This window comes from Magnetococcales bacterium, from assembly GCA_015231755.1.
GTDB lineage: Bacteria > Pseudomonadota > Magnetococcia > Magnetococcales > Magnetaquicoccaceae > Magnetaquiglobus.
Window position 1 is genome coordinate 1 of the sequence record JADGAZ010000010.1, and the last position, 57,671, is coordinate 57,671.

The window sequence follows — 57,671 nt, forward strand, 5'->3', positions numbered from 1 at the left end:
TCAATAATCACATTGTCAAGGCTTGGCACCTTCGTTTCTGATCTGAACGGTTACGATTTTTGAACAATTCAGGAAGTTCCGCATCGGTTTTCTCGTGTCTCTTGAGACAGGATGCCCAGCCAAGGGCGAAAGCGTTGATCCATTTTTCGCGGATCTCGGCAATAAAATCGTCAAAATTGGGCTGTGTTTCGGGACGTGGGCTACTGGATCGCGCTTCCACCACCCAGATGGCGGGGGGATTTTTTTTGCGGTTCTTCAAAAGCAGGAATTCCGCAATCTTGACTTCATCTTTAATTTTCCGATAGGTTTCGCTTTTTTCAACAGGGAAGCAGGTTCCTTCCGGGTATGGGCCGAAGGTCATGCAATCCAACTGGGCGAGGGGTCCAAAATTGTTGAGCCTCACACGATTGAGCATGGGGAATTTCCTTCTTTGCGTGGATCCGATTCATGGTTTGAAATGAATTTTCTTTCCACCCCCCACGCCACCCCCTGAATGATCAACCAGGAGAGCAGCATCGACACCAGCACATGGCTGAGGAAATGAGCGCCTTTCATCATTTGGTAGATCCCCATGATCCAGCCTAAGCTGATGCCGAATCCCAGTCCGAGCCACTGCCGGCGCCGGGTGGAAAAAAGGAAAAACAAGGCCATGAAGGCAAATCCCCCGGAGGGGTGACCGGCGGGATAACATTTGCCGGGGCGTACGGCGGGGAAATCGGCAGGCTGGGTGTCCAAAACCGGGACAAAAGGCAGGGTGCCCCCGTAACGGGTCAAAGACCAGGGGCAGTGGACGTTGGTGACATTTTTCAAACTGGAGATTGTTCCGGGCACCAGGATCAGCGACAACAGCAACACCATCAAAGGACGGCGGCAAGGAATCAACGACGGAGATTTCCGGGACCACAACAACGCGACCAGAATGCCGATGGCCACCAGCACCACCGCCCACTTGGCGCCGGTATAAAAGATCACCCGGGGCCAGTAGGCCTCCTTGTCGATCCACCAGCGCCCGACCTCGAAGGTGTAAAAAAAATCCTGCACCCGCAGATCCAGGGTTGTGGTCTCGGCCACCAGCAGGACCAGGGCCAGCAGGGCCAGGGTCCATCCGAAAGAACGTCCCAAGGTCACGGAATCCTCTTGTCGAGTCCTTTTTTACGCATGGTATTGGCGGTCTGATAGAAGGAGATCGCATCCTTCAAGCCTTGGGGATCTTCCTGCTTGAGCCGCTCCTGACGCTCCCGGCCCCATCCCCGGACAAATTGATAAAAACTGGATTGGTTTTGGGGACTGAGTACCGTCAGTCGATCCCCGGTGATCATCCCGAGCTTCTGATAGGTGCCGATGAAGGCGCGGCGGGACTCCGGAGGGGTCTTGAAGATGTCCTGGCCGAAAAAGCGGCTCGGATAGCTGAAATTCAGCAGCCCCAGCACCGTGGGGGTGATGTCGATCTGACTGGTCAACCCCTCTTCCAGTCGCGGCGCGATGTGGCGCGGGGCGTGGATCATCAGTGGAATGTGATAACGATTGACTGGCAGTTCGGTTTTTCCGGCGCTGCCGGCGCAGTGGTCGGCGGTGATCACGAAAACCGTGTTGTCGAACCAGGGACGCTGTTTGGCCCGGGCCAGAAAATCCCCGATGGCCCAGTCGGTGTATTTGACTCCTCCTTGCCGCCCTCCGGGGGAGGGAATGTCGATGCGTCCCGCCGGATAGGTGAAGGGACGATGATTGGAGGTGGTCATGACAAAATAATAAAACGGTTTGCCGTCGGCGAAAGCCCGGTCCGCCTCGCGGATGGTCCGCTTGAACAGATCCTCGTCTGCCACGCCCCAGATGTTTTCGTGGCTGATTTCACTGGCATCCAACTGGGTGCGGTCCACCACATCGAAGCTGTTGTGGCCGAAGAAGTGATTCATGTTGTCGAAATAACCATAACCCCCATAGATGAAACGGGTATCATAACCCCGCTGGCGGAACAGATATCCCGAAGAGAACAGATCCTCGTTGTTGGGTCGTTTCACCTTGCTGCGTCCCGGGGTGGGGGGGACAGAGAGTACCAGACTCTCCATGCCCCGGTCGGTTCGGTTGCCGGTGGCGTAGAGATTGGTGAAGGTGAGAGACTCCTTGGCCAGACGGTCCATGTTCGGGGTCAATCCTTCCGGATTGCCGAAAAAGCCCAGATACTCCGCGCTCATGGATTCGATGGTCAACTGGATGACGTTGAGGCGCTTTTCCGGTCCCGGATTGGTGATGGTGCGGGCAATGTCCAGGGGGTCGGAATGGGGGAGAGGCTTGGCGTCCGGGGTGGAGAGCAGCAGTTCCCGCACCCGGGCGGCGGTCTCTTTTTCATCCCGCTGGAGATAGAAACGTTCGTACTCCAGTTCGTTGTGGATGAAGGCCGAAAACAGGGCGTAGATGCCGTTTTTGGCCAGTTCGTTGTGAAAACGGTTGCCGGAGACTTCGGAAAGGGAAGAATCCACCACCATGAAACACACCGGCGGCAGCAGCAGAAAGAGCGCCCCCTGTCTGAGCCGTTGCCGGAAGGTGGTGATGGCCGCAAAATCCGGTTGCAGCCAACCGGCCCGCCAGACCCCGCCGAAAATGAGCAGGGTGACCGCCAGGATGGCGGCCAGCAGCAGGGGCACAGGATAGGATTGACGGATGTTGCCGATCACCTCGTGGGTGTAGACCAGATAATCCACGGCGATGAAATTGAAGCGTACCCCGAACTCGTCCCAGAAAATCCACTCCGCGACCCCGTTGAACACCAGGATGTACAGCGCCACCCCATACCACAGATAATAAACGACCCGATGCAGCCGATGGTTGAAGATACGGTCCGGCAGGGCCGTCAGGTAGAGGGTGAAGGGGATGGAAAAATACAGGGCCGCCAGGAAGTCATAAAAAAGACCGCTGGCCAGAATCAGCAGCAATCCCCCCGGCGAGGGGTCCAGGGTATCGAAGGTCTTGACCCCCAACACCAGGCGGATGACCATCGAGATGGCCAGAAACAGTCCGATGAACAGATACAGCCCGCCAAACCGTCTGGACAGCAGACGGGAGCTGTGGGAAACGGTTGGGCCGGGCAGTGGAGTGGTCATGGGGTGGCGGCAGGCTCAGCAGGTTGTTTTTCCCGGTAATCGCATCCTTCCACCGCGCAGAGATGTTCGGTGCCGTAACGTTTGGTGATCTTTTCGGTGATGAAGGGCGCGCCGCACTTGGGACAGGGCGTATCGGCGATGGGTTTGTTCCACAGGGCGTTTTTGCACTTGGGATAGCCGGAACACGAATAGAAAATCTTGCCCCGACGGGATTTTTTCTCCAGAAAGGTGCCCTTGTTGCACATGGGACAGGACACGCCGGTATCCCGGGGTTTTTCCAACGGCTGGATGTTGCGGCAGTCGGGATAGCCGGAACAGGCCAGATATTTGCCGAAACGACCTTCCTTGATGAGCATCGGTTTGCTGCACTTGTCGCACAACTGGTCCGACATCTCGGGGGGGGCGACGGGGGTTTCCTCTTCGCCTTCTTTTTTGATGTTCTGGGTGAAACGGCACTCCGGATAGTTGGAACAGGCCAGAAACCGACCAAAACGTCCCAGCTTGATGAACAGCGGTTGGCTGCACTCCGGGCATTTTTGATCCGTGGCTTCGGTGGTGATGTCGGAGCGATTGGTGGTGCTTTCCTTTTCGTCGATCTGGCTTTTGAAGGGAGTCCAGAAGGAGTCCAGCAGGGGAACCCAGGCCATCTCGCCGCGGGACACGGCGTCCAGGTCGTCCTCCAGATGGGCGGTGAAGTGATAATCCACATATTTTTCAAAGTGTTCAACCAGAAACCGGTTGACCACCTCCCCCACGTCCTCGGGCACGAACTTGCGCTGGTCGAGCTTGACGTAGCCCCGTTCCTGAAGCGTGGACATGGTGGGGGCGTAGGTGGAGGGACGACCGATGCCATAACTTTCCAGGATTTTCACCAGCGACGCCTCGGTGTAACGCGGCGGCGGTTCGGTGAAATGCTGGTGAGGAGCCACCGCGGTCATGGTGAGGGGATCCCCGGTCTCCAGAGGCGGAAGCATGGTATCGGTTTCGTCTTCGTTGCGTTCTTGTTCCGGGGTGGCGTCCTGGCTTTCGCTGTAGACCTCCATGAAGCCGGAAAAGGCCACCGAAGAGCCGGTGGCCCGCAGCAGATAGGGCGCCTTGGGATCGTTGATTCCCACCGACAAGGTGGCGGCCACCTGATCGATCTGGGCCGAGGCCATCTGACAGGCCATGGTGCGCTTCCAGATGAGTTCGTACAGCCGGAAGCCGTCCCGGTCGAGATGCTTGCGGACTTTTTCCGGCAGCAGGGCCGGATCCGTGGGGCGGATCGCCTCGTGGGCCTCCTGGGCGTTCTTGGCGGAGGATTTGTATTTCCGCAGGGTCTTGGGGAGGTATTCCGCGCCGTAACGCTCCTTGATCAAGGTGCGCATGGCGTTGACCGCTTCGCTGGCCAACTGCACCGAGTCGGTACGCATGTAGGTGATGAGACCCACGGTCTCCTGGCTGCCGTCCGGGGTGGTGATCTCGACCCCTTCGTAGAGCTTCTGGGCCACCATCATGGTCTGACGGGCGGAAAAACCCAGCTTGCGGGAGGCCTCCTGCTGCAAAGTCGAGGTGATGAACGGCGGCGACGGATTGCGCGCCACCCGTTTTTTCTCCACGGCGGCCACATGCAGCGGTTGGTTTTCGATGGCGCGCACCAGTTGTTCGGCACGGGTGGCGTTGTGGATGTCGAAGCGGTTGAGTTTTTTGCCTTCGGCGGCCACCAGACGGCCCACGAAAGGACGGGATTCGGCTCCCGGAACCGAACGGATCACGTCGGCGGAGATGCTCCAGTATTCCCGGGTCTTGAAGGCGCGGATTTCATTTTCCCGCTCGCAGATCAGCCGCAGGGCCACGGATTGCACCCGACCGGCGGAAAGTCCACGGCGTACCTTCTTCCACAACAAGGGGCTGAGATTGAATCCCACCAGATAATCCAGGGCACGCCGGGCCTGCTGGGCGTTGACCAGATTCATGTCGATGTCCCGGGGGTTGGCAACCGCCTCCAGGATGGCCTTTTTGGTGATTTCGTGGAACACCACCCGTTTGCAGGGGATGTCGGCGATCTCTTTTTTCGATCTCAAGGTCTCCAGCACATGCCAGGAGATGGCTTCCCCTTCGCGATCCGGGTCGGTGGCCAGCAGCAGCATGTCGGCATCCTTGGCAGCCCGGGTCAATTCGGTGACATGCTTGGTCGAGTCGCTGGAAACCTCGTAGCGCATCTGGAACTGGTTGTCCGTATCCACGGAACCATCCTTGGAGGGCAGATCCCGGATGTGTCCATAGGTGGCGGCGACGGCATACTCTTTGCCGAGAAATTTGTTGATCGTCTTGGCCTTGGCCGGAGACTCCACGATTACGAGAGTGGTCATGAATACGGGTGTCGCATTTTTCAAGGAGTGAACGAGGAACCATCCGGCAAAGAGCGAAGCTTTTGATCACGGGCGGTTGGTGATGGTGTATCGACCGCCCGGCAGGCGCTGCACCAGTCCGGAAAGTTCAAGTTGCAGTAAGATGCGTGAAAGCGCGGCCACTGTCAATTGACAACACCGGGCCAGATCATCTTCCTGGGTCGCGCCAGCCTGGATGTGGGTCAGGATGGTGGCCACCTCGGCGGACAGACCAGAAGTCTGCGGGAGCGGGGTGGATTCGGCAAGGGGTTCCAGGGGCGGCGAGGACCAGTGGAGCTCCTCCAGGATGTCATCGATCCCTTCCACCAGTTTGGCTCCCTGACGCAACAGGGCGTGGGTGCCGCGGGTATTGGGATCGTTGGGGGGGCCGGGAACGGCGAATACCTCTCTGCCTTGTTCCAGGGCCGCGTGGGCGGTGATCAGGGAACCGGACCGTTCCGGCGCCTCGACGATCACCACACCCCGGGCCAGCCCGGACAGAATGCGCGCCCGGGGCGGAAAGGCCCAGGGAACCGGCAGCAATCCCAAAGGGGCTTCGCTCACCAGACAACCGTGACCGGCAATGAACCGTTGCAACTCCCGGTGTTCCCCGGGATGAAAAATATCAAGTCCGGTGGCCAGCACCCCGATGGTGGGACCGGGAGCCTCCAGGGCGCCCCGATGGGCGGCGGCATCGATACCCAAAGAGAGTCCGCTGATGATGACGATTCCCGCCCGGGTCAGATCCCGGGCCAGTTCGACGGTGAAAATCTGACCGCGCCCCGAGGCCTTGCGGGTTCCGGTGATGGTTACGCCGGTGTCGTGCAGCAAGGTTGCGTTGCCCAGCACGAACAGGGCCGGAGGGGGATCGTGGATGGCAGCCAGCAGCGGGGGATAGTCGGGAGTGCCGGGTATCAGCATGCGGCCTCCGATGGCGTGGAGCCGTTCCAGTTCCCGGGCCATAGGTTGGGAGGGAATCTCCCGGCGGAACCGTTCCAACTGCCGGATCACGCCGGGGCGGATTCCCGGAATGGCGGACAGCTTCGGACGCGTGGCCGTGAGCAGCGCCTCGGGACTGCCCAGATGGCGGATCAGATGGCCGATGGTGGCAGGTCCGATCCCGGGAGATCGGACCAAGCGCAGCCAGTCGATGAGCAGTTCGGAATCCATGGTCTGGTGGTTACGGGGTGCGGACGATATCCCCCCGACGGATGGGTGCCCGGGTCCGGGTGAGCAGCGCCAGGGAGGCCCGGTCGCCGATCTGGATCAAAATGGCCTGTCCGATCTCCGGTTGGGGGGAGGGATCCGGTGGATGGGTGCCCCGGTCATCCCGCAGGACCGGCAAGGTCAATCCCTGGAAGGCGTGGTCCCGCCGACCCAGACCCACGATCACCAGATCATGGGCCGCCGCCTCGTTGCGGCCATCGTGGACCTGGATGACCCGACCGGAGAGGGGATGGGGGGATTGGGCGCGCAGGGTGAAATCCGTGTTCACCGGGTGGGGGAGGTCCAGTTGATCTCCGGGTTCGATGCCCTGAAAGGAGCTGTCCACCAAAGCCAGGGAGACCTGGGGCCCGGACTGCTGCACCCGTGCCGAACCCAGGCGTCTGACCAGTTGTCCCAGCGGTTGGTTGTTGACCGGATCCACCAGCATGGGGCCGGGGCGCAGGATCTCCAGGGGGGTGCCCACAGGCAGAGGGGTGGGATAGCGGATGCGGATCGTATCCCCCTGCCCGATCACCCGACGTTCCCCGATTGCCGCCAGAATCCGTCCCGGTGCCGGGGTGGAGGAGGAGAGGATCCGGTCTCCACGGGCGAGAGCGTGCCGGATCAAAGAGACCGTGGAAGCCGGAATGGCCTGGAGATCATCGACGGGTCGGATGGCGGATTTGGGGGTGATCCGTTCGACCCGCAACGGAGAGGAATCCGTGTCGTCCGCCAGGGCGGGCCAGGAGATGCCGAGCAGCAGGAACAGGACCGGAAACAAGAACATGGCGGAATCGGCTCGCGGCGTCGGGTGGTGGTTGGGGATCGGGCGGACCATGGAGGCGCAGGGGCGCCACGGGAAGGACCCTCGGCTGCAAAAAATCAGGAGTCAACGCCGCGGCCACCGTGGGTCTGGCTTGCTTTCCATGGGGGAATGCGCGCATCATCTCCATAAATGGCCGGATGTGTCAACCAGAAGGCTTGCAAACCTCAACGATTGTCCAAAGTTATGAACAAAAGCAGACGCAGGGGAAAAAGTGAGTTCGATACCCCCTGGAAACGGATCGTGGAGGGGTATTTCCAGGAGTTCATGGCCTTTTTCCTGCCCGAGGCCCATGACGACATCGACTGGTCCCGTGGTCACGAATTCCTGGACAAGGAACTGTCCCGGATGGCCCGGGAGTCGGAGATCGGCGACCGGCAGATGGACAAACTGGTCAAGGTGTGGAAAACCGGTGGCGACGAGCAATGGGTGTTGATTCACGCCGACATCCAGGGGGACCGACAGGAACAGTTCGAGTCACGGATGTATACCTATCAGTATCGGGCCTATGATCTCAAAAAAATGGTGGTGGTGGGTCTGGCCATCCTGACGGACGAATCCCCGGGCTGGCGGCCCGTGGCGTTTCGTCGGACCTTGTGGGGGTCGGAGGTCTGCTACCGGTTCAACACCGTCAAATTGTTGGACTATCAAAACGATCTGGCGGCCCTGGAGCTTTCGGACAACCCCTTCGCCGTGGTGGTGCTGGCCCACCTGAAGGCCAAAGAGACCCGAACCGAACCGGAAGCCCGCTATCAAGCCAAATGGCGGCTGATGCGCACCTTGTATCAACGGGGTTTTTCGAGAAACCGGATCATTGATCTTTTCACTTTTGTCGACTGGGTTCTTGCACTGACCGATGCGTTTGAAGAGCGGTTCTGGGATGAACTGAAGCAATTCGAGGAGAGTCGGAAAATGCCATACATCACCAGCGTGGAACGGATTGGACAAAAGAGGGGCAGGCTGGAAGGCAGGCTGGAAGGCAAGCTGGAAGGCAAAGCCGAAGCCTTGATCGCACTGCTTCAGCGTCGTTTTGGTTCGGATGCGGAGTCGGTGCGCTCCAGGGTGACCGGGGCGGAGGCGCAGGATCTGGAAATCTGGCTGGACCGGATTCTTGAAGCCGATTCGCTGCACGGGGTTTTTCAGTAGGTCAGGACTGGGGCGGGATCGGGGCGGGCGGCAGGGGTCATGAGCCGGGATTCTTCTTGCCGATTCTGGGTTCGGTTCCGGCGAGCAGGCGGCGTATGTTGTCCCGGTGGCGCCAGAAGACCAGCAGGGTGACCAGACCATGGATGGCCGGGGCCAGGGGGGGGGCGGGCAACCAAAAGAGGGAAAGCGGTCCGACGACAAAGGCGCTGAGGGCGGAAAGCGAGGAGATGCGCGCCAGTTTGGCCATGCCCAGCCAAGTGAGGACCATGAGCAGACCCGGCAGCGGGGTCCAGGCGAGCAGACCGCCGAGGGCCACGGCGACCCCTTTTCCCCCCTTGAAGCGCAGATAGACCGGATACAGATGGCCCAGAAAGGCGCAGACCACGGTGGCGGCGGTCTGCCAGGAGTCGGAACCGAACAGCGGAATGGCGATTCCTGCCGCCAGAGCCCCTTTGCCCATGTCGAGGAACAAGACGAGGGCACCGGCCTTGCGTCCGGCCACACGCAGCACATTGGTGGCACCGATGTTGCCGCTCCCCTGGGCGCGAAGATCCCCGACCCCGGCGAAGCGGGCCACGATCAGTCCAAAGGGGACAGCCCCCAGCAGATAGATGGCAACGAGAAAAAGGACATCCTGGGTGTTCATGGCTGGGTGCGTGGTTTGGCCGGGTCGCGGGTCGGGGCGTTTTTCCCCGGATCCGGGGTTTTGGCGGTCGGTTCCCGTCGCCCTTGGGTGGAGGAGAGTTGGTTTTGATTCCACAACTGGGTGATCGCCCCCGGCAGATTGAGCAGCGGTTCCATTTCGCGGGCGTTTTTCATGGCCAAAGCCTTCACGGCCTTGGTGGCCACTTCGCTGGATGAAGGGGTCAGGTTGGTGAAGTGGTTTTCAGAGGACCATTTGCCGAGGATTTTTTGTTCCTGGGCCAGGGCCTGATCCACGGATTGGGGCAGCGTGGCGGCGGCCTTGGTAATCGCCTCCTGCAATTCCGGGGCAAGCCCGTTGAACCAGTTCAGGTTGACCGTCAGAATCATCCAGCCGTGCAGATGGCGGGTATGGTGAAAGGCGGCGGCGCTGGTATTGGCAAAGGCGGTACGGTTGAGCAATTCCGGTGTGGCCACCACGCCCTGGATCCATCCCGAGGCGATGGCTTCGGAAAGATCCGCCGCCGGAGGGAAGGAGGGACGCAGCCCCAGTGCCTGATGAAGTTCGATCATCCACGGGTCGTTGGGTACGCGGGTGGCCAGATCGGTCAGGGTGGGGGAGTGCTCCCCGGATGGTTGTTGGGCGGGACGGAAATTCAACACCCCGTAGAATCCATAAGAGGCGTATCCCAGCACGAGCAGTTTTTTGGTCTTGGCGTGTTCCCGCAGGGCCAGATCCAGAGGCGAACCGACAAAGGCCCGGAGATGCTCCTGACGGGTGAAGAGCAGGGGCGTGGCCAGAGCGCGGAAGGCTGGCAGTTGGCGCGTCAGGGTGAGAACGGAATAGAATCCCCCTTCCAGGTTGCCTTGGAGTTGTTCTTGCAAGGCAGTCTCTTCGGAGCCTTTTTTGCCATTGGCCAGGAGTTCCGGACGGATTTTTTTCCCCGTAGACTCTTCGATGGTTCGGACCATGCGGGTGAGGGCCTGGACATAGGTAACATCCCCTTTGTGGATGGCGGCCAGACGCATGGGGATGAACCCTTCGGCGGGAGCCGGCAGGCTGACGGGTTCGGCGTGGGCCAGGGGGGCGTTCGCGGCCAGAAGCAAACACAAAACCAGGAACGCTGACCAGGGGTGTCGCATGGCGGACCCTCTCTTCGGTGTGCTGACATGAGGCGCAGTCTTGCAAAACCGGATGTTTTTTTTTATCGTGCCTCGATATGCGGTCAAAAATACACGGCGGAATCTCTTTAGAGCAAGGGGGTGTGACGGATGTCCAGATCATTGAACAAGGTGCAACTGATCGGCAACCTGGGCGTGGATCCCGAGGTGCGTTTCACCCAGGATGGCAAACCGGTGGCCACACTGAAAATCGCCACGTCCGAATCCTGGAAGGACCAGCAGGGACAAATGCAGGAAAAGACCGAGTGGCATCGGGTGGTGGCGTTTGGCCGGGTGGCGGAGATTGCCCAGCAGTATCTGCGCAAGGGCAGCAAGCTCTACATCGAAGGCCAGTTGCAGACCCGCAAATGGACCGACAATCAGGGTCAGGAGCGTTACACCACCGAAGTGGTGATCAATCCTTTCGGAGGCCAATTGCTCATGCTGGATGGTCGGGCCGGGGGAGGCGCCGGGCCTCAGGCCGGGGCCTCATCCTATGGCAATCCCCAGAATGCCAATCCCTACGCCCCCCAGCCGGAGCAGACTCCGGAATACCGGTCGGCTCCCCCCGCTCCGCCGCCTCCCATGGCCGCGGGCCGTTCGGCCCCGGGTGGTCGTGGCCAAAGTGCCCCCGCCACCCATCCCCCCCTGGATGACTTTGCCCAGACCCCGAATTTCGACGACGATATTCCGTTTTAAAGGCAGAATCGTGGGGGGTGTCCCACACCGTACCACAGGCGGTCACCGCCTGTGGACCCGCAAGGGGTGAAGAAAGATCGGCTCAACGGGCGGGTGGTTTGGGAGGTTCCGGTTTGTGGGGCGGTTGTCGAACCGGGGGAGGGGGTGTCTTGGGCGCTCCGGCCTCGACGTTGCGGCGGGGAGCCTGGGGAGGCTGGACAGCCGCCGGGGTCTCCCGGGCCGGTGTGGCCCGCTGGAGTGGACGTTGGGGCTTGACCGGTGGTTGGACGGCTTCCGGGGGAGTGGCACCCGGTGGTGGCGGGGTGGTCCCGGATGGTGGGGTTCCCGTCTGAGGGGTTCCGGATGGCGTTTCCACCTGAAGACGACCGAGAAACACGATTTCGTCGAAGGTACGGTTCAGGGTTTTGTTGGTGAAATTTTTCATGGGGGTGCCCTGGGCCCAGATCAGGGTATCTCCCTCCTTGACCCGGGCCGTGGGTCCCGCCAGCCACAGACCAGTGGCGTTGCCGATCTGCACATAGGTGTATCCCCCGGCGTTCAACACGGCGTGGGCTTTGCCCTTGCTGGGGGCGACCACCACCGGTGAGGGGCCGGGCTGCAACGTGCCGACGAACAGAATGGTGGGAAAGGTCTGATTCAACGCCTTGCTGTAGTAGTTCTGCTTGACCGAAAACCGGTCCCAATGCACCACCTCCCCCGGCCTGGGCTTGGCCGGGTTGGTGGCCAGCCAGTGATGAGCGCCATCGGCTTCAATTTTGACATAGGTGTGAACACCGGCCTGTTTGACCTCCACCACCTTGCCGGATTGGGGAGGTTGGGACGGCTGTTGGGGCGACGGCTGGAGAGCCGGAGTGGCGACCGTTGCCGTCTGTTGGGAGGCGGTATCGGGTTTTCGGGGATCGGCCTTTTTGTTCTCTTCGCTTTTGGAACATCCGGTGACGAGGAGACAGGCCAACAGGAGCAGACCTGAGTGTTTCATGTCCCGCACTCCTTCAAGTCGATGCATGGGAAAACAACCTCCCACAGGTCCGCCTTGCCTTGATCACGGTTTGCCCGCTCCTGCCGCTGATTTGTCCGGCAGGGATTTTTCCCGACTGACCTGACCCTTGCCTTCGGGCAGCAGCAACTGCAAACGGAAACGGGTGCTTCCGGCGGGAGGCTTGACGAACAGTACCTGGAACGGCGTGGCGTTGCCTGGGACCAGTTTGTTCATTTTCAGGCGTTTTTCCTCTCCTTGCAATCCGGCCATGGTGCGCAGTGTGGCTTCGCTGCTTTCGTCGAGGAGTTTGTCTTCGATCACGCGGCCCGGATAGCCCATGACCGAACCGACCTCCATGCCCGCCTCGTCCAGCAGCACCACCCGAATTCCCGGTACGGTCCGCACCACCCGACCGGTGTTCACCAGGGAACCGGAAACCGTCAGGAGCATGCCATGGGGATAACGTCGCCACTCCCCTTTGGCCTCGGTGAAACGGTAGTCGCTGAACAGGTCGAACCGGTGATAGCTCCACCAGTCGGTCAGGGTGGTCAAACCCACCCCCAGTGTCAGGAGCAGCAGCAGGGCCACCAGCCACAGCTTGAGCGCGGACTGACCGCCCTTTGCGGGTGGCGGTTCTTCATCCGGCTCTTCCTCGTCATCGATCGATACCTCGTCGGCATCCCATTTGGGCTCCACTTTGATGAAACTCTCCTTTTGTGGTTCTGGCGCGACCGGCTCCGGTTTCACCGGCGCGGGCGGAGGGGGGGGTGGGGGAGCGGTCGGTTTTTCTTTGGCCAGTCTGGCCAATTCCAGCTCACGGGCCGTGGGTTTTCCCAAAGCAAGCTGGGTCGCGGAACTCAGAATGGTCTTGGAGTCGTCATCATCGTCCTCGTCCATCGGCGGGACGAAAGAGGGGGCGGAACGCGCCGGAGGTACCGGAGCGGGCGCAGGCTCCTCCTCGACGAAAAGATCCTCGTCTTCCTCTTCTTCTTCGCGCAGATAGGTATCGATCAGACCCGATTTGACGGGCGGTTCGTTTTCTTCGGAAAAATCCGAATCCCCGAAAAATTCCCCCAAGGCCTCTTCGGCGGAGATTTCCGACGGGCCGAAACCCGGGGGGGCCGGTCGTGGTTTGGGTTCTTCCTCGAAGGAGAACTCCGGATCGTCGATTCCGGGGCCGAAGGCGTCTTCCACCTGGATTTCGTCCAGCAAGCCATCGAGTCCGTCATCCACCTCTCCGTCGCCGAGGGGCGTGTCGGAGTCGGGCCAGTCGTTTTCGTCGGAGGAGCCGTGTCCGAGGATGGTCTCCTCGTCATCCGTGGGCGTGTCGGACGGTTCGGAATCCGGGGCGGCAGGAAGCCCGCCGGCACCAAAGCCGCTTGGCTTGCGGGGGGCGTCGGGGGCGGCCCTGGTCTTGGTCGGGGGGGCATCGCCGCCTTTGGCCTCGCGACTCTTGGGCGCAGGCTGGAAAAAAACCGCCTGACACTGAGAACATTTCAGCTTGCGTCCCGACGGTCGCAAAATGTCGTCATCCACATCAAATTGGGCGCGACAACTCTCGCATTGAACAATCACGTCTCGACTCCACTCGGGCAAGCGGCCAGACACGGCTTCACCGAAGGTACTATACCGGAATTCACCCCGGCGAGACAACACAAGCCGCTTACCGGCACGGTCAAAATCGGAAAACTTCGCCGTTTCGAGCGCTGTCTTGTGGTCTGCCGCGCAACACGGTAACATGACCTCTTAACAAAGCCATCCCAAATCCGTCCTTAGACCCGCTCTTGGCCCCATGATTCAATTTCACGATGTCACGCTACGTTATCCCACCGGATACGAGGCCTTGAAGAAAGTCTCCTTCCGTTTGCCCCGGGGATCGTTTCACTTTCTCACCGGCCATTCCGGGGCGGGCAAGAGTACGGTCTTGCGTCTGATCTACCGGGCCGCGCTGCCCACAGAGGGGACCGTGCTGGTGGAAGGGCGCAATGTGGCGCAGCTTTCCCGCAAGCAGCTTCCGGCCCTCAGACGGGGGATCGGGGTGATTTTTCAGGATTTCAAGCTGCTTTACGACCGATCCGTCTACGACAACGTGGCCTTGGCCATGGAGGTGGCGGGTCACGGTCCCGCCCGTGTGCCGGGTCAGGTACGCCGGGCCTTGCAAAATGTCGGCCTGCTGGAACGCATGCATCAAAATCCCATCTCCTTGTCCGGTGGCGAGCAGCAGCGATTGGCCATTGCTCGTGCCACGGTGAACCGTCCTCCCCTGGTGATCGCCGACGAACCCACCGGCAACCTCGACAAGGAGATGGGACGACATATCATCGACTTGTTCGATACCCTTCACCAGCAGGGCACCACGGTGCTGGTGGCGACCCATGACCTGGATCTGGCTGCGGAAACCGGTCACCCCCGCATCGACATGCGGGACGGCGGCCTGATCACCCCCACCAGCGATCCCGAAGATCTCCGGGAGATCCCATGATCCCGCATTCATCCGAACCCTCCCCCGGTCCCCGGTTCGGCGGCAACCGTCTCTCCCCCAGGCGGGAGGAGGATCCGACCCCACGCGGTGGAGCCCAGCCTTTGTCCGACGAGGAGATCCTCACCTCCCGGAATTTTCATGTGCGGGCCCTGAAACGGGCCTGGCAACCCTTTGCCGACAAATCGTTGTCGCACTGGACCACCACCATCGTCATCGCTTTGGCTCTCACCATTTATGGCACGTTTTCGCTGCTGCTGGTCAATGCCAATACCGCCTTGAGTCAGTGGGAGGATGAAAACCTGGTGACGGTCTTCATGCAACGCACCGTGGAGCGAGAACAACTGTTGCAAGTGGGCAAGGTGATCAAAGGTCACGCCGGAGTCACCGATCTGACCGTCATCGCCCCCAAGGAGGCGGTGACCCGGTTGAAACGCATGATGGGGGATGAATCCGCCCTGCTGGATGACCTGGAAGAAAATCCCCTGCCTTACTCCCTGGAGTTCCGCATGGCCCGTCAGGATCGGGCCTTGGCCTCGACCCTGGCCAAGGAGATCGCCGCCATGCCCGGTGTGGAGTCGGTCTCTTACGATCAGCAATGGGCCGAACGACTTGCGGCGGTGATCGATACCGTGCGGTACATCGGCAACGTGATGTCTTTTTTATTGCTGGCGGTGGTGGCGCTGATCGTCTCCAATACCATCAAGTTGACCATCATCGCCCGACGCGATGAAGTGGAGATCATGCGTTTTCTGGGGGCCGACGACCTTTTCATCAAGGCTCCGTTCGTCTACGAAGGGCTTTTGCAAGGGTTGCTGGGAGCCTCCGGGGCGTTGTTGCTCACGGGAATGCTCTATTTCGGGGCCCGCAGCGCAGTGTTGGAACTGGGACGGGCCTTCGGGGTGGCGCTTCAGTTGGCGTTTCTGCCCTGGACCCAGTTGGGCGTGCTGGTCTTTCTGGGCGCCGCTTTGGGATTGGTCGGGGCTTTTCTCTCCTTGTCGCGTTTTCTGGATGCCTGAACGGTATTCTGGGTCGTCTTTGACGAAAACCATTGCCTTTATTCGGTTGACGGGTTCAAAATGATCCCCTTGACCAACCAACCGGCCAGCGAGGCAATCCGTCATGTCAGAAATCGGAGAGATCCCAAGAGAGTTGCAGTACAGCAAGGAACACGAATGGATGCGCGCTCTGGGGGATGAGGTGGAGGTGGGCATCACCGACTATGCGGCCCACGCCCTGGGTGACGTGGTTTTCGTCGAACTGCCCCGGGTCGGCACCCGTCTGGAACCGGGCAAACCCTTCGGCGTGGTGGAGTCGGTCAAGTCGGTTTCCGATCTGTTCGCCCCGGTCGGCGGCGAGGTGACCGCCATCAATCAGACCCTGGAAGCCTCCCCGGAACTGGTCAACGAAGCCCCCTACGCCGCCGGATGGATGGTGCGGATCCGTCCCGATCAACCCGGCGGCGCCACAGGACTGCTCACCGCCGACGACTACCGCGCCATGCTGGAGTCCGGCTCCCATTGAGAAAAACAGGATCCATCCCCTGGATCCGTTCAAGAAAGGTTGACCCTGAACCTGTTTTCGGGTATGGTATCGCGATGTTTCAGATGGGCGGTTAGCTCAGGGGGAGAGCACTACCTTGACACGGTAGGGGTCATAGGTTCAAATCCTATACTGCCCACCATCTCAATCAAACATTGACGGCCACTCGCAAGGTGGCCGTTTTTGTTGGGCAGTCAAATAGCAATCATAAAGCGGGATCCCCTCCGACTATGATGGACCCAAGATTTAAGACAGCGAAATAAGCTATACTTCGTCCTCAGCAAGGAGGAACGAAGATGAGCACTCCTCCTTGGGGTTGGTTTCCATCCATCCTACCAGAAATATTAGATTAAGTTTTGCCTATTACAAAAAAATCCCAACACCCCTTCTTTTCTTTCAATAGTATCGATAATTCAAAACCTCTTTACCAACGCCACTCGAAAAACGCCAACTCCGGTGGGGCACCAATCCGCAACGCAATCACCGAAGTCCCAATCCCCCGTGAAACATACAACGGCATGCCCAACTCCCGACACCACCCCGCCAAACATGGCTGCTCCCGCCGCCACCCCATCCCGAATACCACAATCTGCCCCCCGTGGGTGTGACCCGACAACATCACCCGATCCGCCACACTCCGCTCCCGCTCCGACAACAAACCCAACGTAACCGGATTGTGGGCCAATACCAACGTCGGACCACGCCACTGCCCGTGATCCACCATGGCCTTCTCCCAGTCCGGCCTGCCATGCCTCGCATCATCCAAACCCACCACCAGCAATTCGCCCCGACCCGCCATCCGCGACTCGTTGATCAGCAACGTCACCCCATGTCCCGCATAAAAACGTCGCAAACTCAACATGTCGATCCCGCCCCAATACTCCCAGTTGCCCGGAATGGCCACTTTCTGCGACCTGGGACTCAATCGATCCAAAAACAGACCCAATACCTCCATTCGTTCCGGCTTGGTCACCATGTCACCGGTCAAAACCACCAAATCCGGATCCTCCCGCTGCAACTCCCGCAACACCCGCTCCTCGATCGCAGCACCCCCCACGATATGCAAATCGCTCACCTGGGCAATACGGATCCCGCCACCCGTTCCCCCCTCCCGACCCAACCGATGACGGGTCACCTCCAAATCATTGGACTCGTTCAACAACACCGCCAACACACAGACCACGCCCACGCCGACCAACATCCACCCCACAAACCGCTTCACGGTCCCACCCCTCCCCGAGTACCCGCCGTACCCACAGCCTCCAGATAACGCACAATCGCCTCCGCATCCACCCGACATCCCCCCCCATCCACCACATCCCGGATCAAGGCCGACCCCCGGAAACCGAACAGATAACGCACCACCATCACCCCATCGCTCCAGGGATCCACCACTCCGTTGCAATCCACATCCAACAAACTGCGCCCTTCCTCCAACCCTTGACCCAACACCAACGGATCACTCCGCACCCCGTCAACCGCGATCACTCCCGATACCAGATCCTTGCCCCGGGTGCCGGCCAGATAACGCAACACCACCATGCCATCCGACAAGGGACGCGCCACCCCGTCCCCATCCAGATCCCAATTCAATCCGGCTGCGGTCACCCGCAACGGCATTCCCTCGAAAATCTGATCCGGATCCGGATTCTCGACACTCACCCCCAGATTCGCAACCCCGCCCAAAACGACATCCGATCCCATGGAAAAAGTCAGCCCAATCCCGGACCCCGCCGCCAACACAGCCCCTCCATGGACGATGCGTACCCGCTGATCCGTGGTGGGATCGTGATCCCAATCCCCTTCGTCCGGCTCCACCGTCACAGCCGGCTGAACCCCGGACTCCAGGACCAAAGGCGCCATTCCCGCAAAACCCATCCGGGCGCTGTTGAAATGAATCCGGACCGCACTGCCCGGCAACACCCTGCCGCCATCGGAACGCTCGTGAACCCAACGCATCCGGGCCTGCTCCCCCGGCACCATACGCAGGGTCGCCATCACCGGCGCGATCCGCTGACGGACCGCTCCCGCCACCGCCGGCCCCCTGGGATCCGAACCGCGCCGATACTCCTCCAGATTGCTCACCCCGTCCCCGTCCGCATCCAAGGCCGCGTCCCGGCTGTCGAAAGGATCGAAACCGTGCGCCAACTCGAAAGAATCCGGCATGCCGTCGTTGTCGTTGTCCCCGTCGCACACATCCCCCAACAGATCGTGATCCCGGTCGGCCTGATCCACATTGAATTGCGCCGGACAATTATCCATCTCATCCGACCAGCCATCCCCATCGCCATCCACCCGACTCACATCGTTGCGGGCCACCGCACGCAAGTTGACCCCGGCCACATTCCCGGCCGTCAGATCCACAGACGCAGCCAACGCCGCGCCCACCCCGTTCAACGGCTCTCCACCCGGCTCCCCGCCCCAGAAACCATTCCAGAAACGATCCGACACCATCCGGATCCGATAGCCCTCCACCGCCGCCAATCCCCGGATCGCAAAAGCCAGATCCCCGCCATCCCCCACCCATTCCACACTGCCGGTCACCGTCGCGTTTGCAGAGACCGCCTCCAGACGGATCTTCTCTCCGCTCTTCACTCCCCGCACGATGCCGCTGATCACCCGACCCGAACCACTGCCCCCATTCGTTTCCCCCACGCATTGCCCCCCATTGGCCACCAAAGCGGTAAAGGGCAGATTGTCGATGTTTTCAAAGCGTATATTCCGGATCATCCAGCCCCGTTCCCCCACCAACTCGTCGGAGGCGAGACGAAAACGGATCCGGATCTCTTTTCCGTTGTAGGCGCTGCCCAGATCGATGGTTTCGGTGACCGTTCCCGGATAACCGCCGCTCACCCCACCAAACGCCAAACGGCTCCCCAGCACCGGATTGCTGTCCAGCAAAGTACCGGTGTAACCCGGTGTCATCTTGGCACCCAGATCGCTCCAGGCGCCCCCCGCCACACTGATCTCCACCACGCCCCCGTCCCACATGCCATCCTCGTCCAACTCGAAGGCGTGACGGTGATCGAACACGATCCGGAAATTCCCGCCACTCCCCACCCGCACCACCGGCGACGTGAGGGTCAATTCCGCTTCGTGATCCGGATTGGCCGCGGTGTGCCAACGCCACCCATCCGCCTCGCTCAGGCTCCAGCCATCCCCCGCGCTCCCCGTGACCCGGGCCGCGCTCCAGTCGCTCACCGGATTGCTCAGCGTATCCTGACGAAACGCCGCCACCCGGTCATGATTGACCCGCCAGGAAAAAAGATCCGCGTCGAGTCCCGAAACGGTCACGCCGAACACCGCGTCCAGTTTCAACAACGCAAAAAACGACGCGCTGTTCAACGTGACATCCAGCGTGGCCGTCACCGTCGCCCCCGGATTGGCGGCAGCGAAACGCATCACGCCTCCGTTGGCAAAGGTCACATCCCCGGTGGTGCTGAAGGTGGCGACAAAAGGAGAAGAAGCGGCGCTGCCGTCGTTGCGCACCGTCACGGACAAACGGGCGGTCTCTCCCGGATCCAGAATGCCATCCCGGTCGCAAGAGTCGCTCAGAGGGGTCAACGTGGCCTGGACCAGACTCATGGGCTGATCGGCGAAAAAGCTCTCCTTGACACCGGAGTGACCGGTGGAATAACGCGCCGGAGAGACCGCGCCCACCCCCAGGCCCCGACGGGCGAACGCCGCTTTCATCAAGGCGTAATCCGCCGCGTCACCGGCCTTGGCCACGGCAAGCAGCGCATCCCTGGCTTCGGTGAAGGTGGGATCCAGAGGGGTGAGTTTGCAGGCGGCCACCAGATAGGCGATCATCCGACGCTTGGCCTCGGCAAAGGTCAAACGGGTATCGTCTCTCAGCAAGGCCGCGTAGACCTCCCACAACGCCTGTCCCCAGATCTCCCCGGAGTTGTGAACCTCGGCGTTGCGACCCCCCACATCCTGCATGGGATGGGTGGTGGGCAGGGCGACGCCGTTCTGGATATGCTTGAAGGTCAACGCGTTCTTGGCAAAGTCGATGGAATAGGGCACACGACGCAACCCATAATAATAGGGCTGTTTTTCCGGCGAGTTGGACAGGGAATAGGCCCCGATGGCATACGTGCCCCGATAGGCCGAAGGGCCGCTTTCGCCGGGTCGCACCGCCAGCAGCATGGCCACGAAATCCCCCCAGCCTTCGCTCAGGCTTTCCCCTTGATTGTTGGTCAAGCCGGAACCGTCGCCGATGAGCCGTTCCACCAGGTAATGACCCCATTCGTGGGCGACCACCAGATTGTCCATGGCGCCGTTGCGGTCCTTGTTCTGGGCGCGGGTGAGGGTGACCTGAACCGTGGAACCGGCGGTCAGCAAGGCATCGAGGGCATCCCCATCCGGTTTGAGCACGAACACCGCAGGAATGGTGATCGAAGTGTCATCCCCGGACATGTTGAAAACACTGGTTTCTCCTTTCTGGTCCACCACGATCACGCCGATGGCTCCGGCGGTCTGAGCGAAGCGGACCTTTTCCGTGAACAGACACAAGCCCCGGTCGATCAACGCGACGCGCCCTTTCAATTGGGCGGCGTTGGTCGGGGTCTGACAGCCATCCCGGACCGGATCCACCCCATCCGTCAATCGGACCAGCGCGCCGGAAACCGAAAATTCCGTGGGACCAAACGCGGCTCTGCCCACATTGGTCAAGGTGGAAGCGGTGGGGCTGGTCACCTGGACCCCGATGGCCTGGGAACCGCTCCACAGCGACATGGACATATCCGGAGATTCCCCGTCCGCCGGCACCACCACACTGGCGTTGTCCCGTTCCGACAGATCATCCCGCAGTTCGGCGATCAAAGGATCCCCACCCTGTCCTCCCCGGGAATAGTTGTTGTTCTGGGCATTGCCCGCCGACTCGTTGAACCCCTGATCGTAGAACAGGTCATGCAAATAGTTGAGGGTATAAAACAACTGCACCACCGACGAGAGTCCCTGGGCCGGGGTATCGAACGGGCCCAGGGTCGGAGAGAAACGATAATCGAAGCTGCGGGTGGCGGAAGTGGGTACCCGGCCATTGACCAGGGCCTGACTCAAAATGGCATTGGAGACCGTGGCTTTGGCATCGACGTTGTTGCCGGAAGTGGAGGTGGCGGAGGCGGACAGCCAGGGATCCTGGGTGGAGATCGGTCCGTTTTGCAGGCTGATCAGGTTCTGGGCAACCGGATCCGGCAGGTAGGGGGGAGTGACGGTGGTTCCAGTGGGATTGGGCACCCCTTGAACGCCATTGGGATCGTTCATGGGGGCGTGATCGCCATCGGCCAGGGCGTGGACCCGATAGGTAAAATGGGCGTGGGAACGCTGATTCCTGGTGAACAGAATGGCTCCATCCACAGCCGAAACCACAAACGTCCGGGCTTCGGGGGTGGTGCGGTCGAAGTCGCTGCCGGTCAATTCGATCAGGTAGGCCGGAATCAGGGTGGATTCGGCGGGATAGAAGACCTTTTTCACCCGGGCCGGTTTGCGCAGGCGGTATTCGGCCCGGGAAAAATCGGCGCTGTAATATTGATAACCGTTGCGGGTATCCACCAACTGCCATCCATCCGGGGCATCCTGACCCCCCATGCGCCGCAACGCCTTGTCGATGGCGGTTTCCGGGGACACCGGAAAGGCGAGATCCGCAGGGGGAGCGGGAATCGGCAGCCCACCGGTGGTGGTGACCAGGGTATGGTTGCGGTCGTAAAGCAGATTGGTCTCCCGGTGGAAGATTTCGATCTCATCGACCGTGGCCCGGGACTTAATCACGATGGGACCGGAGCCGGTATCGTGGATGTGGTGGATGCGGGGTTGAATCTCCGCCGTGCCTGGGCGGGTGGGGGGATACAGGGTGCGGAGATGGTTCAGGGCCTGGGTCTGAAGATCCCCCGGCGGCGCGGAAGGCGCCAGGACCGGCGCAACGACCGGATTGGCCCCGGTGGTGTTGGATGGGACCACCGGGGAGGATGGGGTAACGGAGGGGTCATCCTTCCCGAGTTGACCGATCCCCACCAGCAGGATCAGTACGATCACGAGGAGCGCGGTATATCTCATGGATGACCCCGATCATGATGGTTTTTATGCCGGATGAATGGCGCCCAACACCGCCGGAGCGGTGGCCCCGGTGGCCCCGGGCAGCGACGAGGGCAGACCTCTCAAGGTGCGCACCGCGAACCAGGCGAAGGCCTGGGCTTCCAGGGTATGGGCATCGACTCCCCGATCCGCGGCATCGGAGATGCGGGCGGCGGGCAGACGGTGTTGCAGACGTTCCACCAGGGAGCGATTTTTGGCTCCGCCTCCGCACAGAATCAGCCGTTGCGGACCCGGTGGCAGCAGTCGTTGACAGGCCTCGGCCACGGTTTCTGCGGTGAATTGGGTCAAGGTGGCCAGTCCATCCGGGCTTTCCAGATGGGGATGGCGGGTCAGGAGTTCCGTCAGCAGTTCGCCCCCGAACTCCTCCCGTCCTGTGGATTTGGGAAAGGAGCGGCTGAGATAGGGATGGCTCATGAGCCAAGCCAGGGCGGTGGCATCCACCCGACCCTGGGCCGCGGCCACGCCATCGAGGTCCACGGAGCGGATCCCCTGATGCAGGCGGGTGGCCAGCAGATCCAGCAGGGAGTTGGCCGGTCCCACATCTCCGGCGATCAGGGGGCGTTCCGGCTGGCCCGAAAGGGCGGTGACATTGGCCACCCCTCCCAGATTGACCACCGCGATCCGTTGACCGGGTTGGGAGAACAGCACCTGATGAAACAGTGGCGCCAACGGTGCCCCTTCTCCGCCTTTGGCCATGTCGGCGGGGCGGAAGTCGGCCACGGTGGTCACGCCGGTGCGGGCGGCGATGATGAACGGGTCACCGATCTGCCAGGTGAACAGGGGCGGACGATGGCGCACGGTCTGGCCATGGCTGCCGATCACCTGTACCCGGTCCATGGACAATCCACCGCGTCGGCAGACCTCCAGGGCGGCGTCGGCGAACCGTTCCCCCAGTTCCCGATGCAAAGCCCCCATACGGTCGAGTTCCCCTGCGCCGGGTTGATACAGGGCTAAAATCCGTTGATGCAGTTCGTCGGGAAAGGGTTGTTCCAGATCCGCCAACACCCGGGGAACCGACTCCCCATCGGTACGCACCAGCACGGCATCGATACCATCCGCCGAGGTTCCGGACATCAGCCCTATGGCGATCCGATGTTCATCCATTGTCCCCATTCTCCCTTGATCGTCTTTGCAATCCCGCATGGATCCTTGTGTGCAAACCCCTTCATGGTGGCCGGTTTTGAAAAGGTTGTCAACTTGGGCAACTGTCAATTTTTGTAAGTCAGACAGGGCATTTTCCGGCAGAGCCAGCGGATGCCTGTGGCACAAGCCGGGTGATTCCGTTATCATGGAGTGATTTTCCGTCACACCACGTTCCAGTCAGACACGGGGTAACACGCATGAAATCCGTCAACGAACAGATGGCCATCATCCGTCGGGGTACAGCACAGATCATCTCCGAAGAGGCCATGGAGCAAAAACTAGCCCGTTCCGTTCAGACCGGCATTCCGCTCAAGATCAAGACCGGATTTGATCCCACAGCTCCGGATCTGCATCTGGGGCATACGGTCTTGTTGCAAAAAATGCGTCAATTCCAGGAGTTGGGTCATGAGGTGATCTTTTTGATCGGGGATTTCACCGGCATGATCGGCGATCCCACGGGCAAAAGCGAAACCCGCAAGCCTCTCACCTCCGAAGCGATCAACGCCAATGCCGAGACTTACAAGGCTCAGGTGTTTCGCATTCTCGATTCCCGGGCCACCCGTGTGGTGTTCAACAGTTCCTGGATGGAACGAATGACCGCCGCCCAGATGATTCAGTTGGCCGCCAAGCAAACCGTGGCGCGTATGTTGGAACGGGATGATTTCACCAAACGTTACCGTTCCGAGCGTCCGATTGCCATTCATGAATTTCTTTATCCTTTGGTGCAGGGATACGATTCGGTGGCGTTGCGGGCGGATGTGGAGTTGGGGGGTACGGATCAGACTTTCAATCTGTTGATGGGTCGGGAGTTGCAAAAGGAGTACGGGCAGGAACCGCAATGCGTCATCACCATGCCGATTCTCGAAGGGCTGGACGGCGTGCAGAAGATGTCCAAGTCTTTGAACAATTACATTGCGATTCAAGATTCTGCCGACGATATTTTCGGCAAGACCATGTCGATTTCGGATACGCTCATGTGGCGTTATTATGATTTGTTGTCGGATCGGACGTTGGAGGAGATTCATCAACTGGAGGCGGAGGTTCGTGGGGAGCGTTTGCATCCCATGGCGGTGAAAAAGCAGTTGGCCGAAGAGTTGACGGGTCGGTTTCACGGCAGTGAGGAGGCGCGGCGGGCTTTGGAGCGGTTTGAGGCGCGTTTTTCCAACAAGGAGACGCCGGAGGATCTGCCGGAGTTCGTTTTGGACAACGGTGGACAGCCCATGGGGTTGGCGGATGCGATGCGGTTGGCCGGGTTGGTGGTTTCCAATTCCGAGGGGATGCGTTTGATTCGGCAGCAGGCGGTGAGTGTGGACGGGGTGAAAGCGGCGGATGCGCGGCAGATGTTGTCGCCGGAGCGTCATATTCTGAAGGTAGGCAAGTTGCGTCACGCCGCAGTCGTGATCGCCTGATCCCCGATCATCAACCCATTGAAAAAAAGCGGGGGTCTGGGGGATTCCTCCCCCAGGAATTTGACTTTCGCCTTTGACTGTCGCGTAATTTTCAAACAATCAAAACATTAAAATCAAAGTCCTGGGGAATGAATTCCCCAGACCCCTTCTTTATTTTTCAATGATGGATTTTAATCGGATTCTTAACGCTTGGGACGTGACGGCGGGGGACTGTAAACGGCCTTGGGATAACTGCCATCAAAAATCTCCTTGGGATCCCGACCATTGGGCCGCAAGGACTTGTTGAACGTGTTGTTGATGGCATTCTCAATCGGAGTCTTGTTCCAAATGATGATCGCTGCCACCAAAAAAATCACCAAAGAACCAATCACCCAAAAAAATCCAATCCCCGGCAAAACCGTTCGCGCAATGAACGCCTCGGAAGGATTGTTGGGATTGTAAAAAGTTTGCACCGTCTTGCCAACCGGATAACGATCCACAGTCACCTGGGCAAAACGCTCAAACAAAAACAAAGCAGCCTGGGGATCGGTCTCAATCTGGTTGCCTGAATACTCGGTATCCCCGGACTTGAAACGGTAAACGATCTCAACCCGATACAAAGGAAACCAATTGAAAAACATCGCCCCGTCCGGCTTCATGCCGGATTGAACAATGACTCCCTCCGTATGTGGCCAGTTGGAAGATTCGGCATACTTGAGAATCGGTTGGATGAAAATGACAAAAAAGATCACTCCCAGCACCAAAGCCACATTGCGCGTGAGCAGATACAGATTTCGTCCCATCCACGTCTATCCTTTCAAAAAGGAAACCGCCAGGGTAACCATAATAAAGGAATGGATCCGCCATTTCCATCCTGTTAGTAAAAATGGCCCCCATTAACAAAATTTATTATCATACCCTTTCTTACCAAATCCACTAAAAAGCAAATTTTATACCATCGAAATTCCAAACATGGCCCGGCGGGTAACCCCGCCGAACCACGGAGAGCATCCTTGTCCAAGGGATGTAACCATTGAATCGGCGGATGAACGGCAAGGGTTGAATGGTTTCTAACCGGTGACCACCACGGCGCGTGGAATGCGCTGATAATCCGGCAACAACACAATCCTCTCGAAACCGGCCTCCCGAAACACCTCCACCGCAGCCACTCCCTGATCGTGACCAACCTCCACCACCGCCACTCCCCCTGGACGCAAACGACTGCGCACCAGTCCGGGAAGCCGTACCACCACCCGCAACCCATCCACCCCGCCATCCAAAGCCAAATGGGGCTCCCAATCACGCACTTCGGGCTGCAACCCCTCCAACGCTTCAGAGACGATATAAGGAGGATTGACCACCACCACGTCAAAGGAGTCGGAAGAGGGCAGGGGAACGTCCAGATCCCCTTCCACAAGGGTAACACGATCCACGCAACCGGTTTTCACGGCATTGCGCTGCGCCAGTTCCAACGCAGACCCGGAAAGATCACTTCCCCATCCCCGCGCCTGGGGATATTCGCTCAACAAGGCACACAAAACCGCACCACTGCCCACACACGGCTCAAAGATCCGCAATGGCGCCTCACGGTCCGGGAAATGCGCCAAAACCGACTCCAGCAACAACTCGGTCTCGGGACGGGGGATCAACGCGGCGGAACTGGAGAAAAATTCGATGCCCCAAAACTCCCGAACCCCCAACAGATGAGCCACAGGCTCCCGGGCGGCGCGTCGGGTGAGCAACGCCTTGAACGCGGCCAGTTCAGCCGCGTTCAAGGGACGATGGGGATCCAGGAAAAGGTCAAGGCGCCGCAGATTGAGGGCCTTGGCGAGAATGAGTTCGCTATCGAGGCGGGGGGATTCGACGCCCCGCCGTTCAAGCCAGGGGGCGCTCCATCCGAGCAGGGTGCGAACAGTCCAGGCAGGAGCGGTCAACGGACTCCTAACGGGACTGGGTGCGTTGGGTCAAAACGTTGGAAGCCAAATGGGTCACGTCACCCGTTTTTCTCTTTTTGAGCAGCGCCAAAAGCTGATTGCTCTGATTGCGGAAATCGGCCTGGAATTTTCTTTCCACCGGACCGCTCGAAGGCAACTGAACGGTGAAGGGATTGACCTGATCGCCGTTGATGCGAACCTCGTAATGGAGATGAGGCCCCGTGGCGGTACCCGTGGCGCCGACCCGACCGATCACTTCACCCTGCCGCACCCGGTCACCCTGACGCAAACCGCTGGTAAAGGAGTTGAGATGGGCATAAGCGGTGCTGAATTTGGGGCTGTGACGCACGATGATCATGTTGCCATAACCACCCTGGTAGCCGATGGAATCCACCACACCTTCACCGGCAGCCCGTACCGGAGTACCCACGGGAGCGGCGTAATCCACACCCTTGTGGGCCCGGTTGTAACCGAAGACCGGATGCAACCGGTTGCTGGAAAAAAGCGAGGAGACCCGGGTATAGTCCATGGGGGCACGGATGAACATCTTGCGGACGTTGTTGCCGTCCTTGTCGAAATAACCCACCCGCCCATTGGGATCGATATACCGGACCGCCCGGAACAGTTGTCCCTGATTGGTGAATTCGGCTGCCACGATATCCCCGTCACGCACCCGCTTGCCTTTGTAGAACAACCCTTCCTGGACGATGGTGAAACGGTCACCGGGATGCAGGTCACGGGCGAAGTCGATATCCCACTCGAACAGACCCGACAGCTTGATGGCCAGATTGCGCGACAAACCGGCACGCTTGGCGGCGACAAACAGGGAACGCTCGTTGCGGATGGTGCCGTCGATGGACTCCAGACGGACATCCAGCATTTTCTTTTCAAACTTGGCGGTAAAATTCTTGCCATCCCGACTGGTGATCCAGAAGGTACGCTCCCGGTCCACCGGATACATCATGCCCAGCAGATTGCCATTGGGGGCGAAAGAGAGGGTCATGGTCTTGCCCGGGGCCAACTGTCTGGCCAGATCGTAAACCGGACGGGCCGCCTTGGAGAGTTGCAACGCGGTCAGATTGGGAATCCGCCGCCGGGACAGCAGTTCGCCCAGAGAGTCGCCAGGACGGATGGTGATTTCCTTGGTGGTGACCGCCAGACCCGCGAACTCCCGGGAAAGGGACTCGGAAATCGAAGCCGAAGCGGCATTGTCATCGTCATCGGAGGTGTTGTCGTCTTCCACCACGATATCGGAATTGCCTTCGGTGTTGCGCTCGACGCTGTGTTCTTCGGTTTCCTGGTTGTTATTGGTGTTGGAGTCGTCGGTGGAAGACTCCTTTTTGAGCTGTTCGGCCACGCTCGGCTGGGGCAGGGGCAGACGGTTCTTGTCCAAAGCGGCGGTGATGCGCTCCTGCTCGTCCACCGAAATGCGCAAGGTCAGATCCCGGTCCACGGGATAACCGAAACCGATCAGCTGATTGTTTTGATTGAAGGTCAACTTGACCGGGGTATCGGTCTTGAGACGCTGCGTCAAATCGAACAGCGGTTTGGCCTTGAGCGCGAAAAGTTTGACGGTTCTTTTGGGGATGTTTTGACGCTGCATCAGGTTGGCGTAGGTGTCGTCGCGACGAACCCGCTCGATCACCACCCGGGACTTGGAAGCGGTCCGTTGCGGTTCGACCACGGTCTGGATCGGAACCAGCGAGGCCAGACGCACCGGCGTCGAGGGGAGCTGGGAGACATTTCCGCGTCCATCGATGGTCGGGTCCGTGACACGCGAGGAGGAATTGGACTGATCCTCGCCCTTGAGCATCCGCTGCAAATAGTCCGGAGTACCACTTCCTCTGGTACTCGCATTCGCGCTGCCGCAGGCTGTAATGAGCAAAATGGCCGACAGCGTGCTGCGCAACAGAACCGGGGATGAAAAGAGCATTCGATTTATCCACTTCAATTTCAAGCAGTTAACATTTATCACCCATCTGCCTGGCCGGAAAAAATTCCTATGCAATTCACGGTCCGTTTACATGACGGGAGGCTGAAAAACGATCATCGTCTATTTTCATAGGGCATAAATCGACCTTTCTAGAGACATTGTTACCTTATGTCAAGAGATTTTCTGACTCCCCATAATTTACCGGACATCAAACCCGACACCACTTTCGCGTTTAAAAAAAGTATGAAACAATCCCACAACCTTTGACAACCCCACCCCTTGCAAAAAGATTACCGAAACCCATGAACCTCGTATTCGCCGATCCTGGTCTGTTGAACAATCTGGGACACCACGCCAATTCATGCCGTCATGTCGTTTTCGAGGCCAGACGACGGGGTATTCCCTCGGCGGTGCTGGCCTACAACCAGATCGAGGACTTTCTGCGCGACGAACTGCTGGCCATTCCCTGGTTCCGCTGCAACCCCTACGGCACTTACGACGACGATCCGTTATGCGGCTGGTTGAGCAATTTTGATTTTATGGCCAACGTCACCCACGAGGATCTCACCCGTCTGCACGGAGTGGGTCGGGATGATCTGATTTTTCTCAACTCCGCCGGACCGGCCCAATTTGCGGCCATGTTGCGCTGGGTTCAATCGCTGCCCGAGGATCAACGCCCCACGGTGATCATCGAATTCGGCCAGTACGCCGGACTCATGCCCCGCGAAACCGATCAGGGAATCCAGCTCTCCTTGTGTTATCAGGGGGATCCCCGACCGTTGCTGCTGCGTTACATCGCCAAGAAACACCTCTCCCAGGGGAATCATCCCTGGCTGCGTCTGGCCACTTTCGACGCCCAGGCATCGGCGATTTACGAAAAACTGTTCGACCATCCGGTACACGCGTTGCCCCTTTCCAACCGTGCCGTCACCGGCTGCCGGGACCGGACCGGAACCAGACCGGTCACCATTGCTTTACTGGGTCACCAGCGGCTGGAAAAAGGCTTCGGCTTTGTCCCGGAACTGGCGGGACGACTCTTGAGTCTGCAACCCGACATCCGCATTCTGGTTCACAACGGCGCTCCGGATCTGTGCGTGGATCTGCAAAACCAACTGCGTACCATGGCCGCCGCCGATCCCCGTCTGATCCTCGACGAGCGACCCGCCGGACCCGATCTCTGGAGTCAACTGCTCGATCAATCGGATCTGGTGGTCTGTCCGTATTACCGGGACCATTTTGTCTCCACCTATTCGGCTTTGGCCAGCGAAGCCATCGCCAACGCCATTCCCCTTGTGGTCCCCTCCCGGACCACCATGGCGATTCTGGTACAACGATTCGGTTCTCCCGGCATCATCTACGACGACCCTTCGGACCGTTCCTCCCCCGAAATCGTGTTGCAAGGGGTACTCGCCGCGCTGCATCACTTCGACGCGCTGGCCACCCGTGCCAAGGTGGCCTCCCAGCAGTGGGAAGCCTTGAACGGACCGACGCAACTGCTCGACACCATGCTCTCCTGGCACGCGACGCGTTAAAAGGTGAATCCATGAAGATTCTGTTCAGCAACCCCCCCTGGTGGCAGGATCTCTCCTGGCACACCCTGGATAACGGAGCCACCTTTCCCATTCACCGGGCCGGGGTGCGGGCCGGATCCCGTTGGCCATTCACCTACCAGATTCCGATTCCGCCGGATCGCTTCGAGTTTGGATCCTATCTGCCGTATCCGTTTTTCATGGGTTACGCCGCCACCTACAGCGCCAAGGCTCTGGGGGTACCGGTGGTGTTCCGCGACAGCATCGCGTTGCGCGAGTCCTACGACCGTTATTACGACTATCTCGAACGGGAACGATTCGATCTCATCGTCATCGAATCCGCCTCGCCGAGCTGGGATCACGATCAAACCGTGATGCGGGAAATCGCCCGGCGTCTGCCCCATACCCGCTTCGTGATCACCGGCCCGATCACCTCTTTGGGAGAAGAGATTCTCAACGCCGCTCCCAACATTCAGGCGGCGGTGCGGGGGGAGTATGAAAAAGGAGTGGTCAAGGCGGTCAACGGCTCCAGCGGCGTGATCGATTTCGATCTGCTCACCCTGGAGGAGATGAACGCCGCGCCGTTTCCCTATTTCGACCATCTGTACGCCTATCGCTACTGGGACAGCAATCCGGTGGGACAGCTTGCCCCCCATGCCCAGGTGTTGACCAGCCGGGGATGTCCGTTCAAGTGCATTTTCTGCGTGTGGCCCGCCACCATGACCGGCAATGATCCGGATGGCAGTGGCAAGCGATTCGTGCGTCATTACAGCGGGGATTACCTGGAAGCCTTCCTGACGGAACTGGTGCATAAATACCATTTCAAATCCATCTATTTCGACGACGACACCTTCAATCTCGGGGATCGTCACGTCGAAAAGGTGTGCGCCATCATGCGCAAGCTTCAGGTGCCCTGGTCGGCCATGTGCCGTTCCGACACTTCGGGTCTGCACCTGTGGAAGGAAATGAAGGACAGTGGCTGTTTCGGGGTCAAGGTGGGTTTCGAGAGTGGCAATCAGGAGGTGGTGGACAAGATTGTCAACAAGCGGCTCAATCTGGAAGAGGCCCGGCGTGTCGCCCATGAGATCAAGCGGGTGGGCATGACCCTGCATGGCACGTTCACCTTTGGACTGCCGGGGGAAACCCCGGAACAGGTTCAAGACACCGAACGCTACATCAGCACATTGCCTTTGGATTCGATCCAGAAATCCGGCTGCGCCGAAATCGAAGGGGCTCCGTTGCACGCCCTGAGTCAGAAAAAATCCCTGCCGGCCTATCCTTCCGCCCGGCTGGATGACAACTACGTCCGCGCCACGGACGGTCAATTGAAATACGAAAACCTTGCCCATTGAATGAACGAGGCTTTCCCATGAATCCCAGGCGCATCGTGGTGACGGGTGGAGCCGGTTTTGTCGGTTCCAATCTGGCTTTGGCTTTCAAGCGGGATCTGGAAGGGGTGGAGGTGGTCGCCCTGGACAACCTGAAACGTCGGGGCGGAGAGTTGTCCCTGGAGCGGTTGCGTCGGGGAGGGGTGACGTTTCAGCATGGAGACATCCGCTGTCCCGAGGATCTGGACGCTTTGGGGGCTGCCGATCTGATTGTCGAGTGTTCGGCGGAACCCAGTGTGCAGGCCGGATATGGCGGCTCCCCCGCTTATGTGATCCACACCAATCTTTCGGGGACGATCCATTGTCTGGAGTACGCCCGCAAGCATGGCAGCGGGTTGATTTTTCTTTCCACCAGTCGGGTTTATCCCATTGCCGGTCTGCGTGCCCTTCCGTTGGAGGAGGCGGAAACCCGTCTTGTGGTCCCGCAGGGGAAAACGGGCATGGGATGGTCCGCAGCGGGAATCGCGGAGTCGTTTCCGATGCAGGGCAGTCGTTCCATTTACGGAACCACCAAGCTCGCTTCGGAGTTGCTCATCGAAGAGTATCGGGCCATGTATGGTCTCAAGACCATCATCAACCGGTGTGGCATTTTGACCGGACCCTGGCAGATGGGCAAGGTGGATCAAGGGGTGATCGTGTTGTGGATGGCGCATCATCTGTTCGGGTTGCCTTTGGGTTACATGGGGTTCGGGGGCACGGGAAAACAGGTGCGGGATCTGTTGCATGTGGATGATCTGTATGATCTTCTGCGCATCCAAATGGGGGATCTGGATACCCATTCCGGAGCGGTTCACAATGTGGGGGGTGGTCAGGCGATTTCGATCAGTCTGCGGGAGTTGACCGATTGGTGCAGGCGCATCACGGGTCGTGACGTGTCGATGCGCTCCGATCCGGTGACCAAGGATTTCGACATTCCTTATTATGTCAGCGATCACGAGCAGGTGACGCGGATTTGTGGATGGTCTCCGAAAAGGGGAGTCGAGCAGACGTTGAATGACATCCACGCCTGGATTGTCGATCATCGTGACCTGTTGGCTCCTTTGTTGGGCGCGTCGTAATGGCGAGAGGGTCCGGGAGACTCATCTCCCAGGATTTTGATTTTTTTCAATCGTTTTAACAGCTTCCAACCCATCGACGAAGGTGAATGTTTCATGAGCGTTGCCATTGTCACCGGATCCGCAGGCTTGATCGGCGCGGAGACCGTTCGCTTTCTCTCCGCCAAAGGCATGAACGTCATCGGCATCGACAACGATATGCGCCGCTACTTTTTCGGCGACCAAGCCAGCACCGATTGGGCGCGACAAGAACTGGAACAAAAAATCCCCAACTATCAACACCACACCATCGACATCCGCGACAACACGGCGATCCAAAAACTCTTCGACCACTACAAAAACGACATCCAACTCATCGTCCACACCGCCGCCCAACCTTCCCACGACTGGGCAGCCAAAGAACCCATGGTCGATTTCACCATCAACGCCAACGGCACCCTGACCCTGCTGGAAGCCACCCGTCAACTCTGCCCGCAAGCCACCTTCATCCATTGCAGCACCAACAAGGTCTACGGCGACGCCCCCAACCGACTGCCGCTCATCGAACAATCCACCCGCTGGGAACTGGATCCCTCCCATCCCTGGGCCAAAGACGGCATCGACGAAACCCTCTCCATCGACCAATCCACCCACAGCCTTTTCGGCGTCTCGAAAGTGGCCAGCGATCTGCTGGTACAGGAATACGGTCGCTACTTCGACATGAAAACCGCCTGCTTTCGCGGCGGTTGCCTCACCGGACCTGGCCACTCCGGCGCCCCCCTGCACGGTTTTCTGTCGTACCTGATGAAATGCGCCGTCACCGGAACCCCCTACACCGTACTCGGCTACAAAGGCAAACAGGTACGGGACAACATCCACTCCCACGACCTGGTCAACGCCTTCTGGCACTTCTTCCAGGCCCCGAAAAGCGCCGCAGTCTACAACATGGGCGGTTCACGCCACTCCAACTGCTCCATGCTCGAAGCCATCACCCTGTGCGAAGAGTTGACCGGACGACCCATGACTTGGAACTACCAGGAGGAAAACCGCATCGGTGACCACATCTGGTGGGTCGGCAGCGTCAACCGCTTCCGTCAGGACTACCCGGAATGGCAGTACACCTATGACATCCGGGGAATCCTCAAGGAGATTCACGACGCTTTGACGGAGCGGGTTTTGGGGAGATAGATAAAAAATTTACGGAATGGGCCAATCAACGACCCCCCATTGAAAACGGGGGGTCGTTATCAATTTGGTGCGGTTAGCGAACAAAAAAACTCAGCATCAACGTCAGCTCTCGATGATCGGGGGCGTGCCACATCAGGCGATAAAACGAAAGCTTGCAATAACTGTTTTCCTTTAACAGATCAATAAGCTCTGCTAAAATTTTATTAAAAAAATCTTTATTTGTATACATGTTATTCTTATTATAATCACGATCGTTCCAGGCAATCGCCATCCCAATAAGCAAAGCAAATATGGGATTGACAAAAAGAAAAACATCATTATCGCCATCAATGGACTGAATGGGCTTAATCCGATTCAACCAGGACATCACTGCGGCCCCTTTTCGATTGAGAGCCGGCGCGTCATCCGCGAATTCATGAATCTGCGAGGCCCGATACAAATCGATAAAGGCCGATTCGATGGCCACTCTCAACAAGGCCGGATCCAGATTCACCTTCTCGATTTTCTTTTCGATGAGGGACTCAAATTGCTCACCATTCAAAAACGCTTCAAAAACACCATAAAAGGCGTTATTGACGTATTTAGTTACCTCATCTTTAAAAGATAAAGAATTTTCTGAATCAAGCAAATCTTTAATTTTGTTTCCAAGCACAAAAAATTTATCAGACATGTTTTTGAATTACCAAATACTTTCAGCCACCGCTGACAGTGGGTGCATGGTCAGCAGATTTGTTCTTGTTTTCATCGGAGGGCAACGGGGGCAAACGCCAAACATAGCCCTGATGGCAATTTTCGGTGACAAAGCAGGCGACGCTCACGGGTCTGTTATAGGCTGCTGCCGCAGATTGACGTTTCGCCAAGGGCATACACTCCGGGAAATCCGCCTCAGTCCATATTTTGCCCATTTTAATCACCTTTGAATTTTAAAAGGTTATCTCTATGAAACCCGAAATAGCACCCTTTTTTTCAAAAAGGTTAAACACACTTTTTGAAATCGTGTCAACAAAAAATCAAGCCAAAACAAAATAATACTTCCTTAAGTATTATTTTTCCACCCTTCCAGCGCCTCCATGGCCCGTTTGGCCATGACGGGTTTGCGGTCCACTTTGCGGCAACGTTCGGTGAGTGGGGGGAAGAGGCCGAAATTGACGTTCATGGGTTGAAAGTGAGTCGGGTCGCTTTGGGTGACGTGGTGGAGCAGGGCGCCATGGGCGGTGGTGGGGGGAGGGGGTTCGGGCAAGGTATCGTGTTGGAGCAGGTGGGCGATGAACAGGCCCGCCATGAGTCCAGAGGCGGCGGATTCCACATAGCCTTCCACGCCGGTGATCTGGCCGGCCATGAAAAGGTTCGGGTGATTTTTCAGGCGCAGATGGGAATCCAGCACGGTCGGGCCGTTGATGTAGGTATTGCGATGGATGGCGCCGAGGCGGGCGAATTCGGCGTTTTCCAGGCCGGGGATGGTGCGGAAGATGCGTTTTTGTTCTGGCCATGTCAATTTGGTTTGGAATCCCACCAGATTCCAGAGGGTGCCCAAGTGGTTATCCTGGCGCAGTTGCACCACGGCGTGGGGGGTGGCGCCGCCCTGGTGGGGATTGTTGAGTCCGACCGGTTTCATGGGGCCGAAGCGCAGGGTTTCGGGTCCGCGTGCGGCCATCACTTCGATGGGCAGGCAGCCTTCAAAGTAGATGGGTTTCTCGAAGGGGCGGCAGGGGGTTTGGTCGGCCTGGATGAGGGCGGAGATAAATTGATTGTATTGGATTTCGTCGAGGGGGCAATTGATGTAATCCGCACCACCTTTGTCGTAGCGGGATTGGCGGAAGGCTTGGTTGAAATCGATGGATTCCAGGTGGACGATGGGGGCCAGGGAATCATAGAAGTAGAGCCGTTCCGCGCCGACGAGGGATTCCAGTTGGGTGGCCAGGGCATCGGAGGTGAGGGGGCCGGTGGCGATCAGGGTGATTCCATCTTCGGGGATGGTGGTAATTTCTTCGCGGATCAAGGTGATGTTCGGGTGATGGGTGATGCGTTCGGTGATCCAGTTGGAGAATCCTTCCCGGTCTGTGGCCAGGGCGCCGCCTGCGGGGGTACGGTTGGCGTCGGCGGCGGCGAGGATCAAGCTGTTGAGGGTACGCATTTCCTGGTGGAGCAAGCCTACGGCGTTATGTTGCCAATCGTCGGCGCGCAGGGAGTTGGAACAGACCAATTCGGCGCAGCGATCGGTGTGGTGGGCCGGGGAGAAGCGTTGTGGGCGCATTTCGTAGAGGTGGACAGTGACGTTACGGTTGGCCAATTGCCAAGCGGCTTCGGATCCGGCCAAGCCGGCTCCAATGATACGAATCGCGTTCACAGATCGAAATCCTTATCTGAAACTATTGAAAAAAAAAGAGAGGGTCTGGGAGATTCATCTCCCAGGGTTTTAATCTTTTAATCTTTTGACGTTGGCGCGCTTTTACGAAAGCTTTTTTCGCGTCTTTTGCGAAAAAAGCGCAGCGCGCCCTCAGCTCCACCCTGGGTACTCGTCTGATTGACCGGGCTGTTTGTTTTTTGTTCTTCCGAATCCCTGTCAAGCTCCGCACGCATGATGCAGGAGTCGTTTCCAAAAAACGGAAACGACTCCTGCGAAGGCTCACTCGTACAGGCGCGAGTGATTGGTTTGAAGCGCGCTTGCGCTTTTTTTCGCAAAAGGCGCGAAAAAAAGCTTTTTTGAAAAGCGCGCTAAAGGCAAAAAAAGTCAAAACCCTGGGAGATGAATCTCCCAGACCCTCTCTTTTTTTTAAATAGTTTCAAAGATTATCAATAGAATGGACGCCTCGGGCGCGGGATGCCGACACCACGCCGCGCCGTCATCACCGTCTCACGCTTTTTCACCGTCTCCGCCGGAATCTCTTTCAAAAAACGCGACGCAATCGCCGGCTCCAACCGCTGATACGTCCGCCGCATCCGGGCATGACTCAAAAACAACTTCTCCTTGGCGCGGGTCATCCCCACATACGTCAAACGCCGCTCCTCCTCCACCGCCGCCCCCCCCCCTTCTTCCATCGCCATCTTGTGGGGCAACAAACCTTCCTCCAAACCCACCAGGAATACCACCGGAAACTCCAACCCCTTGGCCGCATGCAAAGTCGAAATCACCACCCGACTCACCCCGTCATCCCGCCGCTCCGAACCCGGAGGATCGGATTCCAGCGAGGCCCGCTCCAAAAACCCACCCAGATCATCCACCTGCGACAAAAATACCCGCAACTCCCGCAGATTCTCACGAATATCATTGCGCCGCTCATCCAACTCCACCGCCTCCATGTAACCGGACTCGTCCAACACCTTGTCCAAAACTTCCACTGGATGAGCCACCTCCAACATCGCATGAGCCTCGTCCATCAACTGCACAAAACCCCGCAACTTGGCCAAAGCCGCCGGACCCAATCCCCCACGGGCCACCACCAGACGGGCACCATCCAACCACGATCCACCCACCTCGACCGCCGCCGCCTGAATCTCCTCCAACGCCTTGGGACCCAACTTGCGACTCGGAACATTGATGATCCGCTCACACGCCAAATCATCCCGAAACGAATGGGCCAACCGCAAATAACACACCGCATCCTTGATTTCGGCCCGATCCATGAACCTCAATCCGCCACTGACCCGATACGGCAAATTGAACTCATGAAAAGCCTGCTCGAACAACCGGGTCTGACTGGAAGTGCGTACCAAGACCGCCATGTCATGCAACGGCCTCACCGCTACCTGACGCAAAATCTCCCGGGTGACATGACGGGCCTCATCCTCCCCATCCTCGGCCACATAGGTCTCCAAAAGCGCCCCTTCCGCACCCGTGGTCCACAACGTCTTGCCCTTGCGACCCTTGTTGTGATCGATCAATCCCCCGGAAGCCTTGAGAATATTCCCCGTGGAACGGTAATTCTGCTCCAGCCGGATCACCCGGGCATTGGGAAAATCATCCTCGAACTTCAAGATGTTCTCCAGCCGTGCGCCGCGCCAGCTGTAAATCAACTGATCATCATCCCCCACCACACACAACGCTCCCCCCACCGCCAAACAACGCATCCAGTCGTATTGCACCTTGTTGGCGTCTTGATACTCGTCCACCAACAAATGACGGAAACGCTTCTGATACCCCAACAAAATCTCCGGCGCCCGATCCCAAAGCTTCAGACAGTTGGACAACAGATCCCCGAAATCCATGGCGTTCAAACGCCGCAACTCGTCTTGATAATCGTTGTAAAAGCCGCTGATGCGCATCAAATCCCGCGAGGCTTTCAACCGGGTCTCCCCCAGATCGTCCGGCCCCAATCCGTCATCCTTCCAACGACCGATGGACATGGCCAACCGCTTCGGGTTCCAATAGGGATCAAGGAAACCTTTTTGCTCGGACAGCCGTTTGATCAACCGCTGCTGCTCGCCGGAATCCAGAATGGTGAAATTGGGATCGAAACCCAATACCTCCGCATTCGCACGCAACATGCGCGCGCCCATGCCGTGAAAGGTGCCAATCCACAAACGACGGGTACTCTCTTCATCCAGATTCAAAAGATCCGCCACCCGCTCGCGCATTTCCAAAGCGGCCTTGTTGGTGAAAGTCACCGCCAGGATCTCCCCCAAACCCGCCTCGCCTTGATGAAGCAAACGGGCCAGACGACGGGTCAAAACCCGGGTCTTTCCGGATCCCGCACCCGCCAAAACCATCAGGGCGCCTTCGGAGGCCATCACCGCCTGCTGCTGCGGAACGTTGAGATCTGCAAGAAAATCAATGGAAGTCACGGAGCTTCGGATCCTTCATGAAAAACGCAAGGAAAGGTAAAGCCAAAGGCGGGTACGACCGATAAAACGGTTAATGGGATTCATGTTAATCCCCCGAACCGCTTCCCACAAGCTCTTTTGGATGAGTGCGCAAAGGATCTCGCCATGATGATTTCCAATTCGACAGCAGCCGTGGTGTCGTTCTCCTCGAATCGCTCCGCCAGCGCCGTCAACAGCGGAAACGCCTCGACCGGATTCGGACCCGAATATCAAGTGGATCTCTCCTCTCAAGGAGTGGCGTTCGCCAATCCGGCCTCGGGAGTCACCGAATCGAAAATGCGCAACGTGCTGACCCGCATTCTGCTGGAAACCCTCTTCGGCGCGGATGCCAGCGCCAAACCGGATCAACCGGAAACCTCCGAAGAGGAAATGGTGCGCGAAGTGGTCCTGGATCCCCTCGCGGAAGAAAAATTGCAAGAAATCGCCCAGAATTGACCGCCAAACGCCCTGGGGGAACCATCCCCCAGGGATGATTCCTCTTTCAAGACCGACAAAAGATACCCAATCGAACCCTGCATGAACATCCTGCCGATATTGCTCCTGCTGTTTCTGGCCGGTTGCGGAGAGCCTGCCACCGGTTCGGTGCAAGGATATGTGGAAGGGGAATATCTCCACATCGGCGCCCTTTCCGGTGGTCGTCTGACTGGGGTGGCCGTGACCAAAGGCGCCACGATCCAAAAGGATCAACCCCTGTTCACCCTGGAAAACGATCTGGAAATGCTGGCCTCCGAAGAGGCGCGAGCCAATCTGGAACGGGCCAAAGCCCAACGGGACAACCTGCTCACCGGCAAACGGGACAACGAAATCCGCATTCTCGAAAAACAGCGGGAACAAGCCCAGGCCAGTCAACGTCTGAGCGCCCTGCAAAAAAGGCGTCAGGAAAGCCTGCTCAAAAGCGATGCCACCAGTCAATCCAGACTGGATGAAATCACCAGCGCCCAACAACGGGATGAAGCCCGGGTCGCAGAGTTGACCGCCGCCATCGCATCCGCCCGCGACGGGGGCCGGGAGGCGGAAATCGCCGCCGCCGAGGCCAATCTCAAGCTGGCGGAAAACACCCTGCAACGGGCCGCCTGGCATCTGCAACAGCGCATGGTCCGGGCACCCGACGCCGGACGGGTCGAAGAGGTGCTGTTTCACCCCGGAGAGACGGTCAACCCCCAACAGGCGGTGATCACCCTGCTGCCACCGGGAAAGGTCACCATACGGTTTTTTCTGGGGGCCGAAGGGGTCGGACGCCTGAGCCGCAACCCGCAAGTGACCCTGACTTGTGCGGGCTGCCCGGAAGGGCTGACCGGAACGGTCTCCTTCATCGCCTCCGAGGCGGTCTATGCCCCGCCGGTACTCTACTCCCGGGAAGGCAAGGAGAAACTGGTCTTCGCGGTGGAGGCGATCCCGGCGAAACACGCGGAATCCTTGCGTCCCGGCCAACCGGTGACCATCGGACTGCCTGCCCCCAACCCGTCATGAACGCCGCCATCGAGGTCAAAGGATTGACCAAACGGTTCCAGGGCCGCACCGTGGTGGATCACCTGAGCCTGTCCGTTCCCCAGGGTCGGATCATGGGTTTTTTAGGTCCGAACGGTTCGGGCAAGACCACCACCATGCGCATGCTGTGCGGACTGCTCACCCCGGACGAAGGGGAGGGGGCCTGTCTGGGCTTGGACATCCGGACCCAATCCCATGCCATCAAGCGTCAGGTGGGCTACATGACGCAAAAATTCTCTTTGTACGAAGATCTATCCATTCGGGAAAATCTCGATTTCGCGGCCCGTGTCCACGGTCTGCCCCGTCGCCAGGAACAGGTGGAAGCGGCCCTCGAACGTCTGGGACTGACCGCACGACGCCACCAGTTGGCCGGAGAGCTTTCCGGAGGATGGAAACAACGTCTGGCCCTGGCCGCCTGTCTGCTGCATCAACCCCGTCTGCTGTTGCTCGACGAACCCACCGCCGGAGTGGATCCCAAAGCCCGCCGGGAGTTCTGGGAGCAGATCCACGCCATGGCCGCCGACGGATTGACCGTACTGGTCACCACCCACTACATGGACGAAGCCGAACGCTGCCACGCCATCGCCTATATCGCCCATGGCAGACTTTTGGCCACCGGATCGGTGGAAGAGGTGATCCGCAGTGCCGGATTGACCACCTTTTCCGTCACCCCGGCCCAGGCCGGAATCCAGACCGCTCCCCTGATGCAGCGTCTGACCGGGGTGGCGGGGATCGATCTGGTGGCCCCTTTCGGATCCCAGTTGCACGTCGGCGGCAAAAATCGAACCGCGTTGCTGGCCGCTCTGGCTTCGTTCCGCACGGATGAACAGTTCATCTGGCGAGAAGATGCCCCCACCCTGGAAGATGTCTTCATCCAGCTCATGCCCACCCACAACACCCCTGGGGAGTCTTCATCATGAGCGGGCAGGGGATCTCCTGGCAGCGCATGCGGGCGATGATGTTCAAGGAGTTCATCCAGATGCGCCGGGACCGCCTCACCTTTGCCATGATGGTGGGAATTCCGATGATGCAGTTGATCCTGTTCGGATTCGCCATCAATTCCGATCCGAGGAATCTGCCCACGGCGGTGCTGGACCGGGATGGAGGGGCACTGGGACGGGCGCTGATCACCCGCATGGAGGCGTCGGGCTATTTTCGCGTGGTGGAACAGATCCACGACGAACAGCAGATCGAAACCCATCTTTCCACCGGTCGGGTACAGTTCGTGGTCTCGATCCCGGAACACTTTTCCCGGGATGTGGCCCGGGGGGAACGTCCGGAACTGCTGATCGAAGCCGATGCCACCGATCCCGCCGCCACCTCCAATGCCCTGGGAACCGTGACCGTATTGGCCTGGAACGCCCTGGACCGGGAGTTGAGCGGACCGTTATCCCGTCTGCGCAGCGGTCGCACCCCCTTCGAGCTGAAGGTGCATCGACGCTACAATCAGGAGGGGATCACCCAATTCAACGTGGTGCCGGGATTGATGGGCGTGGTTTTGACCATGACCATGGTAATCATGACCGCCCTCGCCGTGACCCGGGAGCGGGAACGGGGCACCATGGAAAGTCTGCTGGTCACGCCCTTGCGGCCCATCGAGGTGATGGTGGGCAAGATTTTTCCTTATGTGGTGGTGGGCTACATTCAGATGATGCTGATTCTGACCGCGGCGCGAATCATTTTCGCGGTTCCGGTGGTGGGTAACATCGGCGTGTTGATGCTGGCCAGCGTGGTTTTCATCATGGCCAATCTGGCGGTGGGCTTCACCTTTTCCACGGTGGCCCGCAATCAGTTGCAGGCCATGCAGATGGGATTTTTCTATTTTCTGCCCAACATTCTGCTTTCGGGATTCATGTTTCCCTTTCGGGGCATGCCGGAGTGGGCGCAGGCGGTGGGCGAGGTGCTGCCCCTGACCCATTTTCTGCGCATCGTGCGCGGGGTGATGCTGAAAGGCAACGGCCCCGTGGAAATTGTCAGCGAGGTGGGCGCCCTGGGAATTTTCATGCTGGTGGTCAGCACCATCGCCTTGAAACGGTATCGGCAGACTCTGGATTGAAAAACGTTTCAAGCCCAACAGGGGTAAAACCAACGGGGGGAAATTTTTTTCAAAGTTGAAAGTCAAAACCCTGGGGGAGGAATCCCCCAGACCCCCCGCTTTTTTTTTCAAAAGGTTACGACCCCAAGGTTGACGACACGGACCCGGCCAACGGATTGCCGACCTTGAAAAACGCAAGAGCCTCGGCCAGTCGATCGGCCTGGGTGTTCAACTCTTCGGCGGTGGCGGCCATCTCTTCGGAGGCGCCGGCGTTGTTTTGAATCACCTGATCGAGTTGTTGAATGGCGCTGTTGATCTGGCCGGCGCCCTGGCTTTGCTCCTGGCTGGCGGCGGAAATCTCTTGCACCAGTTCGGCGGTACGGCGTATATCCGGCACCAGGGTATCGATGATGGTGCCCGCCTTTTCCGCCACCGCCACGCTGGAAGCGGACAGATGACCGATCTCTCCGGCGGCGGTCTGGGAGCGTTCCGCCAGTTTGCGCACCTCCGCCGCCACCACCGCGAACCCCTTGCCCTGCTCTCCGGCCCTGGCCGCCTCGATGGCCGCGTTCAAGGCCAACAGATTGGTCTGACGGGCGATCTCTTCGATGATGCCGATCTTGCCGGCGATCTCCTTCATGGCGGCCACCGCCTGATTGACCGCCTCGCCCCCTTCGACAGCGGAACGGGAAGCGGTCAGGGCGATTTTTTCGGTGGTCTGGGCGTTGTCGGTGTTTTGCTGGATGTTGGATGACATCTCTTCCATGGCCGAAGAGGTCTCCTCGATGCTGGCCGCCTGTTCCGTGGCTCCCTGGGAAAGATTCTGGGCCGTGCTGGAAAGCTGTCTGGATCCGGCGGAGACGTTTTCCGAGGCGATCTTGATTTTGTCCGTCACTTCCCTCAACTTGTCCATCATGCTGGACATGCTTTGCGACAACTGCCCCAACTCATCCTTCCGGGTGGTCAACACGCAACGAATCTGCAAATCCCCTTCCGCCAACGCCTGAAGATTGTCCCGACACTCCTGCAACGGACGGTTGATGTGCCGCGTCAGGCCCACACCCAGCAACAACGCCATCAGCGCCCCAAACGACATGGCGACCCAGGCGGTGGTGATGGTGGTATTGGTCAAGGCGGTGGTGTTGTCCACCTCCTGTTTCACCGCCATGCCGACCCGCTCTTCCACGGCGGCCAGAATGGTCATCATCTGATTGCCGATCTCGTCGGCATGGTGATCGGATTGGCTTTGTTGCGCCAGATGGGTCACCAGGGCACGACTGGCGGTGATCAGACGTTTGGCGTGTTCGACAAAACGACCATGCATGACAAACAATTGTTCCACTTCGTCGCACAGGGCCTCCCCGGTCACCGGACTGATTTTGCCCTCGTCGGTGACCGCTCCGTGGCGCAGGGCGTTGATCCAGACATGAAAGGTCTTGGTCTCCGCCTCAAAGGCCCGCACCGCTTCGTCCTGCTCCTTGGGATCGTTGGTTTGCACCAGCTCCTCCAGGGCAATGCGGCTGACCGACAGGGTGTTCTTGATCTCCATGGCCATGTCGGCCCAGGTGTTTTCCACGGTGAAAATACGGGTCGCGCTCTCCCGACCCAGCAACGACTGGATGCGCTCCTTGACCAGACCTTCAAACCCGGCCCCTTTTTCCATGGCCTGATCGTAAGCCTTCTCCATGGCTTTCATGCTGGTGTTCATGTCGGCGCGGGCTTGCAGCACGGCGACGCTGGCCTCTTTCACCGCCAGAATGGAGGGTTGAAACTGGCTGTTGTGCAACTGATCCGCCTGTTGCACCACCTCGCGAATGCGCTCATCCTGGGTGGCGACCACGGCTTTTCCCCCCACGGTCCCCCCCGAGCGAATGGCATCCGCCAGAGCGTCAAACCGTTGGACCGCGCTTTCGTGTTCTTTCCAGACCGTCTCCAGGTCGTTGTTGGACTCGGCGGCGATCAATTCCATCACCAGTTGCATGTCCTGTCGAACCGACAGGGCCATGTTCAAAGAGACGCTCTCCAGAGGTACCACCCGGACAATGGCATCGGTTTTGGCCCGCATGGCTTCCATGCCCCGCCACCCGGAGATTCCCACCCCGATCAGCAGCAACGCCATCAACCCGTAAGATCCCATCAATTTATAGCTGATTTTCCAATTATTCAGGGTCAGCATGGCAGGCAACCTCTCATTGGTTGAATAGGAATAATTGAACTCATCGCGGTTTTGAAAACTAAAAATATAACAAGAACCGCCTCCCTCCATACGGAATGAAGGTAAGTCAATCGCTTCCGGTTGTCAATTTTTCCAAATTTTCGATTCCCATGCCGTCATGCCGCCACCAGGCCCCTCGAACCTATTTCGAGGCGAGTTCTTGAAGCCGGCTGGACATTTCCCGATTCTCCCGACCCATTTCATACAGTCGGAAAGCGTCCTTGATCCCCTGGGAAAGGGCGTCATCCTCCCAGGGCTTGGTGAGAAATTTGTAAATCGCCCCCCGATTGACCGCGTCGATCACCGAGCTGAGTTCCGTATAACCCGACAACACGATGCGCACGGTATCGGGATGGAGTTCCTTGGTACGGCGCAAAAATTCGGTACCCGCCATTTCTTTCATGCGCTGATCGCAAACCACCACCCCCACCGAATGTTGGGAGAGCAGATCGAATCCCTCCCGCACGCTCGACGTGGCCAGAATGCGATAGCCATCCCGCCGCAGCACCCGTTGAATGGCCTGGAGGATGCACGGTTCGTCGTCCACCACCAGCAACACCCGTTCCGGTTTGTTGCTGGTGGTGGGAGGGAGTCCGCGCCCTTCCAGCAGCAAGGCCGCGAAGTCCGTGGCCGGCAAAGGACGGCTGAACAAAAATCCCTGAATCTCCTCGCACCCCTGACGGCGCAAAAAACCCAACTGGCCTTCGTTTTCGATCCCTTCGGCGATCACCTGCAAGCCCAGACTGTGGGCCATGCCGACCATGGCGCGGGTGATGGCGGCGTCGCCGGGACTGGAGGTCAGGTTGGTGATGAAGGATTTATCAATCTTGATGCGCGCCACCGGCAGGCGTTGCAGATACGAAAGGGAGGAGTAGCCGGTACCGAAGTCGTCCAGGGCATGGGTGATCCCATCCGAATTGAGCTTGAGCATGGTACGGATCACCGCTTCGGGGTTGCGCAACACGACCCCTTCGGTGAGTTCCAGTTCCAGCCATTCGGCGTCGAGTCCCGCCCCATCCAGGGCGCGACGCACCATGGCCTGGATATCGCCGCCGTGAAACTGACGCGCCGACAGGTTGACCGCCATGCGGATCGGGGTCAATCCCTGTTCCCGCCACTCCCGGCTCCGATGACAGGCTTCGTGCATGACCCACTCCCCCACGGCCCAGATGAGTCCCGCGTCTTCCAGCAGGGGAATGAAATCCTGGGGCGGAACCAGACCGTGTCCGGGGCGTCGCCAGCGCAGCAGGGCCTCGGCCCCCACCACCCGACCGCTGGCCAGCTCCACCTGGGGCTGAAAATGCAGCTCGAACTCATTCCCGTCCAAAGCACGACGCAAGGCGCTGTCCAGGTCGAGACGACGCAGGGATTCCCGTTCCATTTCGGCCACAAAGAAGCCGTACATCCCACCCCCTTCCTGACTCACCGTGGTGGCGGCCACCAGGGCGTGCTGCAACAGCTCCCGTGGCGCTCCGTCCTGGGGATGAAACGCCATGCCGACAAACGGATCCAAAAACAGCTCCTGATCTTCCACCAAGATGCCCGCGGACAAGGCGCGACAAACCCGTCTGGCGGTCTGTTCGACCCTGGAGCGTTCCGGTGGAGCTTCCAGCAACAAGGCGAATTTGGACTCCTTGATCCGGGCCACGAACACCGTGGGCAAAATCGACTCCAACCGGTCGGCCACCACCCGGGCGATTTCCAGTCCCACATCCTGTCCCAGGGTCTGAAGCACCCCATGGTAGCGCCGCAGATGAATCACCAGCACCGCGAGCATCCCACCCGGAGCGACCGTGATCTCTTCCAGACGCCCCTCGAACAATGCCCGACCCGGCAGACCGGTCTGGGCGTCGTAATGGGCCAGGTATTGCATTTTCGACTCGGAAGCGGCGCGAATCTCCTCCAGGCGCATCACGTCCAAAGCGAACGAGAGGTCCGCCGCCACTTCCGTGAGCAGTTGAATCTCCTCGGTTTTAAAAAAATCCACTTCGGTGGCGGCCACGGTCAAGGCGCCGATGACCTCGCCTCCCTGCCGCAAGGGAAAGGCGCTGCACGCCCCGATCCCCCAGCGTTGCGCCACCTCCCGCCAAGTCACCGTAAGGGGATGGGAAAACACGTCGGCGACGATCACCGGCAAGGCGTCGTGGACCGCCTGACCCGCCGGATCCCGCCCTGACGCGCCCTCTTCGGAACAAGCCGCGAGGATGGCCAGTTCCGCCGCCGCCACCCCGGAGCTGGCCACCGGCGACAGGCTCCCCCGACCCGGTTCGATCAAGCCGATCCAGGCCAGATTGAATCCTCCCGCCTCCACGGCGATACGACAAACCGATTCATACAAGCCATCCGGATCGTCGGCCCGCACGATGGCGCGATTGACTTGGCTCAACATGGCGTAAAGGCGGTTCATCCGCTCCAGTTGATCCCGGGTGAGACCCAGATCCATGGCATCGTTCATGAGGTGGCTCCCAGCAGACGGTCCAGACACCCTTTCAGTTCCCAGCGGGAGATGGGCTTGATCAGCACCTCGGAAACCCCGGCGGTGGCCAGACGGGCGCGGGAGGCGGCATCGTTGAGGGCGGTCACCATGACAATGGGCAGACGACACGCCGCAGGATCGGCTTTCAGGCGTCGCACCACCTCGAAGCCGTCCATGCCCGGCATCATCAGGTCGAGCACGATCAGATCCGGCAACGCCTGCGCCACCGACTCCAAGGCCTCTACACCCAACGCCACGCTGCGCACCTGATGCCCTTCCGCACGCAACAGGGTTTCCATCAATTTGCGATTCCGCGCGTCGTCGTCGACAATCAGGATATGGCTGCGTGTGGTCATGGACGGATTCCTTGGGATGGCGCGGATGGGGTCAGAATCTGCTTCACTATGGCGAGAAACGACCGGTATTGAATCGGTTTGGCAATGTAGCCGTCGCAACCCGCCGCCATAATCCTCTCCTCGTCACCTTTCAGTGCCAGGGCGGTCAGGGCCAGGACAGGAATCGGCCTGGTGGTCTCGTCTTGCTTCAGGATCCGGGTCAACTCCATACCATCCATGCCGGGCAACTGGATGTCCATCAGAATCAGGTCGGGATGACCGGTATGGGCGAGATCGAGAGCCTCCGGGGCGTTGAACGCCTGCAACACCGTCACCTCCAGGGTACCCAGCAACATGACCACCAGTTTCATGTTGGCCGGATTGTCCTCCACAACCAAAACGGTCTTGTTCATCTCGTCTCCTTTGCCTGAGTCGCCAGGGCACGGCGCACTTCGGCGACCAGATGACCGGGTTGAAAGTCGGCCTTGGCCATGATCGCCACCGCAGCGCTGTTGAGCCGTTCGTGATCCTCCCGGGTCAGTTGTTTGGCCGTCACCACGATGATCGGAATCGCCACGGTGGCCGGATCGGCCCGCAACGCCTCCACCACGTCGAACCCGTTGACTTCGGGCATGATCAGGTCGAGCAGAATCAAATCCGGCAAGGCGCTCCTGGCCAGCCCGATCCCCTCGGCCCCTCCGGAAGCCCGCAACACCACTTGGCCCGGAGCCGCCAAATGGGTCGCAAGCAGCTCCACGGCCTTGGGATCATCGTCGATGATCAACACCTTGCCTTGCCGCTCCACCTCCGGACCAAACCCCAGACGATGCAGCGCGGTCGCCAGATCATCCCGTCCCACCGGCTTTTGCAACACCTGGGAGGCCCCAAGGGCAAACCCCTTGCGCGCATCCGCGACAATGGAAACAATCACCACCGGCACATCCACCCATGGAGAGTCGGGTCGCTTGAGCGCCTCCAGAAAATCCCAGCCATCCATGCCGGGCAGAAAAATATCCAGAATGATCACCGCAGGCTGAAACGATCCCACCAGCGCCATGGCCTCCTCGGCGCTCACCACCCGCAGGGCGTGCAGACCCTCGGCTTCGAGTTGCAGCCCCACCAGTTCGGCGGCGGTGTCGTTGTCCTCGATCACCAAGGCGGTCCATCCTTCCGGCGAGGGAAGCACCGGCAGCACCGCGGACGCCATCCCACCTCCCGCCTCCCGCCACGGCAGCCAGACCGTGAAACAACTCCCCTGACCCGACTCGCTGGCCACCGCCACCGTACCCCCATGCAGCTCCACCATTTTCATCACCATCGCCAGCCCCAGCCCGGTACCCTCGTAGCGCCGTGACAAGGAAGAGTCGATCTGACTGAAAGGCTTGAACAAACGCACCGCATCGTCACGCCCGATGCCGATGCCGCTATCCTCCACCGAAATTTCCAGAAAATCGGTGAAATCGTTGGGGGGCAAAGGCCAGTGCAGGGTGTTGGAGGTGGCAGCGCTCCAGCTCTCCACCGCGGCGCGGCAGACCCGACCGGCCCGCAAGTGAATCCGCCCGCCGTCCGGGGTGAACTTCACCGCGTTGGAAAGCAGGTTGTAGACGATCTGCCTGGTCTTGCGCACATCGAGGCGCAGGGCATCCAGGTTCTCCTCCACCTCCCGGGTCAACACCAGCCGATGGGCGGTGGCCTTCTCCTTGACAATGGCCAGACTGTTTTCCAGCAGGGTATTCACAGCGATATCCTCCAGATCGAGGGTCATCCGCCCGGCCTCGACCTTGGAAAGATCCAGAATGTCGTTGATCAAGGAGAGCAGATGACGACCGCTTTCAAAGATGTCTATCACATACTCCTGCTGGGGAGGCGTGAGGGGATCCACCAGACCATCCTTCAACACCTCGGAAAACCCGATGATGGCGTTAAGGGGCGTGCGCAACTCGTGGGACATGTTGGCGAGAAATTCCGACTTGATGCGATTGGCCTGTTCCGCCTCCTTGCGCCGGGTCTGATCCCGCAGCCGGGTGATGCCATAGGCGATGTCCGCCGCCGCCTCCCCGAGCAGCTCGATTTCCGACCGGTCGAACAGGTCGTTGCGGGAGGCGTAGATGGCCACCACCCCGAAAACTCCCTCTTCGTTGCGCATGGGCAGGGCCAGAACCGTCATGGGATCCATCGGCGCGCCCGAAGCCAACAACACTCCGGCGCACCCCCTGGCCACCACCGCCTCGCCCCGCTGTACCGCCGCCGTCACCGCACACTCCCCGGAACCAGACTCCACCCAGGAAATACAAGAAGCATCGACCCCTTTGGCACCGAATCCGAAATGGGCCACGATGTGCAACTGTCTGCTCTCGTCCGAGCTGGTGAAACCGATCCACACCCGGTTGTAGCCTCCCTTTTCCACCACCAGACGACACATGTCATCGAGCAGGATGGACTCATCCGTGGCACGCAGCATGGCGCGATTGCCGGCGCTCAACACGGTCAACGCCCGGTCGGCGGCGGCCAGACGCGCCTCCCGTTCCTCCAGGCGCGCCGCCATCTCGTCGAAACTCTGGGCCAGTTGTCCCAGCTCCTCGCCACCATGGGGCAATCCGGTGCGGGCGGTCAGATCCCCCAGACCCAAACAGCGGGCCGCCCCGATCAACGCCCGCACCTGACGCAAAATGAACCAGTCGCTGCCAAACCAGGCCAGGGTGAACATCAACACGCTCACCACCAGCATGGCCCCCAGATTGCGCCACAAGCGCCGCTCGACCGGACTGTAAAGCTCATCCCGGGGCACACCCACGCTCACATAGACGCATCGGCCCTTGCTCAGGGACAAAGGTTCCACCGCGTTCAGCCGCATCACCCCGTCGGAGCCGGAAAACTCGGCAAAGCCTTTGCAATCCGGAGAGAGAATCGATTCCAGAAGCCCTTTTTCCGGCATCGGCTTGCCCATCGATTCCCGGTGCGGATCCGGATGACGGGCCAACACCGTCCCTTGTCCATCCACCACCACCAGCACCGTATTGGGGGAGACGGGCAGTTTCTCGGCCAGACTCTCGAACCACGACAGGGCCAGCGGAGCGTAAACCAACCGGGACAGGCTGCCGTCGTCGTTGTAAAGCGGCAAAGCCACATTCACCACCGGCACCTTGGCCAGCAGCGCCACCCGGTAATCCCCCACCGCAAAATCCTGAGTGGACACCGCACGACGAAACCACTCCCGATCGGAAAAATTGATCGGCGACTCAAAGGGCAAAGCACTGCACAACAGATTGCCCTGAGCATCGACCACGCCGATGTTGGCGTAAAGAGGATTTTGCTGACGCAACCGCGCCAGGGTTTCGTGACACAGGGGCAACAGGTTGAGATCACGCACAATGGGCAAATGGGACAGAATGGTCAGCATCTGTCTGGCCTCGGCCAGAAGGCGGCCCTGCTCGTCGGCGACGAACGCGGCCAATTGCCGGGTCTGCCGTTCCGCCTGCGCCCTGGCCCGGTCCCAATCCTCCCAGGCGGAATGGACGATCAGTCCAAAGGCCGGCAGCACCGTCAACAAGACCAGCAGCAGCAACCGTCCCCGCAAACTGGGACGCAGTTCCGCCCGCCTCATGTCGGATCCCGGGGACAACCTTCCGGACCATGATCACCAATCGTGACGATCGAAGACTTTGATATCATATCTTCCCCCACCAAAGATATTGATGTCATATATGATTAAAATAAAAAATTATATGATATAAAATTGTTATGCACCGTACGGTCAAATATTTCCCAAAATAATGATGAATCCACATTAATACAATTCATACATTCTTTTCAAAAATCAGTCAAGGTCAAGCAAAAAATAATGATAATCTCAATCAAAATTTTCTATTTTCATCTTATGCATCAATTCAACACCAAAAAAACATATTAAAATTATTAATAACATCAAATAAAAATCTATTCTCAAAAATATCTGATAATTTTAAATTATTTGTTTTTATATGAACAGCACAAACAAACATTTATAAATGTTATGACGAAAAAATAAAAAAAACCTCGCCACCCCACTCATGACAAGATAAAAAGAAAAAAACAAACGACCAAATCTTGACTTTTTAGTTTTTATATCGAATTGTCTATCATCAAAAGAATGACAGCAGCGAACCCGAACCTTTTCACCAACACGCCTGGAGATGGTCGATGAATCCTGAAACAATGACGGAAAAAAAAGCCAGGATACTTTTTGTGGATGACGACCCGATGGTGCTGTCCAGCATGGTTCGACTGCTGCGGCATTCATTCGAGGTGCAGACCGCCAGCGCGGTGGCGGAAGCGGTGATGGTCTTGAGAACCCAGGGACCGTTTGCCGTGGTGGTTTCCGATCTGGAAATGCCCACCATCGATGGCATTCAATTTCTCAGCCGGTTGCGTCTGGCCTATCCGGATACGGTGCGCATCATGCTGACCGGTCGCGGGGATCTGGGGGCGGCGATGCAGGCCATCAACGAAGGACACATCTTCCGTTTTCTCACCAAGCCCTGTCCTCCGGCAGTACTCAAGACGGCCTTGTCGGACGGGGTCCGTCAATACCAACTGATCACCGCCGAACGGGAGTTGCTGGAAAAAACCGTCACCGAGGCCATCGCCCTGCTCAACGAAATTCTCGGCGTGGCCAACTCCGCCGCCTCCGACCACGCCTATCGGGTCCGACGTCTGATGACCGGCATGGCCACCGCGTTGAACGTTCCGGATCCCTGGATCTGGCAGGCGGCAGCCTCCCTGTCCCAGTTGGGATGCATCGTCTTGGCTCCGGAGATCCTCGACAAGGTGTTTCACCGGGTGCCCCTCACCCAGGAGGAGTCCGCCCTGTACCAAAAACATCCCCAGGTGGGGGCCAATCTGATCCGCACCGTCTCCCGTCTGGAAAGGGTGGCGGAGGTGGTCGCCCGACAAAACGAAGAAGCCGAACACTCCGATCCCGCCCATCTGGCAGCCCGGGCTCTCAAGGCCGCCTTGGATTTCGACCTGATGCGGCTGCAATTCCGCAACGAAACCCCGGCCCGGCTGTTTGCCAAAATGCGGGAACGCACCGGATGTTACGATCCCATCATCCTGGATCTGCTGGAACAGGTCGCCACCGCCCATCTGCAAGGGGCGCTGAAAAGCATCCCCCTGGCGGAACTGACAACCGACATGGTTTTTTTGCAGGATCTGGTCACCACCACCGGTACCCTGCTGGTACGCGAAGGGGAAGTCGTCACCCGACCCATGATGGAACGGCTCGCCCTTTTCCAAGAAACCGTCGGAATCCGGCAACCGTTTCATGTCTTTGTGCCAACCACCTGAAACCATGGGAGCCAAACATATGACCGATTCCTCCATGAACCCCCAGGAGCTGGCGCAACAACTGACCGATTGCCGTCGGCAACTGCTCCCGCTGGAAAAAATGGCCATGGTTGGTCAGTTGGCGGCAGGGATCGCCCACGAAATCAACAATCCCGTCGGTTACATTCTGTCCAACCTCTCCAGCCTGGAAGGGTATGTGATGGATCTGTTGCGACTGGTGGCGGTTTTCCGGGAAGCCGAACCCCTCATCCTCCAGGATCCGCAACTGGCCGCCAGAATCCAATCCATGCAACAAGAAATCGAGTTGGATTATCTGATGGCAGACATCCCCAAACTCCTGGAAGAGACCGGGTACGGTCTGGAACGGGTGCGACAGATCGTCAAGGGGCTTAAAGATTTCGCCCATCAGGGCGAGGAGCAATGGGAAGAGACCGATCTTCTGCGCTGTCTGGAAACCACCCTCACCGTGGTCTGGAACGAACTCAAATACAAAGCCGAGGTGATCCGGGAGTTTCAACCCGTACCCCGCATTCACGCCATCTCATCCCAGTTGAATCAGGTCTTTTCCAATCTCCTGATCAACGCCGCCCACGCCATCGAGCATTCCGGGACCATCACCGTGCGGACCGGTCATGATCCCGAAAACGAATCGGTTTGGGTGGAGATCGCCGACAACGGCTCCGGCATCGCTGCGGAAAATCTGGAACGTATTTTCAACCCCTTCTTCACCACCAAGCCGTTGGGCAAGGGGACCGGTCTGGGGTTGTCGGTAAGCAAACAGATCATCGACAAACACGGTGGCGTGTTGGAGGTGACCAGCACTCCGGAAGTCGGAACGACTTTCAGGGTCTCCATTCCACAGGCAAACAGACAAGACGGCTTTGACCATTGAAAAACAAAGAGAGGGTCTGGGAGATTCATCTCCCAGGGTTTTGACTTTAATCCTTTAAATTTATTATTTTTTTAAAGATTAAAGTCACGGGGCGCTGCCTAAGCCCCCGCCAGGGCGGTAACCGCCCTGGACCCGTGATGGTCACAGACTGCCAAAATCCGGTCCACCTCCTCCCTCGGGGGGGGTCCAACGAATGTTATCCAATGGATCCTTGATGTCGCAGCACTTGCAGTGCAAACAGTTGGCCCCGTGGATGCGGTAGGTCGCTGCGTTCACCACGGGTGGAATTTTGAGTTCATACACCCCGGCTGGACAAAAACGGGTCTCGGGATTGGCAAAACGGGTCCGTCCCGCCTCCAAAGGAAGCCGTGAATCCCGCAAACGCAAATGCAACGGTTGATCGTCTCGTTGGGTCAAGGCACTCAAGGCCAAAGCCGCGGGACGGTCCAGAATCCAGGGGGCCGGTTGGGGAGGCGGGGGAAAAGCCACCCAAGCAGCGCCCACCGGTCGCAAGCGCTCCCGATCCGCCAGCTTCCAACGCCAGGTCCAAGGCGAACGACCCCGACTCGCCCACTCCCACACCGCATGGACCAAACCCGGCACCAACCCCGCACGAAATCCGGGCCGCACATTGCGTACCGCCTTCAAATCGGCAAACCAGGCCGACCCGTAGACCCGTTCCGGATAAGCCCGCAATCCATGGGTGGAGCAATCTCCACTCCCGAAAGCCTCCCCCACGGCATCCGCCGCCGCCAATCCGGATTGAATGGCATTGCCAATCCCCTTGAGTCGGGCGGCGTTCAAAAATCCCGCCCCGTCCCCCACCAGCATCCCACCATCGAAAACCAATCGGGGCAGACTCTGCCATCCCCCTTCCACCAGGGTTTTGGCGCCAAAAGCCAACGGTCGCCCCGGTTCCAGCAACGCCCGGATACGCGGATGATTCTTCCAATGCTGAAACGCGATGAAGGGATCCAATCCCCCATCCCGATAATCCAAACCCGCCACCCAACCCACGGCAAGCCGGTCCGAAGCCACAGCATACACAAATCCCCCCCCGTATTGATCCGGTTTCAGGGGCCATCCCAAGGTGTGGAAAATCCCGCCAGGCTGAACGGCAGAACCGGCGGGAAGCTCCCACAACTCCTTGAAACCCAAACCATAGGTCTGAGGGGTACGGCCCTGGTCCAGATGAAGCCGTTCGATCGCCTCCCGGGTCAGATGTCCCCGACACCCCTCGGCCAACAGCGTCACCGGAGCGCGCAAGGCGATGCCGGGCTGAAATCCGGGTTTCGGCGTTCCGTCGGCTCCGCGTCCGTGATCCCCGGTGATCACGCCGGTCAGTCGATCCCGCTCCCACAGCAGACCGGCGGCGACAAATCCGGGATAGATCTCCACCCCGGCCGCCTCCACCCGTCCCGCCAGCCAGCGACACCACCCCCCCAAAGAGAGCAGATGGCAACCCTCATGATTCCAAAGCTGGGGCAGGGGCAAAGCATGCCGACGGGACAAAAACAACAAAGATTGGCGCGTCACCACCGGACCCGAAGGGGCATCGTCACCGGCTGCCAGGGCATGCAGATCGGCTGGATCCACCAAAGCGCCGGAAAGCAAATGGCCACCAATCCGGGCCGCCTTTTCCAGCACGACGATTTTCAACGTCGGAAAACGATTGGCCAGTCGCCACGCCGCCGACAATCCCGCCGGACCGGCTCCCACGATGATGACATCAAATCGAAGATCTGACATGAGGTTCATGAATTGAAAACAAAGAGAGGGTCTGGGAGATTCATCTCCCAGGGTTTTGACTTTGAAAAAAGAAAAAAATTATTGATTTCAAAAATAAAAGACAAAAAAGTCCTGGGGGAGGAATCCCCCAGACCCTCTCTTTTTTTTCAATGGGTTCGACCCGTCACACCTCGTCGATGAAATTCGGGATCTGACTCTCCATGCCGATGGCCTTGTCCACGCTCAGAACAAAAGCGATGCCGGCCCCAGGCTGATGAAACGCACCCACCTTTTTGATGGTCTTGAGAATCGGCTTGACCAGATGCTCTTCGACCAACAATAAAATGACATCACGCTGGATGTCCAGAGTCAGGCCGAAAATGGTCTTGGTGCCGTGAATGCCCACCCCCCGGGCCGGAATGATGGTGGCTCCGGTGGCTCCGGATTTACGGGCCGCCGCCACAATGCCATCGCTCATGTCCGAACGAATGGTGACAACAATCAGCTTGAAATGCATGCCAACCTCCCGATCACTCCAGGCTGCCGTAAGAAGAACCCTTGCGACGACGACGTGAAAGCAGTCCGCTGATGAAGCCCAGCAGCAATACCCCGGCTCCGGCGAGGAAAAATAATGTATCAGATTGTTTTTCCAGGATATGATTTTCGTCGGAGGCCTGTTTCAACTCTTTTTCCAAACGGTTGGCCTTGGCCACCAGCTCCTGATTTTCCTGCTCGATGCGCAAGGCGTTGCGGGAGACCTCCTGGATGCGCTTCAATTCGCTTTGGAGCTTTTCGTGGTTGACCAGTTTGGCGCGCAGTTCTTCGATTTCGCCCCGCAATTGATTGCGTTCGATCTCGGGGGGAATCTTGGCGGAAAGGGAACGACGGGCCACCCAGCCGTCATTGCCGTCCGAGCCTCGCACATGGTCCCAGCCGGAATTGTTGCCTTCCAGAAGTTCCAGCTTGTCACCGGCCTTGAGCGTCTTGACCACCGGTGCCCCCAAAGCCGGGGTGCGCCGCAGATTGATCTGGTCGTCGATGACATAACGATCCTCGGCGAACGCCGAAACCGCCAATGGAACCATCAGCAGAGCCAAAAAAGCACGTACTGACCATGATCCCAACCTGCGCCGAGGGTTGGTGGGGAAAAATCCGTTCATCCGATCACCCGATCCGTTGAAAGAAATCCGATTCGATTTATGATGCCTGCTTGACGAACGGAGTCAACCGGGAAGCCGGAAGAACACCGTCTTTTTTTGAAAAAAGCCACATTGCGATTCAAGGAGCCGACATGTCTCTGGACACTCAAGTGAACAAGGCGCGGGTACTGGTCGAGGCCTTGCCCTACATGCGCCGATTCGATGGCCGTACCTTCGTCATCAAGTACGGCGGACACGCCATGGTGGACGAAGCCTTGAAAAAAAGCTTTGCCCAGGACGTGATTCTGTTGCGTCAGGTGGGGATCAATCCGGTGGTGGTGCATGGCGGCGGTCCCCAGATCAACCAGACCATGGCCCAAATGGGCTTGAAACCGCAAATGATCGACGGTCAACGGGTGACCGATCAGGAGACGGTCAACGTGGTGGAAATGGTGCTGGCCGGCAAGATCAACAAGGATATCGTCAATCTGATCAATCTCAACGGCGGTCGAGCGGCGGGTCTGTCGGGCAAGGATGGACACACCATCCTGGCGCGCAAACGTCCCCCCAAACGCAAGGCCGCGGTGGAAGCCGAACAACCCGAAGAGATCATCGATCTGGGATGGGTGGGGGATGTGGAGGAGATCGACATCACCTTGCTGGAGATGTTCAAGAATTCGGACATCATTCCGGTGGTGGCCCCGGTGGGGGTGGGCCGGAAAGGAGAAACCTACAACATCAACGCAGACGCGGTGGCCGGGAAAATGGCGGCGGCCCTGGGCGCGGAAAAATTGATCCTTCTGACCGACGTGACCGGCGTGCGGGATCGGGAGGGTCATCTGGTGAGCCGTCTGGAAGCCGCTGACGCCACCCGCATGATCAAGGAAGGCGTGATCAGCGGCGGCATGATTCCCAAGGTGGAAACCTGTCTGGCGGCCCGTCGGGGCGGCGTGAAGGCAGCCCATATCATCGACGGTCGGGTGGAACACGCCCTGCTGCTGGAGATTTTCACGGATCAGGGAATCGGCACCCTGGTGGCGTGACGGTCTGACAGCCCACAACGATGACTTGGCGCGCCGACGCGGCTGGTGTACTCTCATCGCTGGGGAATCGCTTGGTTTCATGGAAGGCCGCCCGGCCTGAGTTTTTTTCAGTTGAAAGGGTCAAAACGATGATCGCGCGTTTCGCAGTGCAATTCCGGTGCCGCCATGGCTGATCAGGCAGAACCGATCACCCCCCTTGGGAAAGACGACCTGATCGCCTGGATGGAAAAAGGGTGCAAACCCCGTCGGGATTGGCGTGTGGGCACGGAACACGAAAAGTTCGGTTTCTACAAAAAAGATCAGCGACCCATCCCGTATGCCGGTCCGAACGGCGTGGAGGCGCTCCTGCTGGAGATGTCAAAACGCTTCGGCTGGCAGGTGGAACACGAAAATGGCCATC

General features: G+C 58.9%; 45 protein-coding genes and 1 tRNA gene (1 of these 46 running past the window's edge). 19 read left to right on the plus strand and 27 right to left on the minus strand.

Annotation, left to right across the window (positions count from 1 at the left end):
- Nucleotides 1–7: 7 nt before the first annotated feature.
- The 6 genes from HQL98_08135 to HQL98_08160 form a co-directional block, all read right to left on the minus strand.
- Nucleotides 8–415 (minus strand): hypothetical protein, encoded by a 408-nt coding sequence (locus HQL98_08135; GenBank protein ID MBF0272014.1) that lies wholly within the window; start codon nt 413–415, stop codon nt 8–10.
- The gene (locus tag HQL98_08140) at nt 400–1,122 is read right to left on the minus strand and encodes a phosphatase PAP2 family protein (GenBank protein ID MBF0272015.1); all 723 of its coding nucleotides are present in this window, start codon (nt 1,120–1,122) and stop codon (nt 400–402) included. Before HQL98_08140 ends, HQL98_08135 begins: the two co-directional genes overlap by 16 nt.
- A gap of 2 nt (nt 1,123–1,124) precedes the next feature.
- Complete coding sequence (locus HQL98_08145; GenBank protein ID MBF0272016.1) at nt 1,125–3,098, minus strand: sulfatase-like hydrolase/transferase; 1,974 nt, start codon at nt 3,096–3,098, stop codon at nt 1,125–1,127.
- Complete coding sequence (topA, locus tag HQL98_08150; protein MBF0272017.1) at nt 3,095–5,449, minus strand: type I DNA topoisomerase; 2,355 nt, start codon at nt 5,447–5,449, stop codon at nt 3,095–3,097. Before topA ends, HQL98_08145 begins: the two co-directional genes overlap by 4 nt.
- A 66-nt stretch (nt 5,450–5,515) precedes the next feature.
- Entirely contained in the window at nt 5,516–6,637 is a 1,122-nt protein-coding gene (gene dprA / locus HQL98_08155) for a DNA-protecting protein DprA (GenBank protein MBF0272018.1), read from the minus strand.
- A gap of 10 nt (nt 6,638–6,647) precedes the next feature.
- Nucleotides 6,648–7,460 (minus strand): hypothetical protein, encoded by an 813-nt coding sequence (locus HQL98_08160; GenBank protein ID MBF0272019.1) that lies wholly within the window; start codon nt 7,458–7,460, stop codon nt 6,648–6,650.
- A 222-nt stretch (nt 7,461–7,682) separates the two neighbouring features.
- Here HQL98_08160 and HQL98_08165 point away from each other — a divergent pair, with 222 nt between their 5' ends.
- Nucleotides 7,683–8,642 (plus strand): cytosolic protein, encoded by a 960-nt coding sequence (locus HQL98_08165; protein MBF0272020.1) that lies wholly within the window; start codon nt 7,683–7,685, stop codon nt 8,640–8,642.
- Between the two features lie 37 nt (nt 8,643–8,679).
- Here the strand turns inward: HQL98_08165 and plsY are convergent, their stop codons facing one another.
- Both plsY and dctP read right to left on the minus strand, forming a co-directional pair.
- Nucleotides 8,680–9,288, minus strand: a complete 609-nt coding sequence (gene plsY, locus HQL98_08170; protein MBF0272021.1) for a glycerol-3-phosphate 1-O-acyltransferase PlsY — start codon at nt 9,286–9,288, stop codon at nt 8,680–8,682.
- Nucleotides 9,285–10,427, minus strand: a complete 1,143-nt coding sequence (gene dctP, locus HQL98_08175) for a TRAP transporter substrate-binding protein DctP (GenBank protein ID MBF0272022.1) — start codon at nt 10,425–10,427, stop codon at nt 9,285–9,287. Before dctP ends, plsY begins: the two co-directional genes overlap by 4 nt.
- Nucleotides 10,428–10,556: 129 nt before the next feature.
- Between dctP and ssb the strand changes: the two genes are divergently transcribed.
- Nucleotides 10,557–11,144, plus strand: a complete 588-nt coding sequence (gene ssb, locus HQL98_08180; protein ID MBF0272023.1) for a single-stranded DNA-binding protein — start codon at nt 10,557–10,559, stop codon at nt 11,142–11,144.
- A gap of 82 nt (nt 11,145–11,226) precedes the next feature.
- On the opposite strand, the gene HQL98_08185 is transcribed toward ssb, so the two are convergent.
- Nucleotides 11,227–12,123 carry a hypothetical protein gene (locus HQL98_08185; protein ID MBF0272024.1) on the minus strand — a complete coding sequence of 299 codons (897 nt, stop codon included), beginning with the start codon at nt 12,121–12,123 and terminating at the stop codon, nt 11,227–11,229.
- A 63-nt stretch (nt 12,124–12,186) separates the two neighbouring features.
- Nucleotides 12,187–13,698, minus strand: coding sequence for a zinc-ribbon domain-containing protein (locus tag HQL98_08190; protein MBF0272025.1), 1,512 nt, complete (start codon nt 13,696–13,698; stop codon nt 12,187–12,189).
- Nucleotides 13,699–13,915: 217 nt separating this feature from the next.
- Here HQL98_08190 and ftsE point away from each other — a divergent pair, with 217 nt between their 5' ends.
- From ftsE to HQL98_08210, 4 genes are all read left to right on the plus strand, one after another.
- Nucleotides 13,916–14,605: a cell division ATP-binding protein FtsE gene (ftsE, locus tag HQL98_08195; GenBank protein ID MBF0272026.1), complete on the plus strand. Its 690-nt coding sequence runs from the start codon at nt 13,916–13,918 to the stop codon at nt 14,603–14,605.
- Nucleotides 14,602–15,621 carry an ABC transporter permease gene (locus HQL98_08200; protein MBF0272027.1) on the plus strand — a complete coding sequence of 340 codons (1,020 nt, stop codon included), beginning with the start codon at nt 14,602–14,604 and terminating at the stop codon, nt 15,619–15,621. The genes ftsE and HQL98_08200 overlap by 4 nt, the downstream gene beginning before the upstream one ends.
- Before the next feature lie 103 nt (nt 15,622–15,724).
- Nucleotides 15,725–16,126, plus strand: a complete 402-nt coding sequence (gcvH, locus tag HQL98_08205; GenBank protein ID MBF0272028.1) for a glycine cleavage system protein GcvH — start codon at nt 15,725–15,727, stop codon at nt 16,124–16,126.
- A gap of 85 nt (nt 16,127–16,211) precedes the next feature.
- A tRNA-Val gene (locus HQL98_08210) sits at nt 16,212–16,286 on the plus strand.
- A gap of 282 nt (nt 16,287–16,568) precedes the next feature.
- On the opposite strand, the gene HQL98_08215 is transcribed toward HQL98_08210, so the two are convergent.
- The 3 genes from HQL98_08215 to HQL98_08225 are packed head-to-tail and all read right to left on the minus strand — an operon-like array spanning nt 16,569 to nt 23,350.
- On the minus strand, nt 16,569–17,366 hold the full coding sequence (locus HQL98_08215) for a metallophosphoesterase family protein (GenBank protein ID MBF0272029.1): 798 nt from the start codon (nt 17,364–17,366) through the stop codon (nt 16,569–16,571).
- Nucleotides 17,363–22,198: a M36 family metallopeptidase gene (locus HQL98_08220; protein ID MBF0272030.1), complete on the minus strand. Its 4,836-nt coding sequence runs from the start codon at nt 22,196–22,198 to the stop codon at nt 17,363–17,365. Before HQL98_08220 ends, HQL98_08215 begins: the two co-directional genes overlap by 4 nt.
- A gap of 24 nt (nt 22,199–22,222) precedes the next feature.
- Entirely contained in the window at nt 22,223–23,350 is a 1,128-nt protein-coding gene (locus tag HQL98_08225) for an anhydro-N-acetylmuramic acid kinase (protein MBF0272031.1), read from the minus strand.
- Nucleotides 23,351–23,577: 227 nt separating this feature from the next.
- Here HQL98_08225 and HQL98_08230 point away from each other — a divergent pair, with 227 nt between their 5' ends.
- Nucleotides 23,578–24,789 (plus strand): tyrosine--tRNA ligase, encoded by a 1,212-nt coding sequence (locus HQL98_08230; GenBank protein MBF0272032.1) that lies wholly within the window; start codon nt 23,578–23,580, stop codon nt 24,787–24,789.
- A gap of 182 nt (nt 24,790–24,971) precedes the next feature.
- Here the strand turns inward: HQL98_08230 and HQL98_08235 are convergent, their stop codons facing one another.
- The 3 genes from HQL98_08235 to HQL98_08245 form a co-directional block, all read right to left on the minus strand.
- Nucleotides 24,972–25,571, minus strand: a complete 600-nt coding sequence (locus HQL98_08235) for a DUF3592 domain-containing protein (protein ID MBF0272033.1) — start codon at nt 25,569–25,571, stop codon at nt 24,972–24,974.
- A gap of 267 nt (nt 25,572–25,838) precedes the next feature.
- Complete coding sequence (prmC, locus tag HQL98_08240) at nt 25,839–26,702, minus strand: peptide chain release factor N(5)-glutamine methyltransferase (protein MBF0272034.1); 864 nt, start codon at nt 26,700–26,702, stop codon at nt 25,839–25,841.
- A 7-nt stretch (nt 26,703–26,709) separates the two neighbouring features.
- On the minus strand, nt 26,710–28,635 hold the full coding sequence (locus tag HQL98_08245; GenBank protein MBF0272035.1) for a peptidoglycan DD-metalloendopeptidase family protein: 1,926 nt from the start codon (nt 28,633–28,635) through the stop codon (nt 26,710–26,712).
- Between the two features lie 302 nt (nt 28,636–28,937).
- Between HQL98_08245 and HQL98_08250 the strand changes: the two genes are divergently transcribed.
- From HQL98_08250 to HQL98_08265, 4 genes are all read left to right on the plus strand, one after another.
- Entirely contained in the window at nt 28,938–30,167 is a 1,230-nt protein-coding gene (locus HQL98_08250) for a glycosyltransferase family 1 protein (GenBank protein ID MBF0272036.1), read from the plus strand.
- Between the two features lie 11 nt (nt 30,168–30,178).
- Nucleotides 30,179–31,516 carry a radical SAM protein gene (locus tag HQL98_08255; GenBank protein ID MBF0272037.1) on the plus strand — a complete coding sequence of 446 codons (1,338 nt, stop codon included), beginning with the start codon at nt 30,179–30,181 and terminating at the stop codon, nt 31,514–31,516.
- Between the two features lie 17 nt (nt 31,517–31,533).
- Nucleotides 31,534–32,610 carry an NAD-dependent epimerase/dehydratase family protein gene (locus tag HQL98_08260; GenBank protein ID MBF0272038.1) on the plus strand — a complete coding sequence of 359 codons (1,077 nt, stop codon included), beginning with the start codon at nt 31,534–31,536 and terminating at the stop codon, nt 32,608–32,610.
- Between the two features lie 93 nt (nt 32,611–32,703).
- Nucleotides 32,704–33,774 (plus strand): NAD-dependent epimerase/dehydratase family protein, encoded by a 1,071-nt coding sequence (locus HQL98_08265; protein ID MBF0272039.1) that lies wholly within the window; start codon nt 32,704–32,706, stop codon nt 33,772–33,774.
- Nucleotides 33,775–33,847: 73 nt separating this feature from the next.
- On the opposite strand, the gene HQL98_08270 is transcribed toward HQL98_08265, so the two are convergent.
- The 3 genes from HQL98_08270 to HQL98_08280 all read right to left on the minus strand — a co-directional run bounded on the left by HQL98_08270 (nt 33,848) and on the right by HQL98_08280 (nt 38,556).
- Nucleotides 33,848–34,444 (minus strand): hypothetical protein, encoded by a 597-nt coding sequence (locus HQL98_08270; protein MBF0272040.1) that lies wholly within the window; start codon nt 34,442–34,444, stop codon nt 33,848–33,850.
- A gap of 366 nt (nt 34,445–34,810) precedes the next feature.
- Nucleotides 34,811–36,121, minus strand: coding sequence for a methylenetetrahydrofolate--tRNA-(uracil(54)-C(5))-methyltransferase (FADH(2)-oxidizing) TrmFO (gene trmFO, locus HQL98_08275; protein ID MBF0272041.1), 1,311 nt, complete (start codon nt 36,119–36,121; stop codon nt 34,811–34,813).
- A gap of 446 nt (nt 36,122–36,567) precedes the next feature.
- A complete protein-coding gene (locus tag HQL98_08280; GenBank protein ID MBF0272042.1) occupies nt 36,568–38,556 on the minus strand; it encodes a UvrD-helicase domain-containing protein in 1,989 nt (662 codons plus the stop codon).
- A 144-nt stretch (nt 38,557–38,700) separates the two neighbouring features.
- Here HQL98_08280 and HQL98_08285 point away from each other — a divergent pair, with 144 nt between their 5' ends.
- From HQL98_08285 to HQL98_08300, 4 genes are all read left to right on the plus strand, one after another.
- Nucleotides 38,701–39,030: a hypothetical protein gene (locus HQL98_08285; protein ID MBF0272043.1), complete on the plus strand. Its 330-nt coding sequence runs from the start codon at nt 38,701–38,703 to the stop codon at nt 39,028–39,030.
- A gap of 81 nt (nt 39,031–39,111) precedes the next feature.
- Complete coding sequence (locus tag HQL98_08290) at nt 39,112–40,065, plus strand: HlyD family efflux transporter periplasmic adaptor subunit (GenBank protein ID MBF0272044.1); 954 nt, start codon at nt 39,112–39,114, stop codon at nt 40,063–40,065.
- Complete coding sequence (gene ccmA / locus HQL98_08295) at nt 40,062–41,003, plus strand: heme ABC exporter ATP-binding protein CcmA (GenBank protein ID MBF0272045.1); 942 nt, start codon at nt 40,062–40,064, stop codon at nt 41,001–41,003. Before HQL98_08290 ends, ccmA begins: the two co-directional genes overlap by 4 nt.
- On the plus strand, nt 41,000–42,139 hold the full coding sequence (locus HQL98_08300; protein ID MBF0272046.1) for an ABC transporter permease: 1,140 nt from the start codon (nt 41,000–41,002) through the stop codon (nt 42,137–42,139). The genes ccmA and HQL98_08300 overlap by 4 nt, the downstream gene beginning before the upstream one ends.
- Before the next feature lie 115 nt (nt 42,140–42,254).
- On the opposite strand, the gene HQL98_08305 is transcribed toward HQL98_08300, so the two are convergent.
- The 5 genes from HQL98_08305 to HQL98_08325 all read right to left on the minus strand — a co-directional run bounded on the left by HQL98_08305 (nt 42,255) and on the right by HQL98_08325 (nt 50,748).
- Nucleotides 42,255–43,781, minus strand: coding sequence for a HAMP domain-containing protein (locus HQL98_08305; GenBank protein MBF0272047.1), 1,527 nt, complete (start codon nt 43,779–43,781; stop codon nt 42,255–42,257).
- Between the two features lie 694 nt (nt 43,782–44,475).
- Complete coding sequence (locus tag HQL98_08310) at nt 44,476–46,722, minus strand: EAL domain-containing protein (protein ID MBF0272048.1); 2,247 nt, start codon at nt 46,720–46,722, stop codon at nt 44,476–44,478.
- A 62-nt stretch (nt 46,723–46,784) separates the two neighbouring features.
- Nucleotides 46,785–47,165, minus strand: coding sequence for a response regulator (locus HQL98_08315; GenBank protein MBF0272049.1), 381 nt, complete (start codon nt 47,163–47,165; stop codon nt 46,785–46,787).
- Nucleotides 47,162–47,557, minus strand: coding sequence for a response regulator (locus tag HQL98_08320; protein ID MBF0272050.1), 396 nt, complete (start codon nt 47,555–47,557; stop codon nt 47,162–47,164). Before HQL98_08320 ends, HQL98_08315 begins: the two co-directional genes overlap by 4 nt.
- Entirely contained in the window at nt 47,554–50,748 is a 3,195-nt protein-coding gene (locus HQL98_08325; GenBank protein ID MBF0272051.1) for a response regulator, read from the minus strand. The genes HQL98_08320 and HQL98_08325 overlap by 4 nt, the downstream gene beginning before the upstream one ends.
- A gap of 575 nt (nt 50,749–51,323) precedes the next feature.
- Between HQL98_08325 and HQL98_08330 the strand changes: the two genes are divergently transcribed.
- Nucleotides 51,324–52,469 (plus strand): response regulator, encoded by a 1,146-nt coding sequence (locus HQL98_08330; GenBank protein ID MBF0272052.1) that lies wholly within the window; start codon nt 51,324–51,326, stop codon nt 52,467–52,469.
- Nucleotides 52,470–52,488: 19 nt separating this feature from the next.
- Nucleotides 52,489–53,361: an ATPase gene (locus tag HQL98_08335; protein MBF0272053.1), complete on the plus strand. Its 873-nt coding sequence runs from the start codon at nt 52,489–52,491 to the stop codon at nt 53,359–53,361.
- 141 nt (nt 53,362–53,502) lie between these two features.
- Here the strand turns inward: HQL98_08335 and HQL98_08340 are convergent, their stop codons facing one another.
- The 3 genes from HQL98_08340 to HQL98_08350 all read right to left on the minus strand — a co-directional run bounded on the left by HQL98_08340 (nt 53,503) and on the right by HQL98_08350 (nt 56,174).
- Nucleotides 53,503–55,110 (minus strand): 4Fe-4S dicluster domain-containing protein, encoded by a 1,608-nt coding sequence (locus HQL98_08340; GenBank protein MBF0272054.1) that lies wholly within the window; start codon nt 55,108–55,110, stop codon nt 53,503–53,505.
- A 163-nt stretch (nt 55,111–55,273) separates the two neighbouring features.
- The gene (locus HQL98_08345; protein ID MBF0272055.1) at nt 55,274–55,606 is read right to left on the minus strand and encodes a P-II family nitrogen regulator; all 333 of its coding nucleotides are present in this window, start codon (nt 55,604–55,606) and stop codon (nt 55,274–55,276) included.
- 13 nt (nt 55,607–55,619) lie between these two features.
- The gene (locus HQL98_08350; GenBank protein MBF0272056.1) at nt 55,620–56,174 is read right to left on the minus strand and encodes an SH3 domain-containing protein; all 555 of its coding nucleotides are present in this window, start codon (nt 56,172–56,174) and stop codon (nt 55,620–55,622) included.
- Nucleotides 56,175–56,386: 212 nt separating this feature from the next.
- Here HQL98_08350 and argB point away from each other — a divergent pair, with 212 nt between their 5' ends.
- Nucleotides 56,387–57,271, plus strand: coding sequence for an acetylglutamate kinase (gene argB, locus HQL98_08355; protein MBF0272057.1), 885 nt, complete (start codon nt 56,387–56,389; stop codon nt 57,269–57,271).
- A 165-nt stretch (nt 57,272–57,436) separates the two neighbouring features.
- Nucleotides 57,437–57,671, plus strand: the 5' portion of a protein-coding gene (locus tag HQL98_08360; GenBank protein ID MBF0272058.1) for a glutamate--cysteine ligase. The gene runs 1,154 nt beyond the window's last position; 235 of the gene's 1,389 nt are visible here — the first part of the coding sequence; its start codon is at nt 57,437–57,439; the stop codon falls past the right edge of the window.

Bases quoted from the DNA above. Each gene is read 5' to 3' on its own strand.
- ftsE (MBF0272026.1), top strand. From the start codon at position 13,916: ATGATTCAATTTCACGATGTCACGCTACGTTATCCCACCGGATACGAG.
- HQL98_08160 (MBF0272019.1), bottom strand. From the start codon at position 7,460: ATGTTCTTGTTTCCGGTCCTGTTCCTGCTGCTCGGCATCTCCTGGCCC.
- HQL98_08315 (MBF0272049.1), bottom strand. From the start codon at position 47,165: ATGACCACACGCAGCCATATCCTGATTGTCGACGACGACGCGCGGAAT.
- topA (MBF0272017.1), bottom strand. From the start codon at position 5,449: ATGACCACTCTCGTAATCGTGGAGTCTCCGGCCAAGGCCAAGACGATC.
- HQL98_08335 (MBF0272053.1), top strand. From the start codon at position 52,489: ATGACCGATTCCTCCATGAACCCCCAGGAGCTGGCGCAACAACTGACC.
- HQL98_08165 (MBF0272020.1), top strand. From the start codon at position 7,683: ATGAACAAAAGCAGACGCAGGGGAAAAAGTGAGTTCGATACCCCCTGG.
- ccmA (MBF0272045.1), top strand. From the start codon at position 40,062: ATGAACGCCGCCATCGAGGTCAAAGGATTGACCAAACGGTTCCAGGGC.
- HQL98_08250 (MBF0272036.1), top strand. From the start codon at position 28,938: ATGAACCTCGTATTCGCCGATCCTGGTCTGTTGAACAATCTGGGACAC.
- HQL98_08300 (MBF0272046.1), top strand. From the start codon at position 41,000: ATGAGCGGGCAGGGGATCTCCTGGCAGCGCATGCGGGCGATGATGTTC.
- HQL98_08265 (MBF0272039.1), top strand. From the start codon at position 32,704: ATGAGCGTTGCCATTGTCACCGGATCCGCAGGCTTGATCGGCGCGGAG.
- HQL98_08255 (MBF0272037.1), top strand. From the start codon at position 30,179: ATGAAGATTCTGTTCAGCAACCCCCCCTGGTGGCAGGATCTCTCCTGG.
- HQL98_08290 (MBF0272044.1), top strand. From the start codon at position 39,112: ATGAACATCCTGCCGATATTGCTCCTGCTGTTTCTGGCCGGTTGCGGA.
- HQL98_08325 (MBF0272051.1), bottom strand. From the start codon at position 50,748: ATGAGGCGGGCGGAACTGCGTCCCAGTTTGCGGGGACGGTTGCTGCTG.
- HQL98_08200 (MBF0272027.1), top strand. From the start codon at position 14,602: ATGATCCCGCATTCATCCGAACCCTCCCCCGGTCCCCGGTTCGGCGGC.
- HQL98_08350 (MBF0272056.1), bottom strand. From the start codon at position 56,174: ATGGTTCCATTGGCGGTTTCGGCGTTCGCCGAGGATCGTTATGTCATC.
- HQL98_08235 (MBF0272033.1), bottom strand. From the start codon at position 25,571: ATGGGACGAAATCTGTATCTGCTCACGCGCAATGTGGCTTTGGTGCTG.
- HQL98_08220 (MBF0272030.1), bottom strand. From the start codon at position 22,198: ATGAGATATACCGCGCTCCTCGTGATCGTACTGATCCTGCTGGTGGGG.
- gcvH (MBF0272028.1), top strand. From the start codon at position 15,725: ATGTCAGAAATCGGAGAGATCCCAAGAGAGTTGCAGTACAGCAAGGAA.
- HQL98_08230 (MBF0272032.1), top strand. From the start codon at position 23,578: ATGAAATCCGTCAACGAACAGATGGCCATCATCCGTCGGGGTACAGCA.
- HQL98_08135 (MBF0272014.1), bottom strand. From the start codon at position 415: ATGCTCAATCGTGTGAGGCTCAACAATTTTGGACCCCTCGCCCAGTTG.
- dctP (MBF0272022.1), bottom strand. From the start codon at position 10,427: ATGCGACACCCCTGGTCAGCGTTCCTGGTTTTGTGTTTGCTTCTGGCC.
- HQL98_08245 (MBF0272035.1), bottom strand. From the start codon at position 28,635: ATGCTCTTTTCATCCCCGGTTCTGTTGCGCAGCACGCTGTCGGCCATT.
- dprA (MBF0272018.1), bottom strand. From the start codon at position 6,637: ATGGATTCCGAACTGCTCATCGACTGGCTGCGCTTGGTCCGATCTCCC.
- HQL98_08345 (MBF0272055.1), bottom strand. From the start codon at position 55,606: ATGCATTTCAAGCTGATTGTTGTCACCATTCGTTCGGACATGAGCGAT.
- HQL98_08305 (MBF0272047.1), bottom strand. From the start codon at position 43,781: ATGGAAAAAGGGGCCGGGTTTGAAGGTCTGGTCAAGGAGCGCATCCAG.
- plsY (MBF0272021.1), bottom strand. From the start codon at position 9,288: ATGAACACCCAGGATGTCCTTTTTCTCGTTGCCATCTATCTGCTGGGG.
- HQL98_08320 (MBF0272050.1), bottom strand. From the start codon at position 47,557: ATGAACAAGACCGTTTTGGTTGTGGAGGACAATCCGGCCAACATGAAA.
- HQL98_08340 (MBF0272054.1), bottom strand. From the start codon at position 55,110: ATGTCAGATCTTCGATTTGATGTCATCATCGTGGGAGCCGGTCCGGCG.
- HQL98_08330 (MBF0272052.1), top strand. From the start codon at position 51,324: ATGAATCCTGAAACAATGACGGAAAAAAAAGCCAGGATACTTTTTGTG.
- HQL98_08310 (MBF0272048.1), bottom strand. From the start codon at position 46,722: ATGTTGAGCCAAGTCAATCGCGCCATCGTGCGGGCCGACGATCCGGAT.
- HQL98_08145 (MBF0272016.1), bottom strand. From the start codon at position 3,098: ATGACCACTCCACTGCCCGGCCCAACCGTTTCCCACAGCTCCCGTCTG.
- HQL98_08260 (MBF0272038.1), top strand. From the start codon at position 31,534: ATGAATCCCAGGCGCATCGTGGTGACGGGTGGAGCCGGTTTTGTCGGT.
- HQL98_08270 (MBF0272040.1), bottom strand. From the start codon at position 34,444: ATGTCTGATAAATTTTTTGTGCTTGGAAACAAAATTAAAGATTTGCTT.
- HQL98_08285 (MBF0272043.1), top strand. From the start codon at position 38,701: ATGATGATTTCCAATTCGACAGCAGCCGTGGTGTCGTTCTCCTCGAAT.
- HQL98_08185 (MBF0272024.1), bottom strand. From the start codon at position 12,123: ATGAAACACTCAGGTCTGCTCCTGTTGGCCTGTCTCCTCGTCACCGGA.
- ssb (MBF0272023.1), top strand. From the start codon at position 10,557: ATGTCCAGATCATTGAACAAGGTGCAACTGATCGGCAACCTGGGCGTG.
- HQL98_08225 (MBF0272031.1), bottom strand. From the start codon at position 23,350: ATGGGGACAATGGATGAACATCGGATCGCCATAGGGCTGATGTCCGGA.